The 57,671-nt window shown below is 59.7% G+C and carries 47 protein-coding genes and 1 pseudogene (1 of these 48 running past the window's edge); 28 read left to right on the top strand and 20 right to left on the bottom strand.

What is annotated here, in order from left to right; translation table 11 throughout:
• The 4 genes and pseudogenes from G5287_RS01210 to nagE form a co-directional block, all read right to left on the bottom strand.
• Positions 1 to 146, bottom strand: a pseudogene (locus G5287_RS01210) (IS3 family transposase); the annotation flags it as partial.
• 147 nt (positions 147 to 293) lie between these two features.
• Complete coding sequence (gene glnS / locus G5287_RS01215; RefSeq protein ID WP_421230652.1) at positions 294 to 1,955, bottom strand: glutamine--tRNA ligase; 1,662 nt, start codon at positions 1,953 to 1,955, stop codon at positions 294 to 296.
• A gap of 355 nt (positions 1,956 to 2,310) precedes the next feature.
• On the bottom strand, positions 2,311 to 4,974 hold the full coding sequence (locus tag G5287_RS01220; RefSeq protein ID WP_005334304.1) for a beta-N-acetylhexosaminidase: 2,664 nt from the start codon (positions 4,972 to 4,974) through the stop codon (positions 2,311 to 2,313).
• Between the two features lie 121 nt (positions 4,975 to 5,095).
• Positions 5,096 to 6,574, bottom strand: a complete 1,479-nt coding sequence (gene nagE / locus G5287_RS01225) for an N-acetylglucosamine-specific PTS transporter subunit IIBC (RefSeq protein ID WP_076492426.1) — start codon at positions 6,572 to 6,574, stop codon at positions 5,096 to 5,098.
• A 273-nt stretch (positions 6,575 to 6,847) separates the two neighbouring features.
• Here nagE and nagB point away from each other — a divergent pair, with 273 nt between their 5' ends.
• From nagB to nagC, 3 genes are read left to right on the top strand one after another with little or no spacing between them, the layout of a single operon-like run.
• Positions 6,848 to 7,648: a glucosamine-6-phosphate deaminase gene (gene nagB, locus G5287_RS01230; RefSeq protein ID WP_005334308.1), complete on the top strand. Its 801-nt coding sequence runs from the start codon at positions 6,848 to 6,850 to the stop codon at positions 7,646 to 7,648.
• A gap of 9 nt (positions 7,649 to 7,657) precedes the next feature.
• Positions 7,658 to 8,803, top strand: a complete 1,146-nt coding sequence (gene nagA / locus G5287_RS01235; protein WP_021231107.1) for an N-acetylglucosamine-6-phosphate deacetylase — start codon at positions 7,658 to 7,660, stop codon at positions 8,801 to 8,803.
• Positions 8,804 to 8,807: 4 nt separating this feature from the next.
• Complete coding sequence (gene nagC / locus G5287_RS01240; protein ID WP_101530951.1) at positions 8,808 to 10,022, top strand: DNA-binding transcriptional regulator NagC; 1,215 nt, start codon at positions 8,808 to 8,810, stop codon at positions 10,020 to 10,022.
• Positions 10,023 to 10,093: 71 nt separating this feature from the next.
• On the opposite strand, the gene G5287_RS01245 is transcribed toward nagC, so the two are convergent.
• Complete coding sequence (locus G5287_RS01245) at positions 10,094 to 11,710, bottom strand: phosphoethanolamine transferase (protein ID WP_421230653.1); 1,617 nt, start codon at positions 11,708 to 11,710, stop codon at positions 10,094 to 10,096.
• Between the two features lie 230 nt (positions 11,711 to 11,940).
• On the opposite strand from G5287_RS01245, the gene G5287_RS01250 reads away from it, so the two are divergent.
• From G5287_RS01250 to G5287_RS01290, 9 genes are all read left to right on the top strand, one after another.
• Positions 11,941 to 13,176: an HD-GYP domain-containing protein gene (locus G5287_RS01250; RefSeq protein ID WP_257124650.1), complete on the top strand. Its 1,236-nt coding sequence runs from the start codon at positions 11,941 to 11,943 to the stop codon at positions 13,174 to 13,176.
• A 353-nt stretch (positions 13,177 to 13,529) separates the two neighbouring features.
• Positions 13,530 to 15,200: a LytS/YhcK type 5TM receptor domain-containing protein gene (locus G5287_RS01255; protein WP_421230654.1), complete on the top strand. Its 1,671-nt coding sequence runs from the start codon at positions 13,530 to 13,532 to the stop codon at positions 15,198 to 15,200.
• Positions 15,197 to 15,901, top strand: coding sequence for a two-component system response regulator BtsR (gene btsR / locus G5287_RS01260; protein ID WP_421230655.1), 705 nt, complete (start codon positions 15,197 to 15,199; stop codon positions 15,899 to 15,901). Before G5287_RS01255 ends, btsR begins: the two co-directional genes overlap by 4 nt.
• Positions 15,902 to 16,041: 140 nt before the next feature.
• On the top strand, positions 16,042 to 17,463 hold the full coding sequence (locus G5287_RS01265; RefSeq protein WP_005350521.1) for a carbon starvation protein A: 1,422 nt from the start codon (positions 16,042 to 16,044) through the stop codon (positions 17,461 to 17,463).
• A gap of 223 nt (positions 17,464 to 17,686) precedes the next feature.
• Positions 17,687 to 18,025, top strand: a complete 339-nt coding sequence (locus tag G5287_RS01270) for a DUF3302 domain-containing protein (protein WP_257124649.1) — start codon at positions 17,687 to 17,689, stop codon at positions 18,023 to 18,025.
• 3 nt (positions 18,026 to 18,028) lie between these two features.
• Positions 18,029 to 19,066: an HlyD family secretion protein gene (locus tag G5287_RS01275; RefSeq protein ID WP_075115488.1), complete on the top strand. Its 1,038-nt coding sequence runs from the start codon at positions 18,029 to 18,031 to the stop codon at positions 19,064 to 19,066.
• Positions 19,067 to 19,181: 115 nt separating this feature from the next.
• On the top strand, positions 19,182 to 20,942 hold the full coding sequence (locus G5287_RS01280; protein ID WP_421230656.1) for a DEAD/DEAH box helicase: 1,761 nt from the start codon (positions 19,182 to 19,184) through the stop codon (positions 20,940 to 20,942).
• A gap of 112 nt (positions 20,943 to 21,054) precedes the next feature.
• Positions 21,055 to 22,494, top strand: coding sequence for a D-alanyl-D-alanine carboxypeptidase/D-alanyl-D-alanine endopeptidase (gene dacB / locus G5287_RS01285; RefSeq protein WP_005350510.1), 1,440 nt, complete (start codon positions 21,055 to 21,057; stop codon positions 22,492 to 22,494).
• A 94-nt stretch (positions 22,495 to 22,588) separates the two neighbouring features.
• Complete coding sequence (locus tag G5287_RS01290; protein WP_223849348.1) at positions 22,589 to 22,885, top strand: GrxA family glutaredoxin; 297 nt, start codon at positions 22,589 to 22,591, stop codon at positions 22,883 to 22,885.
• A gap of 127 nt (positions 22,886 to 23,012) precedes the next feature.
• Here G5287_RS01290 and G5287_RS01295 read toward each other — a convergent pair whose 3' ends face one another.
• Complete coding sequence (locus tag G5287_RS01295; protein ID WP_069527864.1) at positions 23,013 to 23,858, bottom strand: endonuclease/exonuclease/phosphatase family protein; 846 nt, start codon at positions 23,856 to 23,858, stop codon at positions 23,013 to 23,015.
• A 107-nt stretch (positions 23,859 to 23,965) separates the two neighbouring features.
• Here G5287_RS01295 and G5287_RS01300 point away from each other — a divergent pair, with 107 nt between their 5' ends.
• Positions 23,966 to 24,190, top strand: coding sequence for a hypothetical protein (locus G5287_RS01300; protein ID WP_005344394.1), 225 nt, complete (start codon positions 23,966 to 23,968; stop codon positions 24,188 to 24,190).
• On the opposite strand, the gene yciA is transcribed toward G5287_RS01300, so the two are convergent.
• The 6 genes from yciA to G5287_RS01330 form a co-directional block, all read right to left on the bottom strand.
• Positions 24,191 to 24,595 carry an acyl-CoA thioester hydrolase YciA gene (gene yciA, locus G5287_RS01305; RefSeq protein ID WP_005337875.1) on the bottom strand — a complete coding sequence of 135 codons (405 nt, stop codon included), beginning with the start codon at positions 24,593 to 24,595 and terminating at the stop codon, positions 24,191 to 24,193.
• Between the two features lie 59 nt (positions 24,596 to 24,654).
• Positions 24,655 to 25,473, bottom strand: a complete 819-nt coding sequence (locus tag G5287_RS01310; RefSeq protein WP_421230657.1) for an NAD-dependent epimerase/dehydratase family protein — start codon at positions 25,471 to 25,473, stop codon at positions 24,655 to 24,657.
• A 162-nt stretch (positions 25,474 to 25,635) separates the two neighbouring features.
• Positions 25,636 to 26,571 (bottom strand): DUF2971 domain-containing protein, encoded by a 936-nt coding sequence (locus G5287_RS01315; protein ID WP_421230658.1) that lies wholly within the window; start codon positions 26,569 to 26,571, stop codon positions 25,636 to 25,638.
• 209 nt (positions 26,572 to 26,780) lie between these two features.
• Positions 26,781 to 30,356, bottom strand: a complete 3,576-nt coding sequence (gene nifJ, locus G5287_RS01320; protein WP_421230659.1) for a pyruvate:ferredoxin (flavodoxin) oxidoreductase — start codon at positions 30,354 to 30,356, stop codon at positions 26,781 to 26,783.
• Positions 30,353 to 31,999, bottom strand: a complete 1,647-nt coding sequence (locus tag G5287_RS01325; protein ID WP_227340885.1) for an NAD(P)-binding protein — start codon at positions 31,997 to 31,999, stop codon at positions 30,353 to 30,355. The genes nifJ and G5287_RS01325 overlap by 4 nt, the downstream gene beginning before the upstream one ends.
• A gap of 176 nt (positions 32,000 to 32,175) precedes the next feature.
• Positions 32,176 to 32,928: a substrate-binding periplasmic protein gene (locus G5287_RS01330; protein WP_421230660.1), complete on the bottom strand. Its 753-nt coding sequence runs from the start codon at positions 32,926 to 32,928 to the stop codon at positions 32,176 to 32,178.
• Positions 32,929 to 33,005: 77 nt separating this feature from the next.
• Between G5287_RS01330 and G5287_RS01335 the strand changes: the two genes are divergently transcribed.
• Positions 33,006 to 34,856, top strand: coding sequence for an MOSC N-terminal beta barrel domain-containing protein (locus tag G5287_RS01335; RefSeq protein ID WP_265783434.1), 1,851 nt, complete (start codon positions 33,006 to 33,008; stop codon positions 34,854 to 34,856).
• Positions 34,857 to 35,079: 223 nt separating this feature from the next.
• A complete protein-coding gene (locus G5287_RS01340; RefSeq protein ID WP_421171973.1) occupies positions 35,080 to 36,792 on the top strand; it encodes a methyl-accepting chemotaxis protein in 1,713 nt (570 codons plus the stop codon).
• Positions 36,793 to 36,869: 77 nt separating this feature from the next.
• On the opposite strand, the gene htpX is transcribed toward G5287_RS01340, so the two are convergent.
• From htpX to bioB, 5 genes are all read right to left on the bottom strand, one after another.
• Positions 36,870 to 37,742, bottom strand: coding sequence for a protease HtpX (gene htpX, locus G5287_RS01345; protein WP_069527876.1), 873 nt, complete (start codon positions 37,740 to 37,742; stop codon positions 36,870 to 36,872).
• Positions 37,743 to 37,852: 110 nt separating this feature from the next.
• Complete coding sequence (gene bioD, locus G5287_RS01350; RefSeq protein WP_227340888.1) at positions 37,853 to 38,530, bottom strand: dethiobiotin synthase; 678 nt, start codon at positions 38,528 to 38,530, stop codon at positions 37,853 to 37,855.
• 60 nt (positions 38,531 to 38,590) lie between these two features.
• Positions 38,591 to 39,406 carry a malonyl-ACP O-methyltransferase BioC gene (bioC, locus tag G5287_RS01355; protein ID WP_216979124.1) on the bottom strand — a complete coding sequence of 272 codons (816 nt, stop codon included), beginning with the start codon at positions 39,404 to 39,406 and terminating at the stop codon, positions 38,591 to 38,593.
• Complete coding sequence (gene bioF / locus G5287_RS01360) at positions 39,399 to 40,595, bottom strand: 8-amino-7-oxononanoate synthase (protein ID WP_421230661.1); 1,197 nt, start codon at positions 40,593 to 40,595, stop codon at positions 39,399 to 39,401. Before bioF ends, bioC begins: the two co-directional genes overlap by 8 nt.
• Positions 40,592 to 41,680 carry a biotin synthase BioB gene (gene bioB, locus G5287_RS01365; RefSeq protein ID WP_421230662.1) on the bottom strand — a complete coding sequence of 363 codons (1,089 nt, stop codon included), beginning with the start codon at positions 41,678 to 41,680 and terminating at the stop codon, positions 40,592 to 40,594. The genes bioF and bioB overlap by 4 nt, the downstream gene beginning before the upstream one ends.
• Before the next feature lie 193 nt (positions 41,681 to 41,873).
• Here bioB and bioA point away from each other — a divergent pair, with 193 nt between their 5' ends.
• Positions 41,874 to 43,148 (top strand): adenosylmethionine--8-amino-7-oxononanoate transaminase, encoded by a 1,275-nt coding sequence (bioA, locus tag G5287_RS01370; protein ID WP_421230663.1) that lies wholly within the window; start codon positions 41,874 to 41,876, stop codon positions 43,146 to 43,148.
• A gap of 176 nt (positions 43,149 to 43,324) precedes the next feature.
• Positions 43,325 to 44,137, top strand: a complete 813-nt coding sequence (locus G5287_RS01375) for a HAMP domain-containing protein (protein ID WP_216979127.1) — start codon at positions 43,325 to 43,327, stop codon at positions 44,135 to 44,137.
• 23 nt (positions 44,138 to 44,160) lie between these two features.
• Here the strand turns inward: G5287_RS01375 and G5287_RS01380 are convergent, their stop codons facing one another.
• Entirely contained in the window at positions 44,161 to 44,511 is a 351-nt protein-coding gene (locus tag G5287_RS01380; protein WP_216979128.1) for a hypothetical protein, read from the bottom strand.
• 194 nt (positions 44,512 to 44,705) lie between these two features.
• On the opposite strand from G5287_RS01380, the gene asnS reads away from it, so the two are divergent.
• The 4 genes from asnS to G5287_RS01400 all read left to right on the top strand — a co-directional run bounded on the left by asnS (position 44,706) and on the right by G5287_RS01400 (position 49,522).
• Positions 44,706 to 46,106: an asparagine--tRNA ligase gene (gene asnS / locus G5287_RS01385; protein WP_216979129.1), complete on the top strand. Its 1,401-nt coding sequence runs from the start codon at positions 44,706 to 44,708 to the stop codon at positions 46,104 to 46,106.
• 110 nt (positions 46,107 to 46,216) lie between these two features.
• Complete coding sequence (locus G5287_RS01390; RefSeq protein ID WP_216979130.1) at positions 46,217 to 46,972, top strand: substrate-binding periplasmic protein; 756 nt, start codon at positions 46,217 to 46,219, stop codon at positions 46,970 to 46,972.
• A 375-nt stretch (positions 46,973 to 47,347) separates the two neighbouring features.
• Positions 47,348 to 48,691: an anaerobic C4-dicarboxylate transporter gene (locus G5287_RS01395; protein WP_005337916.1), complete on the top strand. Its 1,344-nt coding sequence runs from the start codon at positions 47,348 to 47,350 to the stop codon at positions 48,689 to 48,691.
• Positions 48,692 to 48,865: 174 nt separating this feature from the next.
• On the top strand, positions 48,866 to 49,522 hold the full coding sequence (locus G5287_RS01400) for a hypothetical protein (protein ID WP_421230664.1): 657 nt from the start codon (positions 48,866 to 48,868) through the stop codon (positions 49,520 to 49,522).
• 140 nt (positions 49,523 to 49,662) lie between these two features.
• Here the strand turns inward: G5287_RS01400 and G5287_RS01405 are convergent, their stop codons facing one another.
• Positions 49,663 to 50,802, bottom strand: a complete 1,140-nt coding sequence (locus G5287_RS01405) for a M20 family metallopeptidase (protein ID WP_216954207.1) — start codon at positions 50,800 to 50,802, stop codon at positions 49,663 to 49,665.
• Between the two features lie 84 nt (positions 50,803 to 50,886).
• Positions 50,887 to 52,263, bottom strand: coding sequence for a C4-dicarboxylate transporter DcuC (gene dcuC, locus G5287_RS01410; RefSeq protein WP_421230665.1), 1,377 nt, complete (start codon positions 52,261 to 52,263; stop codon positions 50,887 to 50,889).
• Between the two features lie 285 nt (positions 52,264 to 52,548).
• On the opposite strand from dcuC, the gene G5287_RS01415 reads away from it, so the two are divergent.
• The 7 genes from G5287_RS01415 to G5287_RS01445 all read left to right on the top strand — a co-directional run.
• Positions 52,549 to 52,863, top strand: a complete 315-nt coding sequence (locus G5287_RS01415) for a hypothetical protein (protein ID WP_266134434.1) — start codon at positions 52,549 to 52,551, stop codon at positions 52,861 to 52,863.
• A gap of 318 nt (positions 52,864 to 53,181) precedes the next feature.
• The gene (locus tag G5287_RS01420; RefSeq protein ID WP_005337930.1) at positions 53,182 to 53,532 is read left to right on the top strand and encodes an ArsC family reductase; all 351 of its coding nucleotides are present in this window, start codon (positions 53,182 to 53,184) and stop codon (positions 53,530 to 53,532) included.
• A gap of 19 nt (positions 53,533 to 53,551) precedes the next feature.
• Entirely contained in the window at positions 53,552 to 54,679 is a 1,128-nt protein-coding gene (gene dapE, locus G5287_RS01425) for a succinyl-diaminopimelate desuccinylase (RefSeq protein ID WP_421230666.1), read from the top strand.
• Positions 54,676 to 55,365: a M15 family metallopeptidase gene (locus tag G5287_RS01430; protein ID WP_421230667.1), complete on the top strand. Its 690-nt coding sequence runs from the start codon at positions 54,676 to 54,678 to the stop codon at positions 55,363 to 55,365. The genes dapE and G5287_RS01430 overlap by 4 nt, the downstream gene beginning before the upstream one ends.
• Entirely contained in the window at positions 55,362 to 55,508 is a 147-nt protein-coding gene (locus G5287_RS01435) for a hypothetical protein (RefSeq protein ID WP_005337933.1), read from the top strand. The genes G5287_RS01430 and G5287_RS01435 overlap by 4 nt, the downstream gene beginning before the upstream one ends.
• A gap of 279 nt (positions 55,509 to 55,787) precedes the next feature.
• Complete coding sequence (locus G5287_RS01440; protein ID WP_043818568.1) at positions 55,788 to 57,515, top strand: potassium/proton antiporter; 1,728 nt, start codon at positions 55,788 to 55,790, stop codon at positions 57,513 to 57,515.
• Between the two features lie 43 nt (positions 57,516 to 57,558).
• Positions 57,559 to 57,671, top strand: the 5' portion of a protein-coding gene (locus tag G5287_RS01445; protein ID WP_421230668.1) for a beta-N-acetylglucosaminidase domain-containing protein. 991 nt of this gene lie beyond the right edge of the window; 113 of the gene's 1,104 nt are visible here — the first part of the coding sequence; the start codon lies at positions 57,559 to 57,561; the stop codon falls past the right edge of the window.

Genomic DNA, 57,671 nt, shown 5'->3' on the forward strand with positions numbered 1-57,671 from the left:
CATACCAGAATGGTCGAATTGCCCTGAATGCCATATCGGGCTTGTGCTTGCTGGCAACTGAGCTCGCCTTTTTCAATTTGCTCGACCAGTGCCAGTTTAAAAGTCAGCGAGTAATCGCGCTGTGTCCGTTTCACACCTTGTCCCATCGGGCTCTCCATTTATTGGGGGGAAAGGTGTAAACCATATTCAGGACGGGACACGGACAATAAAAAAGCCAGCATCAGCTGGCTTTTTTATTGTCCGGCGCAGGCCGCTGGCAGCACACAGGGCAGGGTCTCCCCTGCCCCATCGGCTTAGCCTTCTACCTTGCCCCAGGAATCGCGCAGGGCAACGGTGCGGTTAAACACCAGATGCTCCGGGCTGGAGAGCTTGTTGTCGGCGCAGAAGTAACCTTCACGCTCGAACTGGTAAGCCTGCTCCGGCTTGGCGTTTTTGAGCGACGCCTCGACACGGGCACCCTCGATGATCACCAGGGATTCCGGGTTCAGCGCGGCTTCGAAGTCATCCTCGGCGCCCGGGTTCGGTACCTTGAACAGACGGTCGTAGAGACGCACTTCCGCTGGCAGGGAGTAAGTGGCGCTGACCCAGTGGATCACCCCTTTCACCTTGCGGCCATCGGCCGGATCCTTGCCCAGGGTCTCGGGATCGTAGGAGCAGTAGATGCAGGTGACTTTGCCATCGGCATCTTTCTCGATGCGCTCGGCCTTGATCACATAGGCATTGCGCAGACGCACCTCCTTGCCCAACACCAGACGCTTGAACTGCTTGTTCGCCTCTTCTTTGAAGTCCGCTTCGTCGATGAAGATTTCACGGGTAAAGTTCAGCTCGCGGGTACCCATCTCGGCATTGCTCGGGTGGGCCGGGGCAGTCAGCACTTCGTCGGCAGCCAGGTTCTCGATAACCACTTTCACCGGATGCAGCACGGCCATGGCGCGCGGTGCATGTTCGTTGAGGTCTTCACGGATACAGGCTTCCAGCATGCTCATCTCGACGATGTTGTCCTGCTTGGTGACGCCGATGCGCTTGCAGAACTCGCGGATGGAGGCCGGGGTGTAACCACGACGACGCAGACCGGAGACGGTCAGCATGCGCGGGTCATCCCAACCATCGACGTGCTTCTCGGTCACCAGCAGGTTCAGCTTGCGCTTGGACATGACGGTGTATTCGAGGTTCAGACGAGAGAACTCGTACTGACGGGGGTGGCAGTCGATGGTGATGTTGTCCAGCACCCAGTCGTACAGACGACGGTTGTCCTGGAACTCCAGGGTGCAGATGGAGTGGGTGATCCCTTCCAGCGCGTCCGAGATGCAGTGGGTGAAGTCATACATCGGGTAGATGCACCACTTGTCACCGGTCTGGTGGTGGTGGGCAAACTTGATGCGGTAGATAACCGGATCACGCATCACCATGAAGGGAGATGCCATGTCGATCTTGGCGCGCAGGCAGGCGGTGCCTTCGGCGAACTCGCCGTTCTTCATCTTGGCAAACAGCGCCAGGTTCTCTTCCACGCTGCGATCGCGGAACGGGCTATTCTTGCCCGGCTCGGTCAGGGTGCCACGGTACTCACGCATCTGCTCGGGCGTCAGCTCGTCCACATAGGCCAGACCCTTTTCAATCAGCTCGATGGCGTAGCCGTGCAGCTTGTCGAAATAGTCGGAGGAGTAGCAGATCTCGCCGTTCCACTGGAAGCCGAGCCACTGTACGTCCTGCTTGATGGACTCTACGTACTCGATATCTTCCTTCACCGGGTTGGTGTCATCGAAACGCAGGTTGCACTGGCCCTGATAGTCGCGGGCGATGCCGAAGTTCAGGCAGATGGATTTGGCGTGGCCGATATGGAGATAACCGTTCGGCTCGGGCGGAAAACGGGTATGCACGCTGCTGTGCTTACCGCTGGCCAGATCTTCATCAATGATCTGACGAATAAAGTTAGTTGGGCTGTTCGCCTGACTCATGGCTCACCTCAAAAAAGCGTCACTGGCGGAAGTTGTGCCGGCTGGCACCCTCATCCCCCCGCCGTCAAGCCGGGTATGATCCCTTATTACGGGCGCTGTCTCAACCTGAATTTGGCACTTCCGGGCCATTTCCCGACCATTGCGCCACTAAAAACGGCGTGGCTTGGCACATTGCACCCCAAATGAATAAAAAAGCCCCGCACGAGGCGGGGCTGAAAGTGATGAAAAACACAAAACAGACAATTACACACAACAAAGGCTCACACGCACAGTCAACCTTTCCCAAACCCGATACGCCATCGCCCTTGGGAAAGGCGGGTCTTGCGACCCACCTCATGTTAACGGTTGACTGCTATCAGTTCAGTTCGGTGACGCGGCTGGTGCGCTTGCCATCGAAGCTGGTGGTACGCAGGTAGACCTTGCCATTCACGCTCGGCTTGGCCGCTGCGTCATAGGCACTCCAGTTGGTACCGTCCAGGCTGTACTGGATGGGCAGGCCCGGCAGGTCCACGTTCGCTTCCAGCACACCGTTCACTACCTTGGCGCCCGGTACGGAGAGGCGGTATTCAACACCGGCCTGATCCAGTTTCGGCAGCACGCGCTGACCCAGTACGTTGGCAAACTGGTTCCACTCTTTGTTGAGGGTGGCCTTGTTGACGAACTTGGTCTCGCCGGAGAACTCGCGACCCTTCACATAGTTCAGCTCGAAGCCACCTTTGTGCCAGGCACGCTCGGCCACGGAGAAGATACGCGGGTAGACCATGTACTCGTACTGAGCATCGGTACGCACGGTTTCACTCCACTGCTGACCGGAGATCCCCTTGAACTTGACCGGATCCTGGTCACCCTTGGCCACGAAGGCGTTGCCGTCGCGGTCAACCGAGGTCTCGGCGTTCTGCGGCAGGTTTTCCGGGGCGAAGGCAAACACCTTGCGCGTGTCGTTGAAACGGGTTGCCCAGTAGTAGCCACGCTCGGCCGGGTGTACTTCGTTCGGGAAGTCGAAGTAGAGGTAATCCGGGTTGGACAGCACCACTTGGTAACCCTTGTGCGCCCACTTCATCGCTTCGTTGAAGCCACCCCAGTAGAGGGTTTCCCAGAAGTTGACACGGGTGTTGTCGGTGGCGAAGTCCTTGGCACCGCTGGCGTACTTCAGACCATCTTCCCACGCCTGCAGGGTAGAGAAGCCGCGGTCTTTGACCATCTGGCCCACTTCCTTGGCAAAGTAAACCGGCAGCTCGCCAACTTCCTTGATCTTGCCTTCGTCGATCATCTTCTGGCACATCGGGGACTTGCCAAACGGCTTGTCCTGCTTGCTGGAGTCGACGTTGCCTTTCCAGGCGACCAGCTCTTCTTTCTTGGTGACGGCCGGATCCTGATAGCCACCGCCCTGCATGATGTTCTTCGCCTCATCACCACCGTAGTGCCATGCGGTCAGCGGCTGACCGGCGGCCTGGTGCATCTGGGCAACTTCATCCATTACCTTGGCCACGAAGGTGGCAGCACCCGGCTGGCAAGGGTTGATGAAGGACATTTTGTCGTAGAACTGGACGGAGGTGACGTTGGAGGTGTCAGCCGGGTCAGTCAGACGGAACTGGTTGGCTTCGGCTTCTTTGCCTTCCGCCATCAGACGCTTGTAGCGCGCTTCCATGGAGACCACGGCAGCACGAGCGTGGGCCGGCATGTTGATCTCGGGGATCACGGTCACACCGCGGGCCTTGGCATAACGCACCAGATCCACGTAGTCAGACTTGCTGTAGAAACCGGAACCCTGGTTGTCGCTGGTCGGGCCGGAACCCAGTTGCGGCATCAGGCACTTGGTTTCGGACTCGTCGTGGCAACGCTGGCTACCGACCTGGGTCAGCTCCGGCAGACCCGGGATCTCCAGACGCCAGCCTTCATCGTTGGTCAGGCCAAGGTGCAGCACGTTGAGCTTCATGGCAGACATCTGGTCAACCAGCTTCTTCATGGTATCCAGACTGCGGAAGTGGCGGGCCACGTCGGTCTGCATGCCACGGTATTCAAAGCGCGGCGCATCTTCGACGGTCATCGGGCTCACCAGCTTGTCATCAACACCCAGCAAGGAGATCAGGGATTGTGCACCCCAGAATGCCCCGTCGATGTCGCGACCCTGGATCACGGTGCCCTTCTGACCGATGGTCATGTCATAGCCTTCAGCCTGCTTGAGCTTGCTGCCGAGCTTGATGGTCACCGGGTAGCCGGTGTCGGAGAGGGTAACACCCAGCTTGGTCAGTTGAGCCTTCAGGGCCTCGGCGCGATCGCTCGGCAAGTCCAGGGCATTGAGTTTGATGGTGGAGAAGTCAACCTGCGGACCAGCTTTGACGACCTGCTTCATCGGGGTCGGCAGGATCTGGTTGTCAATCTTGCCAGCCGGCAGCAGGGTGCTGGTCTGGTTGGCCGCGAAACGGGTTTCGCTGTTCATCAGGATGTTCTTGTCATCCTTGGTACGCTTCCAGCCATCGGCCGGCATCGGCTTCTCGTAGGTGCTGGCATCATTGATGTTGCTCATGCTGGCCAGTACTTTCGGCTCGGCACCTTCGCTGGCGACATACCAGTTCGGCATGATGTCAGACTCAAACAGCACCCAGTATTCCACCACCAGCGGCACTTCGACCGTGGCATCCTTGGCAAAGCCCTGGAACTTCTCGGTTGGCGTCAAACGATAGAGATCGCCGGTCAGGTGAGTGATGGTGAACTGGTCGTTATCCACACGCTGGATACGACGGATGGAGGAGACGTAGATGCTCCAGTCTTTGGAGGTGACGTCAGCACCGGTATTGGTCAGGTGCAGCTTGGCAACGCCACAGCTCGCCCACTCGGAACCGAGCGCCTGGCAATCGAGGCCGGCACCGGCACCGTCGTTGGTGACCACTTCATACTTGACCACCAGGTTGTTGGCGAGGGAGTCGACCACAGCCTGCTTGGCGGCATCGGCTGCCTGGACCTGGCTGACAAAAACGGTAGACATGGCAATGGCTAACAGAGAATGTTTCAAGTTCATAACTGCTGCTCTCATTTGAAGTAAAGGTTGGATTTTCTTGGCTTTTTTATATGGGGCCCCTGAGCGGGGCCCTTAGTTATGTCAACAATGGACTTAGACTTGAGGTGAGCGAGTCGCTCGATTAACGCAGGGCTTTCATCTCACCGGCGATGATTTCGGCCAATGGGCCCAGAATCACCTGCAGGTTCTGCTCACCGAGTTTGACCACACCGGCTGCACCCAGGGCTTTCAGCTTGCGCTCATCGACGATGCTGCGGTCTTTCAGAGTCAGACGCAGACGGGTGATGCAGGCATCGATGGAGACCAGGTTCTCTTGACCACCCAGCACTTCCAGGTATTGCTTGGCCAGCTCGGTACGGTTGGTAGATTGAGCGGCAGCCGGAGCAGTCTCTTCGTCATCTTCACGACCCGGGGTTTTCAGGTTCAGCTTGGCAATCACTACGCGGAACACGGTGTAGTAGAGGCCGAAGAAGACCAGACCCTGAGGGATCAGCATGTACCAGTTGGTCGCCAGCGGGTTACGGCTGGAGAGCACCATATCCACCAGACCGGCACTGAAACCGAAACCGGCCATCCACTGCATGGAGGCAGCGATGAACACGGAGATACCGGTCAGTACGGCGTGGATGACATACAGTACCGGCGCCACGAACATGAAGGAGAACTCGAGCGGCTCGGTAACACCGGTGAAGAAGGAGGCAAAGGCAGCTGCGATCATGATGGAAGCAACTTTCTCTTTGTTCTCTTTCTTGGCGGAGTGGTAGATGGCCAGAGCGGCACCCGGCAGACCGAACATCATGATGGGGAAGAAGCCAGCCTGGTACATACCGACCACGCCTTTCACCTGATCCAGGCTCTTGCCAGCGGCCAGAGCAGCATCGATAGTAGCCTGACCACCCAGGAAGTTCGGGATGTCGTTGATACCGGCCACGTTGAACCAGAATACGGAGTTCAGGGCGTGGTGCAGACCGATCGGGATCAGCAGACGGTTGAAGAAGGCGTAGATACCGGCGCCGGTAGAGCCCAGGCTCACGATGGACTCACCGAAGGAGACCAGACCACCGTAGATTGCCGGCCATACGGCCATCAGGATGAAGGATACGACGATCATCACCACGGAGGTTACGATCGGTACCAGACGACGACCGGAGAAGAAGGAGAGTGCCTTGTGCAGTTCGACGCTGCTGAAGCGGTTGTACAGCTCAGCGGCGATAACACCACACAGGATACCCACGAACTGGTTGCTGATCTTGGCAAACGCGGCAGGAACCTGCTCCACCGGGATGCTCTTGATCTGGGCCACAGCGCCCGGGCTCAGCAGGGTGGTAACGACCAGGAAGCCGACCAGACCTGCCAGAGCAGCAGAACCGTCTTTATCCTTGGACATACCGTAAGCAACACCGACTGCGAACAGTACGGACATGTTATCGATAATGGCTGCGCCCGCTTTAATCAGGAAGGCAGCCAGCGCACTGTCACCACCCCAACCATTCGGGTCAATCCAGTAGCCAACCCCCATCAGGATCGCTGCGGCAGGCAATACCGCTACCGGCACCATCAGGGCACGGCCGATCTTTTGCAAATAACCGAGAATGTTCACGGTTCCTCTCCTTAGTTAATGTTTTTCTAGAAATTAAGTGCTTATCACGTTTGACGCATAAGCCATCAAGGCTTGATTGGCAGTCTAGGGCTTTTATTTCGCTGCGCAAATTAATAAACCGATAATCGTGATCGTTATCACCCAAACAAGATAAAGGTGGTGGATAGATGTGGCTTAGTTCGCAATCTTTATTTACGCTATAAAACAACTTGAATCCGTCTTAGCCAATTGCCACCGCCAAACCGGTCGCAACCCGACACAGAGGTATCCCATATGCGCCTGATCCCGTTGAAATCTGCCAGCCAAGTAGGCCTGTGGTCTGCTCGTTACATCGTTGACCGCATCAACGCGTTCAAGCCGACCAGCGATCGCCCTTTCGTACTGGGCCTGCCCACCGGTGGCACCCCGCTCAACACCTACAAGCGCCTGATCGAGTTGCACAAAGCCGGTGAAGTGAGCTTCCAGAACGTGGTCACCTTCAACATGGACGAGTACGTCGGCCTGCCGGAAGATCACCCGGAGAGCTACCACAGCTTCATGCACAACAACTTCTTCAGCCACATCGACATTCGTCCCGAGAACATCAACATCCTCAACGGCAATGCCGAGGATCTGGTGGCCGAGTGCAAGCGCTACGAAGACAAAATCAAGTCCTACGGCAAGATCCACCTGTTCATGGGTGGCGTGGGTAACGACGGCCACATCGCATTCAACGAGCCGGCTTCTTCCCTCTCCTCCCGCACCCGGGTCAAGACCCTGACCGAAGACACCCGCATCGCCAACTCCCGCTTCTTCGGTGGCGACATGGAGCAGGTGCCCAAGCTGGCCCTGACCGTGGGTGTCGGCACCCTGATGGATGCGGAAGAGATCATGATCCTGGTCACCGGGCACGGCAAGGCACTGGCCCTGCAGGCCGCCGTGGAAGGCAGCGTCAACCACATGTGGACCATCTCCACCCTGCAACTGCATCCGAAGGGAATGATGGTGTGCGACGAGCCCTCCACCATGGAGCTCAAGGTCAAGACCGTTCGCTACTTCCAGCAGCTGGAAGCCGCCAACATCGGCCGTCTGTAAGGAGTCGTCATGTACGCATTGACCAACTGCACCCTCTACACCGGCAGCTGCGTGCTGACCGGCTACGGGGTGCTTATCGAGGGCGACAAAATTGTCGCCATCTCTCACCTGGCCGAACTGCCTGCGGGCATCGAGCAGATTGACCTCAAAGGCGCCAACCTGACCGCCGGTTTTATCGACGTCCAGCTCAACGGCTGTGGCGGAGTGATGTTCAACACCGACATCACGGTCGAGACCCTGGCAACCATGCAGGCGGCCAACCTCAAATCCGGTACCACCAGCTTCCTGCCGACCCTGATCACCAGTCCGGATGCCGACATGAAGCAGGCCGTTGCGGTGACCCGTGACTACATGGCTGCACACCCCAACGAGGTGCTGGGCGTCCATCTGGAAGGGCCTTACACCAACCTCAAGCGCAAGGGGATCCACCCTGCCGCGCAAATTCGCCAGCCAGCGGACGAGATGATCGACTTCTTCTGCGCCAACGCGGATGCCATCACCAAAATCACCCTTGCTCCGGAGCGCAACGAGCCGGCCCATATCCGCCGTCTGGTGGAAGCGGGCATTCTGGTCTCGGCCGGTCACACTGCCGCCAGTTACGATCAGGCCATGGCCGGGTTCGATAACGGTATTCGCTTTGCGACCCACCTCTACAACGCCATGACGCCGACCCTCAACGGTCGCGAGCCGGGCGTGGTGGGCGCCATCTATGATCGCAAGGATGTCTACGCGGGCATCATCGTCGATGGCCACCATGTGCACTGGGCCAACGTGCGTCTGGCTCACAAGGCGCTGGGGGAGCGACTGGTGCTGGTCACCGATGCCACCGCGGCAGCCGGTGCACCGGAAGGCTTTGAGAAATTTGATTTTTGTGGCACCACCGTCTTTTTACGCGATGGTCAGTGTGTCGACGAGAATGGTACACTCGGCGGTTCCTCCCTCACCATGATTGAGGGGGTGGAAAATCTGGTCAAGCAGGTCGGATTACCGCTCGATGAAGCACTGAGAATGGCCAGCCTCTACCCCGCTCGCGCCATTGGATGGGACTCACGTCTCGGTAGTATCCAGGTCGGTAAAGTAGCCAACCTCACTGTCTTCGATCAGGACTTCACGGTCCGTGGGACCGTGGTTAACGGACACTACACACAACAGTGACATCATGACTGGCGGACAAATAGCAAACGTAGATCTTATCAAGCAGGTCAACAGTGCAGCCGTGTATCGGCTCATCGACCTGCAAGGCCCCATCTCCCGGGTCAAGATTGCCGAGTTGAGTCAGCTGGCCCCGGCCAGCGTGACCAAAATAACCCGGCAACTGATCGAGCATGGCCTGATCAAGGAGACCTCTCCGCAAGCCTCAACCGGCGGGCGGCGTGCCATCTCCCTGACCACCATCAAACATCGCTTTCAGTTTGTCTCTGCCAAGCTGGGCCGCGGCTACCTGCAACTGAGTCTCTATGACCTAGATGGCAAGGAGCTCGACCAGCACGTCATTCAGGTGACCGAGATCGACCAGCAACCCGTGGTCGACATGCTGCTGCGGGAGATTGGCGCCTTTATCGATGCCAACCGCGAACGCTGTCGCAACCTCATCAGCATCGCGCTGACCATGCCGGGTCTGGTCAACCCGGAATCCGGCATGGTCATCTACACCCCCAAGTACCAGATCCGTAATCTGGGGTTAGCGAAGCTGCTTGAGAACCACTTCAACCTCCCCTGCTACGTGGGCAACGACACCCGCTCGCTGGCACTGGCCGAACACTTCTTCGGCGAGTCCCGCGACTGCATGGACTCCATTCTGGTGAGCGTCCACCAGGGGACGGGCTCCGGGATCATCACCAAGGGTCAGGTGTTCCTCGGTCAGAACCGCAACGTTGGCGAGATCGGCCATATTCAGGTCGAGCCACTCGGCAAACGCTGCCACTGCGGCAACTTCGGCTGCCTCGAGACCATCGCCTCCAACGAAGCGATAATCGACAAGGTGAAAGAGCTCATCAGCCGCGGTCACCAGAGCGCGCTGCAGGAGAAGCACATCACCATTCAGGAGGTGTGCAAGGCGGCGCTGGCGGGCGATGAACTGGCCCGCAGCGTCATCGAGAACGTGGGTGAGCATCTGGGACGGGCGGTGGCGATTACGGTCAACCTGTTCAACCCGCAGAAGGTGCTGATCGCCGGAGAAATCACCGCCGCCGAAGAGCTCCTCTTCCCGGCCATTCGTCGCTGTGTCGAGCATCAATCCCTGCCGAGCTTCCACCGTGGCCTGCCCATCGTGAAGGCCCGCTTCCAGAACCAGCCGACCTATGGCGGCTTTGCGCTGGTCAAGCGCGCCCTGCTGGAGGGAGATCTGCTGCAGATCATCATGGAGCAGAAGTAAGACACTGATCTTGCTAGATAACAAAACGGCAGCCAGTGGCTGCCGTTTTCTATTGTGTGCTTGCTAGCGGTTTAGCCCGCCCGACATGGCTTGAACAGATCCAGCTTGTTGTCGTAAACACTCGTCTGCACATCCATGATCCCCAGCATGGAGTGAAAGAGGTTGTCATGGGAGAAGCGCTGACTGCTCGCCTCCGCCGCCAGGCAACCCATATCAAGCTGGCGATCGGCCTGTAACTGGGGCGAGAACCAGGTCAGCAGCGGCACCCGGGTCTGATCATCCGGCGCAAACTTGTAGGGCGTGCCGTGCAGATAGAGCCCCATGGCCCCAAGGGATTCGCCGTGATCGGAGAGATAGACCAGTCCCACATCGTACTGGCTCTCCAGCGACTTGAGCTTGTCTATCAGCAGTCCCACCACCTTGTCGGTGTAGCGGATGGTGTTGTCATAGGTGTTGACCAGCTCTTCGTTGCTGCAGTTTTCAATGTCGCTACGCGGGCAGTCCGGCATAAAGACGCGCTCGCTGGCAGGGTAACGACGAAAATAGGTCGGGCCATGGCTGCCCATCAGGTGAAAAGCCACCAGCTTGTTGCCCTTCATGCCGGCAATCTGCTGATCCAGCCCCTCCAGCAGCACCTCGTCATAGCAAGACTCCCCCTGACAGAGCGCAGGATAGGATTTGGGGAGGATCTCGATGGTCGGCACATTGCGGCACACCCCTTTACAGCCGCCATCGTTCTCTTTCCACAACACCGAGACCCCGGCATGTTGCAGCACATCGAGCAGGCCGTCACGGGAGCTGGCAAGCTGGTCATCGTAACCGCGGCGAGTGAGGTTGGAGAACATGCAGGGCACCGAGACGGCGGTGGCTGTACCGCAGGAGCGCACATTCCTGAACGACACCACCCCCTGCTCTTTTGCTGTAAAGCTGTTGGTCGCCTTGCCATACCCGTTAAGGGAGTAGTTCTGGCTGCGCGCCGTCTCCCCCACCACCAGGAACATCAAAGTCGGCTTGCTTCCCCGGGCCACCACCCTGGCATCTGTCCCCAGATGCTGGTAGGGGATCGGCGTGGCAAACAGCACATCCCGCCCATATTTGTAGAGGCCGTGCACATAGTTGGCGGGCACAATCTCTTTGGCCAGCGACTTGTTGTTGCGCCCGACCGAGGCGTAATCCTGATAGTAAAGTGACGCGACGCCCCCGATAAACAGCAGAGAGATAGCCAGTGCACCAGCCCGCCACGCCAACCCCTGATACCAGCGAGCCGGATAGCGGATCCGCAGTGACCAGAGCACCAGAACAGGCAGCAGCCCGGTCAGCAGAAACCAGAGCGCAACCGAGCCATTCAAATAGGCACCCGCCTCACCACTGTTGGTCTCCACTATGTTCTGGATCATGCCGGCATCAAAGATGACACCGTATTTGAGCATGGCGTAGCTGACGATGGAGCCAGTCAGAATGAGCACGGTAAAAAAGGGCTTGAGCACAAACCGGAACGTGAAGGGAATAAACACGGCATTGAGCGCAGCGATCAGCACCAGCGGGATCGAGATGGCAAATCCGGCTTTGACATGGGTCAGGGCGCTGAGCACCGTATAGAAATGCAAAAAGATTGGCCAGTTCAGTACCAGGGCGAAAAAGAGCACCAGCAACAGATTGGTCTGCAGTACACCGAGAGTTACACGCATAAACAACTCCTACATACCGGCCTGCAGCGCAGCGGGCCGGCCAAGCCAACAAAAACGACGGGGCCAGCGTAGGAAGTAAAACTTAAGCGCGAATTAAGAGGAGAAGCACGGCGCTCGTGCGCCCCATCACAGCACGGGGTGCTCCGTAGCCCCGAAATGGATTTTTAGTTGTCTATCCATCGGATTTTGCTAGCTTGTTGAGTAGGCATTCACGAAATGCAGGTTAACCGATGGCACTGATCCAAGCCTCGATAGAGCAATTGAGAGTAGGCCACTATATCCATCTCCCCACGGGATGGACTAACCACCCATTTATGTTCAATACCTTCAAGATCAAGGATCAGCAGCAACTCGACATTCTCCGTCATCTTGATCTCACCCTGCTGATGGTCGACCCCGACAAGAGCGATCTGCCCATCGAGCCGCTGCTGCGCGGCGATATCCCCGATGCCGGGCCCGATCTCGAAGAGCTGGAGTCCCTGATTGATGCCGGCCCGCCCCCTTTTGACGAAAAAGCCTTTCGCCGCTCCATGCGCGCCGCCGACAAGGCCTTTGGCCAGTCCATGAGCGAGCTGCGTGATGCTCTCGGGGCACTCAACCTCAAACCGGATGAAGGGCTGGCCAACACCGCCCAGATCGTCCGCAATGCCGCCTTCACCCTTAGTCAGCACGAGGGCCCCCTCGGGCTTCACCTGATCCGTAGTCCCCACACCGATGTCCTGCTGCAGCACAGTCTCAATGTGGCTTTCATTGCCATGCTGATGGCCCGCGAATTGGGGATGAATCCCATCGAGCTGGAAGAGACCGGCCTTGCGGGACTTATCCACGACATAGGTGAACTGAAAATTCCCAGCCAGATCACCCAAAAGCGTGGTGAGCTAAACAAGGCCGAGCAGAACTTCCTCAAGATGCATCCCCAGTACGGATTTGACATGCTGAACCAACTCAATGCCTTTGAGCCCAAAATTCGTCAGGTAGCCCATCTGCACCACGAACGGCTCGACGGCAGCGGTTATCCGCTGGGGATCAAGGGGGGGGAGATCCCGCCGCTGGCGCGGCTGATCGGACTGGTCGACTTCTACGACGAGCTGCTTCATCCCCGCAACAGTGGCACGCCGGCGGCACCGAGTCAGGCCATCAGCCAGCTCTACAAGTTATCCCAGAAGAAGTTCGACCAGAATCTGGTCAAGTTGCTGGTCAAAGTGCTGGGGGTCTACCCACCGGGCTCCCTGGTGAAACTCTCCGACGAGAGCATTGCGCTGGTGCTATCTACCGAACCCACCATGCCCCTCAAGCCGAAGATCCTGCCCTATATCAAGGCCCAGCGGCCGGAAGCGGTCGCCATGATCGATCTGCGGGAAGATGAACGCACCATCAGTGCCTTTATCAAACAGGAGGAGCTGGATGAGGGACAGCGGCAGTTCTTCAATCTGACCCGCCGCTTCTGTTACTACTTTGCATTCTGAGTTATCCCCAGAAGCTGGGGATAACTCATTGGACAAACCGGAATAATTGCTCAAACCCCCATCAGAAGGTTGCCAACTGACCATGTATAAAAAACGCCCAGCCAAGGGGCCGGGCGGAGCATGCCACCTCCGTGTGGCGTATCCGGCGGATACATTCATGCTCCATTCATCAATAGCAATCCATCACCTCTTACACAAATATCAATTTAACATGCTGATTTAATGTAGTTTTATCCAGTTTTTCTGGCAAACTGACGGCCCGTTGCGCCCAGTTGGGCCAACAGAACAAGATCCTGATCACACTTATTCACGGGCTGGTTGTTTTTTAGGCTGGCTGATGGGGCGCGTTTTTTATGCAGTTGGTTCTCTCTTTGTTACAGCAGATGAGCGTCAGCCTGGTGATCGCCTATCTCTTCTCGAAAAGCCCGCTGCTTCGCCCGCTTGCCAACTATTCAGTGAGGCTTCCTCACAAGATACTGATATACATAATATTTTCATGTTTTTGCATCCTCGGAACCTATGTAGGCCTCGATATCGACGATGCCATCGCCAACACCCGGGCGGTCGGCGCCGTCTTGGGGGGATTATTGGGGGGGCCACTGGTGGGCTTTCTGGTGGGGCTGACCGGTGGTCTGCACCGCTATACGCTGGGGGGATTTACCGATCTCGCCTGCGCTATCTCCACCACCTGCGAGGGGTTGCTCGGGGGCATAGTGCACTGGCGACTGATGCGCTCGGGACGAACGGATGCCCTGTTTGAACCGCGTATCGCCTTCTTTACCACCCTCTACGCCGAGATCATGCAGATGGTCATCATCCTGCTGGTGGCGACCCCGTTCGACAAATCCCTGCTGCTGGTGCGCACCATCGCCACCCCGATGATTCTCGCCAACTCCTGCGGCGCGGCGCTCTTTATCAGCATGATCCGCGACCAGCAGCGGATGTATGAGAAGTTCTCCCGGGTCTTCTCCGCCAAGGCGCTCAATATCGCCAACCGTACAGTGGGGATCATGAGTCAGGGCTTTACCCCACAGGCGAGCAACAAGATTGCCCGCATCATTCAGGAGGAGACCGGCGTTGGGGCGGTCGCCATCACGGACACCGAGCAGATCCTCGCCTTTATCGGCACCGGCGAAGATCACCATCTGCCGGGCACCCCCATCGCGTCAGCCATCACCATGCAGGCCATCGCCCAGAACAAGGTGCTGTTTGCCGATGGCAACAGCCAGCCCTATCGCTGCAGCCTCTCCTCCGCATGCCAGCTGGGCTCGGTGCTGGTGATCCCGCTGCAGGGGGACAAGGGGGTGATCGGCACCATCAAGCTCTACGAGCCGAAGAAGCGGCTGTTTCTCAAGATCAACCACACCCTGGGGGAAGGGATTGCCAACCTGCTGTCACAGCAGTTGCTGGCCGGTCGGCTGGAGCAGCATCAGCGGCTGCTGGTGCAGTCCGAACTCAAGCTGATCCAGGCCCAGATCAACCCCCACTTTCTGTTCAACACCCTCAACACCATCAGTGCCATCACCCGGCGCGATCCGGACAAGGCGCGGGATCTGCTGCTGCATCTGTCGCTGTTCTTTCGCAAGAACCTCAAACGCCAGAGCGGCCTTGCGACTCTGCAGGAGGAGCAGGAGCACTGCCAATCCTATCTGGAGATCGAGCTGGCCCGCTTTGGCGATCGGCTGACGGTGATAAACGAGATCCCGCCCCATCTGGCCACACTGCGACTGCCCAGCTTCACCCTGCAACCGTTGATCGAGAATGCCATCAAGCACGGCATCTCGACTCTGCTGGAGCAGGGGCGTATTCGCCTCTATACCGATGAGCATCCCACCAGCGTCACTATCCATGTGGAAGATAATGCAGGCACCTGGCAAGCGCATCCCGCTGGCGACGGTCTGGGCATGACCATTGTCGATCGGCGACTGAAAAGCGCCTTTGGCGAGCGCTATGGCGTGACTATTGCGTGCGAGCCGGAACAGTGGACCCGGGTCTCGTTCACCATCCCCAAGGAGCAATCATGATCCGCACCCTGATTGTCGATGACGAACACTATGCCCGCGAAGAGCTGAGGCAACATCTGACCTGCGATCCTGCCATCGAGATCGTGGGGGAAGCGGCCAACGCCATCGAGGCGCTGCCGCTTATTCAGCGCCTCAAGCCTGATGTGGTGTTCCTCGATATCCAGATGCCCAAGCTGAGCGGCATGGAGCTGGTCGCCATGCTCGACCCCCTGCCCCGCATCGTCTTTGTCACCGCCTTTGACGAATATGCCATTCAGGCCTTTGAAGAGAACGCCTTCGACTACCTGCTCAAGCCGGTGGAGCCCGCCCGGCTCGCCAAGACCCTCGCTCGCCTCAAGCAGGATATCTCCCCGCAGCCCATCGAGCGGCTGGCCCCGACTATCGAACATATTCCGGGCTATCTGCACAATCGGGTCAGGCTGCTGCCCATCGCGCAGGTGGAGTATGCCTTCTCCGATCTGGGCGGGGTCCATGTGGCCTGTCAGGGCGAGCTGTTCCACACCCAGCTCACCCTCAAATCGCTGGAAGAAAAGAGCCCGCTGCTGCGCTGCCACCGCCAGTATCTGGTCTCCCCCAACGCCATCTTCGAGATCCAGCTGCTGGATAACCAGCTGGCAGAGATTGTCACCCCGAGCGGCGCCCGGGTGCCGGTCAGTCGTCGCTATCTCAAGGAGCTCAAAGATCAGCTGGGGCTGGACTGAGCCGCGGAGTGTGCGCCTGATCACAGCCGCCGACCGCTCGGCGCGCCAAAGCGCCGCTCGGGGAGTTTCACCTGCCAGTCAGGCGCAACCGTTTTAGACTCGCTCTGCACACTAAAAAATAACAATGCAGGAGCGTAGCAATGATCTGGTTCTTCCTCTGTGTCGGCTTACTTGTGGCCGGCTACTTCATATACGGCAAATTCATCGAACGGATATTCAGCCCGAAACCCGAGCTGAAAACCCCCGCCATCACCATGGCTGACGGGGTGGACTATGTCCCGATGTCGGACAAGAAAGTCTATCTGGTTCAACTGCTCAACATCGCAGGCGTCGGCCCCATCTTCGGCCCCATCCTGGGTGCCCTCTACGGCCCGGTCGCCATGCTGTGGATCGTCTTTGGCTGCATCTTCGCCGGTGCGGTACATGACTACTTCTCCGGCATGCTGTCGGTACGCGCCAAGGGGGCCTCGGTGCCAACCGTGGTCGGTGAGCATCTGGGCACCGCCGCCAAGCACTTCATGAACCTGTTTGCCGTGGTGCTGCTGATGCTGGTGGGCGTGGTATTCGTGCTGAGCCCGGCGGGCCTCTTGGCCAACCTCACCTCCACCGATCTGGTCTACTGGATTGTGGCAATCTTTGCCTACTACATCCTCGCGACCATAGTCCCCATCGACAAGATCATCGGTCGCTTCTATCCCATCTTCGGCGCCCTGCTGGTCTTCATGTCGGTCGGCCTCATCGTTGGCCTGATCGCCTCCGGCAAAGGCTTCTACAACACAGGGATGGACTTCTCCAACCTGCACCCGACCGAACTGCCGCTCTGGCCGCTGCTCTTCATCACCATCGCCTGTGGCGCGGTATCCGGCTTCCACGCCACCCAGTCACCACTGATGGCGCGCTGCATGCAGAACGAAAAATCCGGCCGCTTCATTTTCTACGGTGCAATGATCGGTGAAGGGATCATCGCCCTTATCTGGTGCACCCTGGGTCTCTCCTTCTACGACAGCACCGAAGCGCTCAACGCTACTATGGCCAACGGCGGCCCGGCAGCCGTGGTACACGAAGTCTCCACCAGCCTGCTCGGCACCGTGGGCGGCATTCTGGCCATTCTCGGTGTGGTGATCCTGCCTATCACCTCGGGCGACACCGCGTTTCGCAGTGCTCGCCTGATCGTGGCGGACTTCCTGAAGATGACCCAGAAACCGCTGGCCAAGCGTCTGCTGATTGCCATCCCCATGTTTATCCTTGGTTTTATCATCTCCAAGGCTGAATTCGGGGTGATCTGGCGCTACTTCGGCTGGGCCAACCAGACCACCGCCGTCATCATGCTGTGGGCTGCGGCTGCCTACCTCATCAAAGAGGGCAAGCTGCACTGGATCTGCACCATTCCCGCCATGTTCATGACTGCTGTGGTGATCACCTATCTGGCCAACGCCCCCATCGGATTCGGGCTGGAGATGGGGACCTCCACCATCATCGGCCTGACTGCAACAGCGGCCATTACCGTGGCCTTCCTGATGAAGTTCCGCCAGCCGCTGGTCAGCAGTACCAGCGAAGGGTAAAGCAGCAAAAAATTGCTGCGAAAGCAGCACAAAAAAGGCGCCTGATGGCGCCTTTTTTAATGACAAAAAGACTAATAAGACAACTGTCGAACGGCTTCAGCTTCAATACAGCGAATAGCTTTAAGATTCCGGGCAAACTGACGATAAATGTGTGATTCTTAATTGCTTTAGTGCTTGTTGGAACCCATGATTAAGCTGTGCGTCATGCCAGTGGAGGTTATAAATGGCCCTTGATTATTTTGCCCTTGGTCTGCTCGTCTTTGTCGGGCTAGTCATTTTTTATGGCGTCATCGTTATCCACGATATTCCTTACGAGATTGCCAAACATCGGAATCACCCTCATCAGGATGCCATTCACGTGGCAGGTTGGGTCAGCCTGTTTACCCTGCACGTGCTGTGGCCCTTCCTCTGGATCTGGGCAACCCTCTATCGCCCCGATCGCGGCTGGGGCTTTAGCCAGCGGCTGCAAGAAGATGAAGAGGAGCTGGCGGCCCTCAAGCAGGAGTTGGCGGATCTGAAGAGCCGTATCAACACTATCGAACAGAGTGAGCAACAGGGATAAACCATGGACCTGCTACTGATCCTGACCTACACGGCACTGTGTGTCGCTATATTCAAAATCTTCCGCATCCCGCTCAACAAGTGGACCGTCCCCACCGCAGCATTGGGTGGCGTGCTGCTCATCGGCACCCTGATCATGCTGATGAACTACAACCACCCCTACTCCGAGATGGCGCGCAACTACTACGTCTCCACCCCCATAGTGCCGCTGGTCAAGGGTCGGGTGGTTGAGGTTCCGGTACAGGCCAACCAGCCGGTGAAAAAAGGGGATGTGCTGTTTCGCATCGATGACGAGCCGTTCCGCCTGAAAGTGGAGAGCCTCACCGCACGGGTCGAATCCAACCGCGAGCACCTCAAGTCCATCGAGGCGAGACTGCGCTCCGCCAGACTGGATCGGGATCGTGCCAGCGACCTGATGCGCCGTGGCGTGGGCAAGCAGCGTGACCTCGACGTCACCCAAGCCAACGTGGACGACATCGTGGCCCAAATTGACCAGCAGAAAGCCACCCTGAACGATCTGCAGGCCCAGCTGATGGAAGCCAAGTACCAGCAGTCCCAAACCGTGGTCTATGCCCCGAGCGATGGTCATGTGGTGCAATTGGCCCTGCGCCCCGGCATGATCGCCACCCCCTTCATGTATCGTCCGGTGATGACCTTCATCCACAAGGATGACACCGCCTACGTCGGCTGGTTCTGGCAGAACAGCATGCAGCGACTGGCGGTGGGCGATGAGGCCGAAGTGGTGATCGATGGCGTACCCGGCAAGATCTTCAAAGGCAAGGTAACCGCCGTGGTTCCGGCCATTGCCGCCGGTAACGTGCAGGCCAACGCCGGTCTGCTGGATCAAACCACTGCGGTGCGCCCGGGTCGTCTGCCGGTGGTTATCTCCATCACCGACCCCGAGTGGGCCAAGTATCAGGTAATAGCAGGCTCCAGCGGGCAGGCTGCCATCTATACCCACTACTTCCACCATGTATCTGTGATGCGCAAAGTACTGCTGCGCATGGCAAGCTGGATGAACTACATCTTCCCGTTCCATTGATCAGCACCCAAGCACCCTGCGGGCCGGCATCATGCCGGCCCGCTGTTTTTGTGACGGCAAGCACCCTATAATGGCGCCATCTTGCACCACCCCACATCGACATACCCAAGCCTGCATGTTCGTTCTCAGACCCTATCAGACCGACGCCGTCAATGCCGTGATCAGCCACTTTCGCCAACACCCGGATCCCGCCGTGGTAGTGCTGCCAACTGGTGCCGGCAAGAGTCTGGTGATTGCCGAGCTGGCCCGCAAGGCGCGCGGTCGGGTGCTGGTGCTGGCCCACGTCAAGGAGCTGGTGGAGCAGAACCATGCCAAGTACGAGGCGTGGGGGCTCAAGGCCGACATCTTCGCCGCCGGTCTGGATCGCAAGGAGGCAAGCGCCCAGGTGGTGTTTGGCTCGGTGCAGTCGGTAGCGCGCAATCTGGCTGCCTTCGACGGGGCGTTTTCGCTGCTGATCATCGACGAGTGCCATCGGGTCTCGCTCGATGACGACAGCCAGTACCATCAGGTGATCGACCATCTCAAGGCTGCCAATCCGGCCCTCAAGATCCTCGGCCTCACCGCGACCCCCTATCGGCTCGGGCTGGGCTGGATCTACCGGCGCCACTACCACGGCATGGTCAAAAGCCACGGCGAGCGGCTGTTTGGCGACTGCGTGTTCGAGCTGCCCTTGCGTTTTATGGTCAAAAACGGCTACCTGACGCCGCCGCGCATGGTGGATGCCCCCATCGTCCACTACGACTTCAGCAAGCTGGTGGCGCGGGAGAATGGCCTCTTTAGCGAGGCGGATCTCAACGGCGAGCTCAAACGCCAGCAGCGGGTCACCCCCCATATCCTGAGTCAGGTGCTGGAGTATGCCGCCGACCGGCAGGGGGTGATGATCTTCGCCGCCACCGTCGAGCACGCCCGCGAAATTCACGGCCTGCTGGGCGCCAGAGGCCAGCAGGCGGCCCTTATCACCGGCGAAACGCCGGGGCCGGAGCGCGATGCCCTCATCAACGCCTTCAAGGCGCGCGAGCTCAAGTTTCTGGTCAACGTGGCGGTGCTCACCACCGGCTTTGATGCCCCCCATGTCGATCTTATCGTGATGCTCAGGCCCACTGAGTCGGTCTCCCTCTACCAGCAGATCGTCGGGCGGGGCCTGCGTCTCTCGCCGGGCAAGAGCGATTGTCTGGTGCTCGACTATGCGGGCAACAACTTCAACCTGTTCGCCCCCGAAGTGGGGGAGCCCCGCCCCCACGCCGGTACCGAGCCGGTACAGGTGCCCTGCCCCGCCTGCGGCTTTGCCAACACCTTCTGGGGCAAAACCGACGAGGATGGCAAGGTGATCGAGCACTACGGTCGCCGCTGTCAGGGGCTGTTTGAAGATGATGAGGGCAACCGCGAGGAGTGCGACTACCGCTTTCGCGCCAAGATCTGCCCCGGCTGCGGTGCGGAGAACGACATCGCCGCCCGCCGCTGCCAGAGCTGCGATCAGCTGCTGGTGGACCCTGACGACAAGCTCAAAGAGGCGCTCAATCTCAAGGATTGCATGGTGATCCGCTGCGCCGGGCTAACCCTCACAGCCGGGCGCGGCAAACAGGGGGAGCGGCTGGAGGTGACCTACCACGATGAGGATGGGCTGACCCTCAGTGAATACTTCGGATTTCACTCCCCGGGCGCACGGCGCTTGTTTCAACAGCACTTTGTGCGTCATCATTGGCCCGCCCCGGGGCTGGAGCCTGAATTTACTACCCTGGCGAGCGTGCTGGCCGCGCAAAGCCAGTTCCGTCATCCGGATTTTGTCATCGCCCGCAAATCGGGTCGCTTCTGGCAGATAAAAGAGAAAATTTTTGATTATGAGGGTCGCTATCGTACCGCCAACTCGATGACATGATGGCGACCGGCATACATGGCATGAATTGCGTTATCCCGTCGATCCCGCATCGGCTGGTTGAATTATCAGGGTCGGCACCACTGCCGGGCCCTTCGTCACGTTAGAGGATGTTATGCAGCGGCTGTTGATTGGTTTTTGTGCTCTCTTTTCTTCTCTGGCGGCTCATGCCGCCCCGCTGACGCCCCCTCAGGGTGGCCAGTACGCCATCATGGTGCAGGGCAATAACGGCGTCGAGTTCGCCCGCCACGCCGATCAGATGATCGCCCCCGCCTCCACCATGAAGGTGCTCACCGCGCTGGCGGCCCGCCTCGAGCTGGGTGCCGATTTCCGCTTCGCCACTGACATTCAGGCCCAACCGGGTGCCAAACAGGGTGACACCATCAACGGCGATATCTGGATCAACTTCGTCGGCGACCCCACCCTCTCCCGCATGGATCTGCTGGCCCTGTTCAAACAGCTCGGCGTCACCAGCATCAAGGGCAATGTCTACGTCAACACCGGCGCCTACAACGGCTACGAGCGCGGCAACGGCTGGTCGTGGGGGGATCAGACCCTCTGCTTCGCCGCTCCTGTCTCCTCAGTCATCATCGACAAGAACTGCGCCTACGGCACCATCACTGCCACCCAGATTGGCAAACCGGCGGTCGGCAACGTGGCCACCGGCGTCCCCATCGGCATCGGTGCCGACAACGTGGAGGTGATGAGCTATGGCGACATGGCGCGCCAGTTCTGCGCACTGGAAGTGGACATGGCCAAGGGCAACTTCTACGAGCTCAAGGGCTGTATCACCCCGAACAAGGAGCCGCAGGGGCTGCGTTTCGCCATCCACGACGTGGAAGCCTGGGGCTGGGACAACATCCGCTGGGCGATGAACCGGGCCGGTATCAAGCATGATGGCCTGCTGCGGGTCACCCACAAGGCCCCTGAAGGGGCAGAGACCCTCGGCACCCACTACTCGGTCTCCCTGCCGGTGATGCTCGCCAAGATGCTGAAGAAATCGGACAACCTCTACGCCGATACCTTCCTCAAAACCGTGGGCCGTCACTACTACAACAAGCCGGGCAGCTATCGCAGCGGCACCATGGCGGTGCGCGCCATCCTGACCAAGAACGGCATCGATCTGGGCAATGCCACTCTGGCAGACGGCTCCGGTCTTTCCGCTCACAATCTCATCAGCGCCCGTCAGATGATGTCGGTGCTGAACTTCATCCAGAAAAATGATGCCGAGCTTGGCCTGATCAAGCTGCTGCCAAGCTCTCAGGTGGATGGCACCCTGGCGTGGCGCCGCAGCGTCACCGCCCCCATGATGAAGAACAAGGTCCACGCCAAGACCGGCACCATCACCGGCACTTCCAACCTGGTGGGCTTTATCGACACTGCGGGCGGCCAGCGCAAGGCGTTTGTGATGTTCCAGCGTGGCCTGTCCCAAGATCCGGCCACCCATGAGCGCTACCGTGCCAGCAAGGCGCCGTGGCCCTGGACTGTGTTCGAGAAGGGGGTGCTGGAGAGCATCTATCAGCAGCAGCCGATCCAGATCGCCGATGAGAGCTGAGCCAATAGGCCCGCTCGAATCACGGTATCGATAATTTCGGCTTCAAGTCGCCACGAGGCAGGGCTATGCTGTTGCCTGCCTCATTTCAACGGCCATACATAAACGGCTTAAAAAACGGAGAGAAAATATGTTTGCAGTGATTTTTGGTCGCCCGGGTTGCCCCTACTGTGTCCGTGCCGTACAGATCGCCGAGCAGCTGACCGAACAGCGCGATGACTTCAAATTCCGCTACGTGGATATCCATGCCGAAGGGATCACCAAAGAAGATCTGGCCAAGAGCGCCGGCAAGCCGGTCAATACCGTGCCGCAGATCTTCCTGGATGAGCAGCACATCGGTGGCTGCACCGATTTCGAAGCCTACGCCAAAGCGAATCTGGGTCTCTACCAGTAATTCTTGCGGGTCATCCCGAGCGGGTTGACCGCCAGAGCGTATAAAAAAATCCGGCGCCATCAGGCGCCGGATTTTTTTATGGGCAACACGCACACATCATTCCCGATCAGGGAGTCACAGACTGGGGTCAGGGAGTCACAGACTGGGCGGCAAAGCGCGCAATGATGGGGTTGTGATCCGAACTGTCGGTCGCCGGTGAACTCACCTCAACCAGGTCCAGATTGCGGTAGTAGAGGTGATCCAGCGGGCGACCGAAGGCGGTGCGGCGCAGGTCAGGCACCGGCAGGGCCTCTTGCAGCCCCAGCTCGTCCACCAATTTATTCAGCCAGAACTGGCGCTTGTCGCTCCAGGTATTGAAATCACCGGCCAGGATCACCGGCCCCTGATGGCGGCGCACCAAGGCAGTCAAATCGTTGAGCTGCTCGCGGAAGGTAGCCATCCCCAGCTCGAAATTGACCGCATGGATATTGATGACCATGACGCCGTCAGGATCGCCCTGCAGCGGATAGAGGCTCACCAGCCCGGATTTGGGGATGCGCAGCAAAGGCTCGGGGGAGCGCACGCCACAGACGAACGCCTGCGGGGTCTTGGCCACCGTCATCACCCCGAACGAGACGCCGCCCTGGGTGAAGGCTTGCAGCTGTTGCCACTGGAAATCACCGGCGCGCAGCCAGTCGAGCATATCGGGACGGGTGGCCGACTCTTGCAGCAGCACCAGATCCTGCCCCTTGGCATAACTGTCCATCCCCTCGCGCCAGTTCTTGCGCTGGCCCTTGTAGAGATTCCACACCGTCACCCCGAATTCACGGGGCAGCGCCGTGGTCGCCAACGCTACCAGCGGCGGACGCTGGCAGTCGAGTCCCGGCACAATCCCTTGAGCTGTGACCAGATGGTTCTGATCCGGCACCTCAAAACAGCCTACCAACCCCAGGGTCAGCAGGGAGGTACCAAGAATGCGATAACTATTTTTCATTGGCTAACAACCGCCCGCCTTTGCTTTTTGTTGAGACCATCACAAACGTCATTCACGCCGACTAAGCTGATAGTCCCTGTTCCACCCAACCAGAAGGACCTTGTCTCATGGCGAAAGAACTTCGGTACAACGTGACGTTTTATGATCAACAAGGAAATTGTCATCAAGTGGAGCTGTCCACCGTCTATCAGATAAGACGGGACCCTCAATGCGATCTCTGCCTGTTTGACACCCTGCAATATGTGGGCTCGGAAGAGATGCTGGAACGCATGATACGGCAAAAAACCGGGCTTGAGCAGGAAATATCCATCATCAATGCCCGGCTGATTTAATCAGGCACTCACCGGAACCGGGCGGGATTTGCCCTGTTCGTCGATGGCGACATAGGTGAAGATCCCCTCGGTCACACAGTAACGCTGGGCATCGTTTTCCCGCAGTACCGGCTTGACCCACACCTCCAGCTTGAGCTTCATGGAGCTGCGGCCGATCTTCATGCAGCGGCCGTAGCAGCAGACCACATCGCCCACCTTGACCGGACTGTGGAAGGTCATGCCTTCGACGGATACGGTACAAATACGTCCTTTTGCCAGCTCCTTGGCCATAATGCCCCCACCTATATCCATCTGGGACATGATCCAGCCACCAAAGATGTCACCATTGGGGTTGGTATCGGCTGGCATTGCCAGGGTTCTCAGCAACAACTCCCCATCGGGGTGACGTTTTGTATCTACCATCATTACCGCCTCTCTCTCATGGATGGCGGCATGATAGGGGGCGATCCCCCCCTTGGCAAACCTCAATTGCCCGAGGCGGCAAGCTCGGCAAACCAGTGGGCCGGATCGGGCCAGCGATAGTTGAATCCCATCTGCTGGCAAATCAGCTGGCCGTCGATGGGCTGAAATTCACCGGCAGGCTCGATAAAGACCGGTACGGGTAGCCCCTGCTGGCGAGCCGCAAAGGGATAAAACTGCTCGCGGCGCGGATGCACCGGCGCGCTCAGGTTGAAAACATCCCCGTCCTTGCCCTGCTCAAGCAGCAGCATGCAAGCCGCCACCACATCGTCCAGATGGACCAGATTGACCGACTGGGCGCCACCATCCAGCGTCTTGCCCGCGAGGAAACGGCCGGGATGGCGATCCGGGCCATAAAGGCCGGAGGGGCGCACTATCATCACCGACTCGAAACCGTCCGCCAGCACCGCCTGCTCCGCCGCCAGCATCCGCTCACCACGGGCATGGCGCGGTTTGGGCTGTTCACCCTCCTGCTGCCCCGCGCCCCATACCGAGGTGGCGCTGACAAACAGCACCCGCCGGGTGCCATTCGCTTTGGCCAACGCGCAAGCCCTTGCCACCGCCTGCGGATAGTCATCGGTCTTGCTGGGCGGTACGCAGATAACCAGCGATTCGCAGGGGATGGGCCACGCATCCGACATATGGGCAGAAATCGTCAGCGGATAGGCATCGATCCCCTCCCCCTGCAGACGGGTCGCCTTCTCGGCGCTGCTGACCGTCACCGCAACCTGCTTGCCTGCCGCCAGCAGGGCCCGCGCCAGCGGCAGCCCCAGCCACCCCGCCCCCAGAATGCCGATCGTCCCGGCGAAATGTTGCTCTGTCATCGTCCCTTCTCCTGCTTGACGCTATTTGCCCCGCAGCTTACCTGCCTTGGTAGGAAAAGGAAGCCTTGGCTTGCAGATATATAAATGCCGACAATGTGGTGGTACATGCTTCCCATTCGCTAACAATATCAGTAATTAAAATACTATATCTGACCTATACGATCATTTGTTAATCTTTAAAGAAAACCGGTTGTGTGACATTGTCATTTTCAAAACATCTATATTCTTAGCCTCACATACCCTCCTAATTTCATCTTCATGAGCAGAGGAAATTCTAGCACCTAAAATAACATGTTTTGGTTTTGGCATACTATAAGGCATTTCTTTTTGGAAAATCATATTCCCAAACACAAGCCTCCATTCTTTTTCATAAGCCCACTCTGTACTTTTCATCAGGGCAACTTGATTAAGATAAAGAACATTATTAGTGGTTTTATTTTTACCAAAAACGTTACTGGCATCAAACATTTCATCTGAATAAATAACAGGGTAGATTGAACTTGCTCTTAGATCTTCCTTTCCTAATTCGTAAAAATCATAACCTATACAAAAACCAGTATGATAACTGGCATAATGCGACCACATTAATATTGATTTTGGATTTTCAGAAAAACAACAAATCTTGAACATTTGCTTAAAACCTTCAGATGTTTCTCTCACAAGGTTTTTTGCTCTATCTTTCATTACAGTACGTATAGCTTCTTCACAAGTACGACCATAATCAGGTCTTTCTGGATAACTAAGCTCAAGTAGCTTTACCATTGGATGAGGACTTTCTGCAATTGACTGAACTTGTTCTTCAGTTAACTGCTCTATTAATCCATTCTCTTGAGCCATTGATAAAACTGACTCCCTATTATCAGGATCCAGCTCTATATCATAATGAAATGAGCAATCATAAGGGTCATTAAAATTTTTCGGGTCTGATAACCATATTGTGTCATCCAATAAATTTTTTATAGAGTTATCATTTACCGAGCGATATTTATAAAGAATCTTAGGTATGTGTTCATACTTAAGAGAAATAGCTTTTTTAATTTGCTCTACAGATGTTGTATTGGAAAACACCAACTTCTTATATTCTTCAAACCAATCCATACTCTCCCCTATGACCTAAATAGATAAAGAATTATGTTATTTGCAGCCTTATCAATCATACCAGTACATTAATTCAAATTTTGTTTGCTTTCAATTATTAACAGTCATAATTGCCAGCCCTACTCTGGGATATATAGGTTTCCTGTTTTCTATTTAACCTAAAAAAGCGGGCCAATGGCCCGCTTGGTTATATTTCACTCACTCCATCCTCACACCGGCGGATGGAAATGGCTGGCCTCGCGGGTGGCCATCTCCTCGTAGGTGGCCCACTTCTGCCACGCCACTTGTTGCGCCACCTGCATCAGCCGTTCGGCCTCCTCCGGATGGCTCTGGGCCAGCACCCGATAACGGGTCTCCTCCTGCCGGTATTCAGCGAGGGGGATCGATGGGCGCAGGCTGTCGAGGCTGAAGGGGTTCTGCCCCGCACTGCGCAGCACCGGGTTGTAACGCATCAGCGGCCAGTGACCGGAGGCGACGGCGCGTTTTTGCTGGGTCAGGCCAAACTCCATATCGATACCGTGGGCGATGCAGTGGCTGTAGGCGATGATCAGCGACGGGCCCGGATAGGCCTCCGCCTCACGCAAGGCTTGCAGCGCTTGCTGCGGGTTGGCCCCAAAGGCGATGCGGGCAACATAGACGTTGCCGTAGGAGATGGCCTGCAGCGCCACATCCTTCTTGGCCAGCGTCTTGCCCCCCGCCGCAAACTTGGCGACGGCACCGAGCGGGGTCGATTTCGACATCTGACCGCCGGTGTTGGAGTAGACCTCGGTATCCATCACCAGCACGTTCACATCGCGGCCGGAGGCGAGCACATGATCGAGCCCCGCCGAACCGATGTCATAGGCCCAGCCATCGCCACCGATGATCCAGACCGAGCGGCGCACCAGCTGATCGATGAGTGACAACAGCTCGCGAGCCTTGCCGGATTTCACCTCTTCCAGCCGCTCCCGCACTTGCGCGACCCGGGTACGCTGGGTGCGGATCTCCGACTCCAGCCGCTGCGGGGCGTTGATAAGCGACTCGACCAACGCTTCCCCCAGCTCCCCCTTCATCGCTTCAAGGGCCGCCACCGCCTGACCGTGATGCTGATCGGCGGTGAGACGAAAACCAAAGCCAAACTCGGCGTTGTCCTCGAACAGGGAGTTGGACCAGGCCGGCCCCTTCCCTTCGCCGTTCTTGGCCCACGGCGTAGTCGGCAGGTTGCCGCCATAGATGGAGGAGCAACCGGTGGCGTTGGCCACCAGCATGCGATCGCCAAACAGCTGGGTCAGCAGCTTGAGATACGGGGTCTCGCCACAACCCGCGCAGGCACCGGAGAACTCGAACAGGGGTTCGAGGAACTGGGCACCGCGCACCGTGGAGAAGTCCACCCGCTCGCGGGCAGGCCAGGGCAGGCTCTCGAACCAGCGCAGCGCCTGTTTCTGGCCAGTCAGATGGGGTGCCTTATCCATCATGGTGATGGCGCGCCCGCCCTCGTGTTCCTCATCGGCCCCAGCCCGCACCGGACAAGCTTGCACGCACTGACCGCAGCCGGTGCAATCTTCCGGATAGAGCTGCAAGGTATAGCGGCTGTCGGGGAAGCCCTTGGCGGTGACGGGCACCGACTGCGCGGCCTCGGGGGCTGTCGCCAGCCAGTCCTGATGGTAGAACTTGGCTCGCAGCGCCGCGTGGGGGCAGACAAAGACGCAGTTGCCGCACTGGATGCAGATATCCGAATGCCAAATCGGGATCTCGCGGGCGATATCCCGCTTCTCGAAACGGCTGGTGGCGGTGGGGTAAGTACCGTCCACCGGCAGCATGGAGACGGGGATCAGATCGCCGCGCCCCGCCAGCATCTCGCCAGTGACCCGCTGGACAAACTCGCTGCCACCCGGTGCCAGCGGCAGCGGATAGTCGCTGCTCTGCTCGTCACCGGCCGGGATGGCCACCTGATGGAGATGAGCCAGGGTGTCATCCACCGCCGCGAAGTTGCGCTCGACCACCTCGGGTCCCTTGCGGGCATAGCTCTTCTCGATGCTCTCCTTGATCAACGCAATCGCCTCATCCCGCGGCAAGATACCAGCCAGCGCGAAGAAACAGGTCTGCATAATGGTGTTGATGCGATTGCCCATGCCGTTGCGCTCGGCCACCCGATCGCCGTCAATGCAGTAGAGGCGGATATCGAGGGCGCGGATGCGGGCGCGCAGCCGCTCGGGCAGCTCGGCCCAGACCTGCTCAGGCTCATAGGGAGCATTGAGCAGCAGGGTCGCCCCTTCGGCGGCATGCTCCAGCAGATCGACCGACTCGACAAATCCCCACTGGTGGCAACCGATAAAGCTCGCCTGCTCGATAAGCCAGGGGGCGTCGATGGGCTCGGGGCCAAAGCGCAGGTGGGAGACGGTGCGCGAGCCCGACTTCTTGGAGTCGTAGACGAAGTAGCCCTGAGCGTGGAACCCCTCCAGCTCGCCGATGATCTTGATGCTGTTCTTGTTGGCGCCGACTGTGCCGTCGGCACCAAGGCCGAAGAAGAGCGCCCGCACCCGACTGGCGGGCTCCAGATCGCCGATGGGGTGCCAGGCCAGACTTAGGCCCGACACATCATCGACAATCCCCACGGTAAAGCGCGGGCGCGGCGTATCGGATGCCAGCTCCTCGAATACCGACGCGCACATGGCGGGGGTGAACTCCTTGGAAGAGAGGCCATAGCGACCGCCACTGAGCCAGGGCAGCCGCTTGATAAGGCCGCGCTGCAAGCCGTCGATCAGCGCGCTCTGCACATCCAGCAGCAGCGGCTCGCCGCCCGCCCCCGGCTCCTTGGTGCGATCCAGCACCGCCATGCGCCGCACGCCCTGCGGCAGCGCGTCGAGCAGCGCCTGTACCGGGAAGGGGCGATAGAGGCGAATGACCAGTACCCCGGTCTTGCGATCCTGCCGGTTGAGCCAATCCACGGTGGTGCGGGCGGTGGCCGCCCCCGAGCCCATCAGCACGATGACATCGGTGGCATCAGGCGCACCGTGGTACTCCACCAGCCGATAGTGGCGGCCGGTCAGCTCGCCCAAGTTGTCCATGCACTGCTGCACCCGCGCCGGTACCGCCTCGTAGAAGGGGTTGACGCTCTCGCGGGACTGGAAATAGGTATCCGGGTTCTGGGCTGTGCCGCGCATCACCGGATGATCCGGGTTGAGCGCCCGCGCACGGTGAGCCCGCACCCAGTCGTTGTCGATAAGGGCCCGAATTTCATCCCGATGCAGGGCGGTGATCTTGTTCACCTCGTGGGAGGTGCGAAAGCCGTCGAAGAAGTGGATAAAGGGCACCCGGCACTGCAAGGTGACGCTATGGGCAACCAAGGCCAGGTCCTGCGCCTCCTGCACCGAGCCGGAGGCGAGCATGGCAAAGCCGGTGCTGCGCGCTGCCATCACGTCCTGATGGTCGCCAAAGATCGACAGCCCCTGCGCCGCCAGCGAGCGGGCCGCCACATGGAACACCGCCGAGGTCAATTCACCGGCGATCTTGTACATGTTGGGCAGCATCAGCATCAGCCCCTGACTGGCGGTGAAGGTGGTGGCGAGCGCCCCCGCCTGCAGGGCGCCGTGTACCGTACCGGCTGCTCCTCCTTCGCTCTGCATCTCCACCACTGTGGGAATGTTGCCCCACAGGTTGGTCTGCCCCTCCGCCGCCCAGGCATCGGCCAGTTCGGCCATGGTCGAGCTCGGGGTAATGGGGTAGATGGCACACACTTCACTCAGCTGGTAGGCCACTCGGGCCGCGGCTTCGTTGCCGTCGACCATGATCAGTTCATGTTTCATTGGGACTCCTCCGGTTGGCGCAGCTCGATGGCGTGACAAGGGCACTGATCATGACAGGCACCGCAGCCGGTGCAGCGCTCGGCATCCACCTGATAGCCCTTGCCCGGCCCCAGCTTGGCGATGGCCTGCTCGGGGCAGCTGCCATAGCAGCCGTCACACTCGAAGCAGTTGCCGCAGGAGTAACAGCGCGCCGCCTCGTAACGGGCGGCCACCTCATCCAGCCCGCCGATGATCTCGCCAAAGTCATCTCGCGCCCACGCCGGTTTGACCGGCTGACTGCTGGCCGGGGCGTGGGTCTGGAACCAGAGTTGCAACTGCTCTGGCCCCACCAGCGGGTAGGAGACCATCTTTTGGTAGTGGCGACCGCGCAGCCAGGCATCCATATGGCGTGCCGCCTTCTTGCCGTGACCGGTGGCAATGGTGACGGTGCGCTCGGAGGGCACCATGTCGCCACCAGCAAACAGGCCCGGCACGTCCGTCATCAGGTTCTCGCCAACCTGTACCACTCCCTCCTTGTTGACCCGTACGCCGGGAATGCTCTCCAGCACCGAAAGGTCGACCTCCTGACCGAGCGCCAGAATGAGGGAGTCCGCTTCGAGGGTTTCAAACTTGCCGGTGGGTACCGGCTTGCCCTCAGCATCCAACGCCATCACCTCCACTTCGATATTGGTGCTATCGAGCTGGCGGATGCTGCGCAGCCAGTTGATCTTGATCCCCTCCTCCTCGGCCTCGTCGGCTTCAAAGGCGTGGGCCGGCATATGGTCCCGGTCGCGGCGGTAGATGATCATTGCCTCTTCAACGCCCAAACGGCGGGCGGTACGGGCCGCATCCATGGCGGTATTGCCGCCACCGTAGATGGCCACCCGCCGTCCCAGTTTGGGTGGCGGCAAGCCCTGCTCTTCGGCCAGACTGGCTTGTTCGAGGAAGCTCACCGCATCGAGGATCTTGCCCGCTTCCCGGGCCGGAATATCGACCCGCTTGGCCAGATGGGCGCCGATGGCCATAAAGACGGCATCAAAGCCCCCCTCGTCACGCTCGCGCAGCACATCCTCCACCTTGTGGTTGAGGGTCAGCGTCACTCCGGCCGCCACGATACGGGCTACCTCCCGATCCAGCACATCGCGGGGCAGACGGTAGGCGGGAATGCCAAAGCGCAGCATGCCGCCGGCAAGCGGCCCCGCTTCGCGGATCTCCACCTGATGTCCGAGCCGGTTGAGGTGCCAGGCACAGGAGAGACCGGAGGGGCCAGCGCCAATGACCAGCACCTTCTTGCCGCTGGCAGGGGCAGGTGGCGCAGGCTGCCAACCACGGGCCAGCGCCTCGTCGCCGAGGAAACGCTCGATGGCGTGGATGGAGACGGATTCATCCACCTGACCGCGGTTGCAGGCGCTCTCGCAGGGGTGGTAGCAGACCCGGCCATGAATGGCGGGCAAAGGGTTCTCTTCGATCAGGGTCTGCCAGGCCGCCTCAAAACGGCCGGCCTGCGCCAAAGAGAGCCAGGCCTGGATATTTTCTCCGGCCGGGCAGGCGTGATTGCAGGGTGGCAGGGCCGGCCGCCAGACGGGTAGCCGGGTACGCACCGGGCCTGTTCCCGTTTTCAGGGAGAGATCCGGCAATGGGGTCATGTCCAGTTGTTTGCTCATACATTGCTTTCTTCTTTTTGTGTGACAGGCCCCACCCGATGGCGCTTGATACCGTGTAGCCGAGGCGGACGGTGGCCGGATGGGGAAGAAGCGAAAGCGTTAGAAACTGGGAACTGAGTCGATAATGGCCGCTTTTTTGTACTGATTAGCGAATCAGGATCAAAAAATGTTGCACTTTATGGTTCATAGAGACCAGAACGTGACTCAAGTAACATCTTCTCCAGCTGACCGCTGGCTTTCAGTTTGGCGAGCCTCCGATTGAAGGTTTTGATCAGCTCTTCAGCGTTGGCGCGCTTGCGGCTGATCAACAGATGACCTTCAACTTTCATCACGGGTTTTGAATGGGTTGCAAAGAGATCGACCGTGCTGGCCGGGTAGAACTGACGCAGGGAGTAGTAGCCGACATCTATGTTCTCCAGGGTCAGGTCGGCGCGGCCGGAGAGCAGCAGATCAAAGCTCTGGCGCAGCCGGGTGACGAACTGCACCTGCAGCGGCACCTGCGCGATGGCTGCAAAAAAATCTGCATTGTAGGTATAGCCACTGACCGCAGCCAGCTTGCGATCCGCCAGATCCTGATAGCCACGCCATTCCAGCGGATCGGACTTGAGATAGAACCAGACGTAGGTCTCGCTCAGGATGGGATCGCTGTAGAGATGGGTTTTGCGCCGCTCGCTCGACTCATACCAGTGGACTGTGCCATCCACTACGCCCTCCTCCGACAAGCGAAAGGCCCGTTTCCAGGGCAGAAACTGGAACTTGACGCTCACCCCCTCACTCTTGAATGCCTCGCTCACCACATGAGGGATTAGCCCCTGATATTTCAGCGTCTCGGAGCAGTAAGGGGGATACTCTCCCGTGGTCAGGGTCAGCTCCTGCGCCCAGAGCCCGTGGCAAAAAAGGCTCCCCGCCAGCAACCAGCTTATTTTCATCCCGAAGCCCTCTTGTTCTCTTTTCCCAACTATAGACCGCCCCCTTGAAAGGATTGCCGGATCGCCGGGGAACCGTTATGTTCCCCTTTTTCCAGGCGATCGCGCCGCGTCACAAGGATATGAAGATGCCCAGGCTAGACAGCATTCACCTCTACCCCATCAAATCGACTGCAGGTATGCCGCTGGCTCGCGCCCGGGTGACCGAAGAGGGACTGGCAGGGGATCGCCGCTACATGGTGGTCAAACCGGACGGCACCTTTATCACCGCCCGTACCCATCCCCAGCTGCAACAGGTCGTGGCCACCCCCATCGAAGGAGGCTTGCAACTGCGCTATCCGGGCTTTGAACCCCTCACCCTGCAAGAGGTCGACTTCAGCCGCGCCCCGCAAGCTACCGGAGTCTGGAGCGACCGTTTCACCGCCCTGCACACCGACCCCAAAGCCGATGGGTGGCTAAGCCGGGTGACAGGGGAGACGGTGCAACTGCTCTGGCTGGGTGAAACCTCTGATCGCTTTCGCGAGAAGACCGGCACCCGGGTCAGCTTTGCCGACGGTTATCCGCTGCTGCTGATAAGCCAGGCTTCCCTTGAGGATCTCAATCTGCGCTCCGATGCGCTGCACCAGATGAGCCAGTTCCGCACCAATCTGGTGGCAAGCAATACCCAGCCCTTCGAGGAGGACAGCTGGGTGCGCATCCGCATCGGCGAGGTGGAATTCAAGGTGGTCAAGCCCTGCAGCCGCTGCATCATGACCACGGTGGAAGCGGGCACCGATCGTTTCAACGCCCTGAAAGAGCCGCTGGCCACCCTTACCCGCTACCGCCGTGGCGAGGATGGCGAGGTCTACTTCGGCCAAAACCTGATCGCCCTGAACGAGGGATGGATTGAGGCAGGCAGCGAGATCGAGGTGCTGGAGCGCACCCGTCCGGTGGTCTATCCCGCCGCCGCACCGAAGAAGCGGGAGCTGGTCTGCGTGGCCCGCGAACCGCTGGCGCGGGATCTGGAGACCTTCTGGTTCGAAGCCGCCGATGGCGAGCCCCTGCCCGACTACCTGCCGGGCCAGCATCTGCCCATCAGCCTCGATATCAAAAACGAGAGGATTCAACGACGCTATACCCTGAGCTCCACACCGGATCACCCGGAGCGTTACGGCATCAGCGTCAAAAAGGTGGAGGGTGGCCGCATCTCCCACTGGCTGCACCAGCAGTTGCAGGTGGGTGATCGGCTGCTGGCCGCCAACCCCGCTGGCGAGTTTCACTTAGGGTCCGAGCGCAACCTCCTGTTGCTCTCCGCAGGCTCCGGCGTCACCCCCATGCTGGCGATAGCCCGCACACTGGCGCTACGCGGGGAGCTGGAAGAGGTTCACTTTATGCACCTGTGCCGCAGCGAAGCGGACATTCCCGCCGCCAGCGAACTGCATGCCATGGCACAGCAGGGGATGACCCTCACCATTATCCTGAGCCAGCCGGACAATCACTGGCAGGGGCTGCAAGGGCGACTCAATGATGAGCATCTGCAACTGGTCAAAGGGTTGGCCGAAAAAGAGGTCTTTATCTGCGGCCCCCACGGTTTTATGGCCGACGCGGCGTCGAAAGTAGCGGCCCTCGGCGTTCCGGCCGCACGGATCAAACAGGAGAGTTTTGGCGGCGCCATTCTCTCGGTGGCCCGCCCCCATCAGGCGGTACAACTGCGTATCGGCGCCCAAGCCTTTACCGGCAACAATCAGGGCACTGTGCTGGATCAGGCCAACAAGCAAGGCGTAGAGCTGCCCTGGAGCTGCCGCGCCGGGATCTGCGGCAGTTGCAAACAGACGCTGATCTCGGGCGAGGTGGATCACCCCGACGCCCCCGCCATCAGTGCCGCCGAGCGGGCAGAGGGCAAAATCCTCACCTGCTGCGCCGTACCGCTCACAGACATCGTCATCAAATAAGGTGATCGAGCCACGAAAAGGCTGGCTGGGCCCCGATCCTGGCCGACCTTTTCCCCCTGTCGACCCGCGGTTCCTCCATTCTCGTCTCTTTATCGCCCCGCCTGCGCAACCATGCCGACGATGACTTCTATACTCACAGCAATAACAACAAAACCCCTCCGACGTAGCGGCCTTTGCCGTCTGACCAAGGGGGTTACCCGGTGAGAATAAGGACGCTCAAACCATGGAACAGAACAAACCCGCCTTTCAACTCAACCTCTTGCTCTCCGTCATCACCCTGATCCTGCTGTCACTGGTGTTTTTCGCCTACAGCTGGGCGGGTAAACAACTGGAAGAGAGTTATCGACAACAATATCTCTCCTACCTGCTGGCCGACGAGCTGCGCCAATCCTCCGATGACCTGACCCGACTCGGTCGCACCTACGTCATCACCAAGGATCCAGCCTACGAGCAGCAGTACATGCGGATCCTGGCCATTCGCAACGGCGAACAGCCGAGACCGGATGGCTACAACCGTATCTATTGGGATTTTGTCGCGGCCAACGGCCAGAATCCTCGCCCCGACAGCAATGTTCGCCGCGGCCTGATCGATCTGATGAAGGATGCCGGTTTCACCGATGCTGAACTCGCCAAGCTCAACGAGGCCAAGAACAACTCGGATGCACTGGTCAACACCGAGGTGGCTGCCTTCAAACTGGTGCAGCAGACGGACGGTGATCTGGCCGCCAACCAGCAGAAGGCCATCGCCATGATGCATGACAAGGCCTATCACCAGAACAAGGGTCGCATCATGTCACCCATCGACGATTTCTACGTGATGATGGAGGGGCGCAACCAGGAGGCGGTCGAGAGTGCCACCACCAATACCGACATGCTGCGCTATCTCTTTATCGCCCTCGGTCTGGTATTGATGTTCTTCCTCTGGCGCACATATCGCTCCCTGCTCGATCTGGTGGGCACCTCGGTCGAACAGCTCAAGACCGATCTCCATCTGCTGGCGGAAGGGGATTTCTCCCGCCCCATCAAGGTGCCCCAAGGCTCGAAAGAGAGTCTGATCGGCCTGCTTGGCACCACACAGAGCACCCTCAAGGGGATCATCGGCAAGGTATCCCACTCCACCGAGGAGTTGTCCAATTCGGCCGACAGCATCGCCCAGATAGCGGAGCAGACCGCCCAGTTCGCCACCGATCAGCAAACCAGTACCCAGACCATGGCCGCCGCCATCGAAGAGCTGGTGGTGAGCATCAGCCACCTCTCCGACAATGCCAGCCATGCAGACGAGCTCAGCAAGGTCTCAGCCGACACGCTGGAGGAGGGCTCCGGGGTCATCAAGGAGACGCTTGGCAGCATCGAGAATATCTCCACCACTGTGGGGGATGCAGCCAGCACCATCGCAGAACTCAACAGCCATACCCAGCAGATCTCGGAGATCATCGGCGTGATCCGCGGCATCGCCGATCAGACCAACCTGCTGGCCCTCAACGCGGCTATCGAGGCGGCGCGGGCCGGTGAGCAGGGACGTGGCTTTGCGGTGGTTGCCGACGAAGTACGCAATCTGGCCAGCCGCTCGGCGGCCTCGACCCAGCAGATCACCGGGATGATCAGCAAGATCCAGAGCGGGGCGGATGCCTCTATCCGCAGCATGGAGAACACGGTCAACAACGTCTCCCGCGGGGTCACACTGGCCAACCAGACCGGGCAGGCAATCGCCAGCATCCAGAGCCACGCCTCCAATCTCACCGGTCTGATGGGAGAGATCAGCCACACCCTGCGCGAGCAGTCCACCGCCGCCAACGAGGTGGTCTCTACCGTCGGCAACATCACCTCCCTCTCGGAACAATCGGGGGACGCAGCCCGCCACGTGTCCCAAGAGGCAGCCAAGCTCAAGCAGCTGTCACGGGTGCTGCGCCAGGAGATGGGGCACTTCAAGCTTTAAAGAAGGCTGCAAAACAAAACGGCTGCCCCAAGGCAGCCGTTTTTTATTCGGGGTTATCCCCTGTCATTCAGTATCTATCAACCACGCAGGGCGGCGATACGCTGCTCGATGGGCGGGTGGCTCATGAACAGTTCGCTCATGGAGCGCTTGCCGTTGATGCCAAAGGCCATCATGGAGCCTTCCAGCTGCGGCTCGGCACCGCGGGAGAGGCGCTCAAGGGCGGCAATCATCTTGTCGCGACCGGCCAGCTTGGCGGCACCGGCATCGGCACGGAACTCGCGCTGACGGCTGAACCACATGACGATGATGGAGGCCAGAATGCCGAACAACATCTCCAGCACAAACACGGTGATCATGTAGGCAAAACCACCGGTGCTGCTGCTCTCTTCCTCGTTGTTGGAACTGAAGAAGTTGCTGATGACGCCAGCCACGATGCGGGCGAAGAACATCACGAAGGTGTTCACCACCCCCTGGATCAGGGTCAGGGTCACCATGTCGCCGTTGGCAACGTGGCTCACCTCGTGGGCCAGTACCGCTTCCGCCTCGTCACGGCTCATGCTGTAGAGCAGGCCGGAGGAGACCGCCACCAGCGAATCATCTCGGCGGGCGCCGGTCGCAAAGGCGTTCATCTCGGGAGAGTCGTAGATCCCCACTTCCGGCATCTTGATACCCGCTTCGCGGGCCTGACGGGCAACAGTGCTCACCAGCCAGTGCTCGGTCTCGTTACGAGGTTGCTCGATGACCTGGACGCCATAGCTGCGCTTGGCCATCCACTTGGACATCAGCAAGGAGATAAAGGAACCCCCAAAACCGAACACGGCACAGAACATCAACAGCCCGGAAATGCTGGACTTGTTGATCCCCAGAACCGAGAACAGGATATTGAGTACCACCCCCAGCACCAGCATGACGGCCAGGTTGGTCACCAGGAATAGCATAATTCGCTTCATATAGACTCCTTGTGAGAATTAAAGACACGGAGATAGATCACTCGACCTCCCTATCTCCATGTTATGGATGAATTTTAGGGAGACTCGATGAATGTTCGCTGAATGTGACGTCACAAGAGCGGAGAGATATCAAGCCGCCCCTGCAAATCAGCCTCAAATGGATTGTTTATAAAGGGAATTTCCCCCAGAAACGGGGCCGGTAACATCCCCCTCAGGGTGTCCAGATTTTCCTGATAGTGGCTCATGGCACTGTGAAGGCGATTAATAACCCATCCCGCCACTGGCAACCGATCGTTGCGAATGGCAGCAAAGGTGAGCAGTGCATGGTTGAGACAGCCCAGTTTGGCCCCCACCACCAAAATCACCGGCATGTTCTCCTGCTTCACCCAATCCGACAGCAGATGCTTGCGATCCAGCGGCAGATACCAGCCCCCCGCCCCTTCCACTACTGCAAGCTCGGCCCCTGCCTGTTCAATCTTGCGCAGCCCCTCGCTCAGCCCCTGCATGGTAATGGGCTGGCGCGCCTCGCTGGCAGCGATATGGGGCGCAATCGGCGGCTCATAGGCAAAGGGATTGACCACCTCATAAGGCAGCTGAACACTCGCCGCCTCCTGCAACAGAACAGCGTCGAGGTTGCGCAATCCATCGGGTGTTCGGGCACACCCTGCCGAGATAGGCTTGTAGCCGGCACAGCGGATCCCCTGTGCGCTGAATTCGCGCAGCAGAGTGCGTGCCACCAGCGTCTTGCCCGCATCGGTATCTGTGCCGGTGATAAAGAATGATTTCATATGGTTCTCTCCTTGGCAGGGAGTGGCTCACTGCCCTGCACACACTGCAATTCCCGGCGCTCAGCGAGGCTTGCTGAGGCGACCGAGACACACCCGATAACTGGCGACCAACCTGCCACCGGGCTGGCGAAATGCTTCATATGCCTGAGCCAGCTGCTGCAATCTGGCGCGACCGCTCAGACCGGCTGGGGCGGCGCCCCCTTGATTGTCGTTGATCTGATTGGCCCCAATCCCCTTGAGATCGCGCAACAACTGCGGCAATTCAAGATAGGCGAGATCCCAGGTGATACAACGCAGCTCGGGAGCAGATACCCCGGCGCTAGCCAGCGCCTGCTCCAATTGTGGCAGGCTGAGGAAGCGATTGACATGGGCGCGACCATCAAGCTGCTGCCAGGCGGCTCGCAACTGCCAGAGCGACTCATCGAGCAGGGTCGAGAAAAAGATCTGGCCGCCCGGTTTGACCACCCGAAGCAGCTCGCCAAAAGCCTGGGCCGGACGCTCGCACCACTGCAACGCCAGACTGGAGAAAACCCAGTCGAACGAGTTATCGGCGAAAGGAAGCTGCTCCGCATCGCCGCAGAGCAGGCGAGCACCGCTGCCACGCAAGGCGGCCTGCGCCAGCATGCCGGGGGCGAGATCAAGCCCCACCAGCTGGTGACAACGGTTCGCCAGTTGGGGCAAGAAAAAGCCGGTGCCGCAGCCCAGATCCAGCCCGCTCACCGTCAGATCAGTGCCAACCAGCCTGTCTGGCATCCATTCCAGCAGCGCCTGACCCACCTCCTGCTGAAAGCGGGCATGGGCATCGTAATGACGAGCGGCGGCGCCGAAACGGCGAGCAAGCTGCGCCTTGTCGACCGTTTGAAAACGCTCAGCCATAGTGAGCCTCCCCAAGCGTTGTAACTGAAGGGCTGACCCCCAAGGCATCGAGCAGGCGATCCACATCCCGCTCGCGGTGGGCTGCACTCAGAGTAATGCGCAGCCGGGCCGTACCGACCGGCACAGTGGGCGGGCGGATGGCGCTCACCCAGACGCCGCGCTCCCGCAGCCGTTCAGCCAGTTGCAGAGCGGTGCTGCTCTCCCCCACCAGCAGCGGCTGGATGGGGGTATCGCTCGCACCGAGTTGCCAACCCAACGCCTCTGCCCCTTGCCGGAAGCGGGCGATGAGCTTACCAAGATGGGAGCGGGCCTCATCGGCGGCACGCACCAGCTCGATGCTCTTGCTGACTGCGCAAGCCTGCGCCGCCGGCATATGGGTGCTGTAGACATAGTGGCGGGCGAAGTTGACCAAATACTCCACCAGCTCGCGGCTGCCGCCGACAAAAGCGCCAGCCACACCAAGCGCCTTGCCAAAAGTGCCCATCTGGATGTGTACGCTGGCCGGATCTACCTCCTGCGCCGCCAGAGTGCCGCTCCCCTCGGGCCCCATCACGCCGAGACCATGGGCATCGTCGATCATCAGCCAGTTGCCGCTCCGGGCGGCGAGGGTTGCGAGCTCACCCCAGGGGGCCTGATCCCCGTCCATGCTGAACACCCCTTCCGAGACAATCAATCCGCGATTTGGCTCAAGCTGCCGTTCAAGGGCAGCCATATCGTTGTGGGCAAAGCGCTTCATCTTACAGGGGAGCTGACTGCCCATCTCCTGCAAAGAGGCGTGGTTGAGTTTGTCCTGCCACAGCAGATGCTCCTTGCCGAGCAGCGCTTTGAGCACCGCCTGATTGGCCGAAAAACCGCAGTTGAACAGCAGCACCGCCTCCACCCCGAGCCACTCGGCCAGGGTCTCCTCAAGCTGTTGGTGGGCACGGCTGTAACCGGTCACCAGCGGCGAGGCGCCGGAGCCCGTGCCATAACGCTCAATCCCCGCGTTGAAGGCGGCCTTGATGGCGCCGTGATCCGCCAGTCCCAGATAGTCGTTGGCGGAAAAGTTGAAGTATTCGCGCCCTGCAACCCTGAGCCGCCCGCCACTCGCCCCGTCGGTCGCGATGCGGTTGCGCAGCAGACCCACCTGCTCGCGCTCGGCCAGCGCCGTGCCCAACCCAAAGGGGCCCGTTACTGCTGGGCCAGTCATGACCGCACGACCCCTGCTCGGGGGCGGGTGGCGTCATAAAACATTTCGGCAGGTTCACTCTGGCGGCTCACCTCGGCCAGCAGCTCCTCTTCTTGAACCTGATCCGGCTTCTGGGCCCGCTGGGCGGGACGAATGCCGAGCCGCTTGAACAGCTGCATGTCGCTGTTTTCGTCCGGGTTGGGGGTGGTCAGCAGTTTGCAGCCGTAGAAAATGGAGTTGGCCCCCGCCATAAAGCACATGGCCTGCATCTGCTCGTTCATCTTTTCTCGCCCGGCGGAGAGACGCACATGGGAGGCGGGCATCATGATCCGCGCCACGGCGATGGTGCGGATAAATTCGAACGGATCGAGGTTCTCCTCGTTCTCCAGCGGCGTCCCCTTTACCTTGACCAGCATGTTGATGGGCACACTTTCGGGGTGACGGGGCAGGTTGGCCAGCGCCATCAAGAGGCCCGCCCGATCTTTCGCCTGCTCGCCCATGCCGACGATGCCGCCGGAGCAGACCTTCATGCCCGCGCCGCGCACATGCTCCAGGGTATCGAGCCGGTCCTGATAGGTGCGGGTGGAGATGATATCGCCGTAGAACTCCGGCGAGGTGTCGAGGTTGTGGTTGTAGTAATCGAGCCCCGCGGCCCCCAGACGCGCCGCCTGATCGGCGGTGAGCATCCCCAGGGTCATGCAGGTCTCCATCCCCAGCCCCCGCACCTCCTCAATCATCCGGATGATGTAGGGCATGTCCTTCTCTTTGGGGTTGCGCCAGGCGGCCCCCATGCAAAAGCGTGACGAGCCGTTGGCCTTCGCTTCACGGGCCCGCTCCAGCACCTTTTCCACCTCCATCAGCCGCTCGGCCTCAAGACCGGTGTGGTAACGGGCGCTCTGGGGGCAGTATTTGCAATCTTCCGGGCAGGCGCCGGTCTTGATGGAGAGCAGGGTGCTCACCTGCACTTCGTTCGGGTCGAAATGGGCACGGTGGACGGTCTGGGCCTGAAACAGCAGATCGTTGAATGGCAGGGCAAAGAGATCCTGAACCTCGGACAGGGTCCAGTCGTGACGAAGGGCGTGACCGCCCGCGGTGAGAGCATTCATACATGGCTTCCGGTTGTTATTAGTGGGATCCTGCGCCCGCCATCTTAGGATGGACGGCTACAAAACCCGCCGCCGGGCCCGCGCGCTCAAGGTGATGCGCAGTGCCAAGTGGCTGAAATTGTTGGCTAGTGTAGAGAGCACGCGTAGACTGTCAACGCCGACCAGATCAAACCAATTGACAACAGAGCAACAAATGACCACTCAAGAATTCGACCTGCACCACATCTGGCACCCCTATACCTCACTCACTCACCCCCTGCCTTGCTATGAAGTGGCCAGCGCCAAAGGGGTGACCATCACCCTCAGCGATGGCCGCGAACTGGTGGATGGCATGAGCTCCTGGTGGGCTTGCGTGCACGGCTATCAGGTGCCGGAGTTGGACGCTGCTGCCACCGCACAGCTCGGCAAGATGTCCCACGTGATGTTTGGCGGGCTGACCCACGCCCCGGCGGTCGAGCTCTGCCGCAAGCTGGTGGAGATCACTCCGAAGGGGCTTGATCGGGTATTTCTGGCCGATTCCGGCTCGGTGGCAGTGGAAGTGGCGCTCAAAATGGCGCAGCAGTACTGGCATGCCAAGGGGACGCCCAGAGCCAAATTTGTCGCCCTGCGCAGCGGCTATCACGGCGACACCTTTGGCGCCATGAGCGTCTGCGATCCCGATGGTGGCATGCATGAGCTCTACAAGGGATTCCTGCCGGAGCACCATTTTGTCGATGCGCCCAGCTGTCGCTTCCACGCCGAGTGGGACGAGCAGTGCGTGGTGGAGCTGGCCACACTCATGGCAGATCATCACGAGGAGATCGCCGCCATCGTGCTTGAGCCCATAGTGCAAGGCGCTGGCGGCATGCGCTTCTATCACCCCCGCTATCTGCAGTGGGTACGCGCCCTGTGCGACGAGTTCGGCGTGCTGCTCATAGCTGACGAGATTGCCACCGGCTTTGGCCGCACCGGCCAGCTGTTTGCCTGCGACTGGGCGGGGATCAGCCCCGACATCATGTGTCTGGGCAAGGCGCTCACCGGCGGCTACCTCACCCTCTCGGCGACCCTGACCACCGAGCAGGTCGCCCGCACCATCTGTGACGGCAAGGCCGGCGTCTTTATGCACGGCCCCACCTTTATGGGCAACCCGCTTGCCTGCGCGGTGGCCAACGCCTCCATCGCTCTGCTGCTGACCTCACCTTGGCAGGAGCGGGTGCGCGCCATCGAGCATCAGTTGCGTACCGAGCTGGTAGAGCTGACCCTGCACCCGGCGGTCGCGGATGTGCGAGTGCTCGGCGCCATCGGGGTGGTGGAGATGAAAGAGCGGGTGGATGTAGCGCGCATCCAGCGCAAGTTTGTCGAACTGGGCGCCTGGATCCGCCCCTTTGGCAAGCTGGTCTACCTGATGCCCCCGTTCGTCATCACCCCTGAAGAGCTGCGGGTATTGACCGGCGCCATCCGTCAGGCCATCACCGAAGGCGAGTTTTAAGGCATGCAGCGGGCGGCCATCGCAGCCGCCCGTTTGACTACCGGCATTTGATATATAAAAAGGGCAACTTTATCCACTTCAGTGCAGTTTCACTTGCCGTAATGTGAGCAAAACACCAGACCTGAGGCCCCAAGAGGGGTAAACTGCTGCGGTTTTACCATCAAGAAAGACTGCTCATGCGCCTCTCCATTGCTGCCAAAATCAACTTTTTCCTGCTCTTCATCTTCTCCATGGTACTGGTCTTCTCCGCAGCCTATCAGGCGGTGCGCGAGCGCGATCTCATCCTGACCCTCATCAAGGAGCAGAGCCGCGAGCAGACCGAAGCCTATTTCGACGGCCTCAACATGCTGATGCTGACCGGCAAGATGGATGCCCGCGATACCCTACGCGGCAAGTTTCTCGACCACGCCCATGTGGAGGATGCCCGCATCGTCCGTGGCGACGCGGTGAGCAAACAGTTCGGGCCGGGACGGGAGACAGAGCAGGTAAAGGATGAGTTTGATGAGCTGGCTCTGGCGGGCAAAGGGAGTCTGGAGGTGGTGCACAACGGCATGCACAGCCGTCTGGTGGTGACCCGACCGCTGCTGGCCAAGAAGGATTTTCGCGGCACCGACTGCACCAGCTGTCATCTGGTGCCGGAGAATACCGTGCTTGGTGCGGTGCGCTTTGACTACTCCCTCGATTCGCTGTTTACCCGGGTCGAGCAGAATATTCTCACCTCGGCGCTCATTCTCACCGGCATCTTCGGGATGGGACTGCTGCTGACCCTCTGGGTCATCCGCACCTGGATCGTGCGCCCTCTCAACCAGTTGACCCGCTCCATGGAAGAGGCCACCGACCTGCACGACTTCGGCCACCGGCTGGAGGGGGATGACGGCGACGAGATTGGCCGGGTGGCGGTGGCCTACAACCAGATGCTCGACAGTGTGGAGCGACAGCTCGGCAAGCGACCGCTCGGCGGCAAGCCGGGAGCTCGCCCTGGCGAATAGCGGACCACACCACCCGGCATCGGCTAACCGGTGTAATAGAACAGCAGACAAGCAATAAGGATCAGCAGCAGGATCGCCAGATTGACGTGATAGGCATCATCCCTGCGCCGACTGCGCCGCCGCTCCAGCAGCAGTACAGCTAGGGTCAGCAAGCTGCAACCCCACAGGCCATGCACCAACCAGGGAGTGAGTGCGGGATCCCAGTAATCGCGTACCTTGATGCCGCCGTAAACCAGAAAACCATATGCAATCTCCGGCCTAGCATAGTGATAGAGCGCAAGCAGCACGATAAAACCGCACCAGCAGATCAGCACCATTGCTCGCAACAGTCGTGTCAGCCAATCCGGCCCTTGTCGCCGCTCTTTCACTCGCATCTCCTGTCCCGAGGGAACCCTGCTTGGGTGAACCATGCTGAAAACCCCACCAGAGTCCGACATTTTTGCTTGTTTATCAAACCCGCGCGGGTAAGATTGACGGCTTAGTCTGCCATGGTGGGCCATCTGTGCCCGGGCCAGACTCCCTAGTGTTGCAAATAGCGCTGCAAGAACAAGCTGGAGACAATATTTCGATGACGCACGCATCCGTAGTTGATGTGCTGACCGGTAAATATGCGGTTGGCACCACCCTGACTGTACGAGGGTGGATCCGGACTCGCCGTGATTCCAAGGCGGGGATCTCATTTTTGGCCATTTCCGATGGCTCCTGTTTCCATCCGGTACAGGCCGTCGTCCCCAATACCCTGGCCAATTACGAGAATGAAGTGCTGCGTCTGACCACCGCCTGCTCCGTGGAAGTGACTGGCATCATCGCCGAATCCCAGGGCAGCGGCCAGGCTTTCGAACTGCAGGCCACCGATGTGAAGGTCGTCGGCTGGGTCGAAGATCCCGATACCTACCCGATGGCCGCCAAGCGCCACAGCATCGAGTACCTGCGTGAACAGGCCCACCTGCGTCCGCGCACCAACATCGTGGGTGCCGTGACCCGGGTTCGCCACTGCCTGGCGCAAGCTATCCACCGCTTCTTCCACGAAGAGGGCTTTGTCTGGGTTGCGACCCCGCTCATCACCGCCTCTGATACCGAAGGGGCCGGCGAGATGTTCCGTGTCTCTACCCTGGATCTGGAAAACCTGCCGCGTACCGACGCCGGCAAGGTGGACTACAACGAAGATTTCTTCGGCAAAGAGGCCTTCCTGACCGTATCCGGCCAGCTGAACGCCGAAACCTATGCCTGCGCCCTCTCCAAGGTCTATACCTTCGGGCCGACCTTCCGCGCTGAAAACTCCAACACCAGCCGTCACCTGGCCGAGTTCTGGATGGTGGAGCCGGAAGTGGCCTTCAACAATCTGGAAGATAACGCCGCCCTGGCCGAAGCCATGCTGAAGTATGTCTTCAACGCCGTCCTGACCGAGCGTCGCGACGATCTGGAGTTCTTTGCCCAGCACGTAGACAAGGATGCCATCGGCCGTCTGGAGCGTTTCGTCGCCTCCGACTTCGCCCAGATTGATTACACAGATGCCATCGAAGTGCTGAAAAACTGCGGCAAGAAGTTCGAGTTCCCGGTCTCCTGGGGCATCGATCTCTCCTCCGAGCACGAACGCTATCTGGCCGAGGAGCACTTCAAGTCTCCGGTGGTGGTGAAGAACTATCCGAAAGATATCAAGGCCTTCTACATGCGCCTCAACGACGACGGCAAGACCGTTGCCGCGATGGACGTACTGGCACCTGGTATTGGCGAGATCATCGGTGGCTCCCAGCGTGAAGAGCGTCTGGAGGTACTGGATGCCCGCCTGGCCGAGATGGGCCTGAAGCAGGAAGATTACTGGTGGTATCGCGATCTGCGCCGCTACGGCACAGTCCCGCACTCCGGCTTCGGTCTGGGCTTCGAGCGTCTGGTGGTTTACGTGACCGGTATGGGCAACGTCCGCGACGTGATCCCGTTCCCGCGAACTCCGCGTACCGCCGAGTTCTGATCAGCGGCATATTGCCACTACATTGCAAAAGCCGTCCTCAGGGTCGGCTTTTTTATTACCCCCGTTATGGGTAATACTCAGAACCAATCGACACAAGGAATGGGTCGTTCATGGGATATCGTCGGCTTCTGACACTCTTGCTGCTCTGGCTCCCCCTGCAATTGCGGGCAGAACCCGTGCACCTGACCACCCTGGAGTGGCCCCCCTATACCAGCCAGCATCTCCCTGATGGTGGCCTTACCGGCCATATCGTCAAGCGTGCATTTGCCGAAGCGGGGCTGGAGGTTCAGTTTGACTTCTACCCCTGGCATCGAGCCATGTTGCTGGCATCCGATCCCGCCCAGCACTACAGCGGCTACTTCCCCAAATACTTCGCCGATGATCTGGATAAACGGTGGCATATCTCCACCAGCGTGGGCAGTAGTGTGCTGGGCATGGCGCAGCAAGCCGGCCCCCCTATCCACTGGCAGCGACTCGAAGATCTCGCTTCCTACCGGATTGGGGTCGTCGCAGGTTATATCAATACCCGTGAATTTGATGCCCTGATGGCCAGCAAGCGCCTCAACACCTTTGCCGTGGACGACGATCACCTCAACCTGCGAAAATTGCAGCGCGACCGGCTCGATCTGGCCGTGATCGACCGGGATGTTTTCTACTGGCTCACCTATCACGATGACAAACTCCACCCCGAACAGCTGCAGTTCAACCCGAAGATCCTCGGGTACAAGAGCCTGCACATCATGTTCCGTCCCGATCAACAGCAACTGCAACAGCGAGTGAACAATGCGCTAGCCAGACTCGATATCAAGCAGCTGAGCGAACAGTATCAGCGTCGCTATCTGCTATCAGCACCCGCCCCCCGATGAGCAGAGTCGCAGAACACCCCATTTGTCAAAAAAGATATCTTTAACCCGTGTTTTTACAGCCTCTTCTCCCCTGACCCGGGCCTTTTTCCACAACTTCCTTACCAACGCCTTCCCCATCACAACGCCTCTGGTTGCACTCTGATGGGCTTGGCCCCGAGTGATACCACTTGGTGACAAAAATGATGTTTTTGTTAGTACGTGGTTTTTAAGTGGTTTAATCAAAAATTCATCGAGTTATTGAAGTAACTCAATTTTTTCACTTTTTCAGGGGAGCAGAATAGCAACTAACCCTTTTGGGCTAAATAAAACAGACAATGACAATTCATGGTTCAGGCTACCCGCGGCAATATGGGTTGAATCACACGAGGTAACGGAATGATCTTGATGGAATTTTTGGTGGTACTCGGCTGCTTGCTGCTGGGTACTCGCTTTGGGGGCATGGGACTCGGTCTCATCAGTGGTATCGGTCTCTTCCTGCTGACCTTCGTCTTCGGCCTGGTGCCGGGCGAACCGCCTGTTCAGGTAATGCTGACCATTCTGGCGGTGATCGGCTGTGCCGCCACCCTGCAGACTGCCGGTGGCCTCAACCTGATGATGCAAGTGGCCGAGCGTCTGCTGCGCCGCCACCCGCAATACATCACTATCCTGGCGCCGCTCACCACCTGGACCCTCACCTTCCTGTGCGGTACCGGCCACGTGGTCTACACCATGTTCCCCATCATCGCTGACATCGCGCTGCAGAAGAACATCCGCCCCGAGCGCCCGATGGCCGTGGCCTCCGTTGCCTCCCAGATGGCCATCTGCGCCTCCCCGGTCTCCGTTGCCGTGGTCTCCATGGTCTCCATTCTGGCGGCAGGTCACGGTATCGGTCAGGCTTACGGCCTGCTCGACATCCTGATGATCGCCATCCCCTCCTCCCTGACCGGTGTCATCGTGGCTGCCCTGTGGAGCCTGCGTCGCGGCAAGGATCTGGACAAGGACGAAGAGTTCCAGGCCAAGATCAAAGACCCGGAGCAGCGCGCCTTCATCTACGGCGGTGGTGAAACCCTGCTCAACACCAAGTTCCCGAAAGAGGCCTACTGGTCTACCTGGATCTTCTTCGCCGCCATCGCTGCCGTGGTATTGCTCGGTGCCAACGAAGGTCTGCGTCCGGTGTTCACCATCAAGGACAAGACCGGCCCGCTCTCCATGAACCTGGTGATCCAGATGATGATGCTGATCGCCGGTGCCATCATCCTGATGCGCTGCAAGGTCAAGCCGGGCGAGATCGCCAACGGTGCCGTCTTCAAGGCGGGTATGGTCGCCATCTTCTCCGTATTCGGGGTTGCCTGGATGAGTGAGACCTTCTTCCAGGCTCACATGCCGCTGCTCAAAGAGACCCTGGCCCATGTGGTACAGGCCCAACCCTGGACCTACGCCCTGGTGCTGTTCCTCATCTCCAAGCTGGTGAACAGCCAGGCAGCCGCCCTCACCGCCATCGCCCCCATGGGTCTGGCGCTGGGTGTCGAGCCGAAGCTGCTGATCGCCTTCCTGCCAGCCAGCTACGGCTACTTCGTGCTGCCAACCTACCCGAGCGATCTGGCCTGTATCGGTTTCGACCGCTCCGGCACCACCCGCATCGGCAAGTTCATCATCAACCACAGCTTCATCATTCCGGGGCTGATCGGGGTGGTGACCTCCTGCTCGCTGGGCTTTATCCTCACCAGCATCCTGCTCTAATCGCAGCGGCGTTTACCACGCTATTGCAATACAGGCCCCCGCTTCGGGGGCCTGCTTTTTTCCCCGCTCCGTTACCTCAACCACTTCCCCGCCGCCATTTCCGGACACTATGCCTTTACCTCTGCCCCCGCCGCTGGGTAGCATGCCCCCTCGTTCACCACCGGAATCTCATCCATGTCTCGCGTCATCCTGCTCTGGAGCGGTGGCAAAGATGCCATGCTGGCTCTCTGTCATGCCCGTCAAGCGGGCCATCAGGTGGTGGCACTGGCCACCTTTGCGCCGCCAGAGCCCCGATTTCTCGCTCACCCCTTGCCGCTGGTGCGCCGTCAGGCGGAAGCCCTCGGGCTGCCCCATCTGCTGGTCACCATAGAAGCGCCGTTCGATCTCGGTTATGAGCGGGAACTGGCACGGCTCAAGGAGGAGTGGCAACTCGATGGCGTAGTCACCGGAGATATCGACAGCGTGGGCGGCGCGCCTAACTGGATCCGCGAGCGCTGCCGCCCGCTTGGGCTCACCGTCCATACCCCGCTCTGGCAGCAATCTCGCCAAGCCTTGCTGGCGGATATGCTGGCCCGCGGCATCGTCGCCCACCTCTCCTGCATCGATACCCGGGTGCTGGCCCCCGAGTGGACTGGACGCCCCCTTGATGCCGCCACCCTCGCCGAGTTGCAGCAGCTGGCAGCAACCCAAGACTTCGATGCCTGCGGCGAGCAGGGGGAGTACCACACCATGGTGACTGACGGCCCGGGCTTTGCCGCCCCGCTGCGCCTCGATGGCTGGCAGGTAGCACGGCAGGATCATCTGGCCTATCTGGCTGAGCCACAGGGGTAACGGCCTCAAGCCATCTGGCGCGCTCGTTCAGGGACGCGCGAAAAATCGAGATAAAAAAAGGGAGGCAACAGCCTCCCGTTTGGAGTGGAGCGGACCAATTTTGAGCGGGCCATGATGACCCGAACAAGGGATAAACCGGCTTATTTCGCCAGCTTGCCCAGCACCCGCTGCAGCAGGCGGATGCGCGGCTCGATGCTGTCCAGCAGCAGGAATTCCGCCTCCGAGTGAAAACCGCCCCCCATGGGGCCGAAACCATCGAGGGACGGCACCCCCGCGGCGGCGGTAAAGTTGGCATCCGAACCGCCACCGGCCTCCAGCCAGTTGAAGGAGATCCCCTCCTCTTTCGCAGCCGCCTCCACCAGCGCCATCACAGCTTCTGTATCGCCGCTCGGGCGCATCGCCGGCTTGAAGGTCTGGCGATCCACCTCGACCCGACAGCCCGCAAGGAAGGGGTTGTTGGCCATAAAGGTGAGCCGCTCGTGCACCGCAGCGGCCTCTTCGTTACTCCAGAAACGCAGATCGACGATTGCCTCGGCAAAGTCGGGCACCACGTTAACGCCGGTGCCGCCCTGTACCACGCCGACGTTCATGGTGGTGCCCGTGGTCATGTTGACCTGCTCGTTAATGGCCAGCACCCAATGAGCGAGTTCTGTGATGGCAGAGACCCCTTCGGTCAGAGCCGAACCGGCATGGGACGCCTTGCCGTGAAAGGTGATGCGGTACTTGGCATTGCCCTTGCGGGCGCTGATGAGATCCCCGTTGGGGCGCGCCGCTTCGGCCACCAGCACGCAGCCGCTCTGTTTGGCCTTCTCCACCAGCCAATCTTTCGACCAGGGGGAGCCAATCTCTTCGTCGCAGTTGCAGCAGACCAGCACCTTGAGCTTGGCCAGCTGCACCGGATCCATCTCTTTAAGTGCATACCAGATAGAGAGCAGGCCACTCTTCATGTCCGAGACACCGGGGCCAAAGGCTTGATTGCCTTCGATTTTCAACGGGCGCTTGGCCGCTGTTCCCTCGGGGAAGACGGTGTCCATGTGTCCCACCAGCATCACGTCGTAGTGAGCGGCACCCGGTGCATTGGTTGCCTCGAGGCAGGGGCCGCACTCGGCAGCAAACTGGTGGCGGGTCACCTGCCAGCCGATGGCCTCATATTTCTCGGTCATGATGTCGGCCACTTTGGCCACCCCGGCCGGGGTGCGAGTACCGCAATCGAGGTTGATGAGCGGGGCCAGATCTGCCAGGTAGGCATCCAGAGAAAAAGCGTTGCGAGAGTCTGTCATTGTCATCTCCTGGGACGGGAGGGCAGGCCTCCCGTCCGACAGCCGAGTGAAAGGGGCGGACAGCTCGTGCCGTCCGCCACCCGCTTACATAAACAGCAGATAGTTGAGGGTCAGCGCCGTCACCAGCGCCCCCGCCATCGGCACGCTGGTGCGTTTGACCACGGTAAAGGGCGACACCTTGGCAATCCCCGCACAAGCGATCAGCACCGCCGCGATGGGAGAGATGGTACGGCCGATACTGGACGCGAGCTGCATCGGCAGCAACATGGTCACCGCAGGCACGCCAAACTTGGCCGCCACCGCCGGTGCCAGGGTCGAGAAGCTCAGGAACGCCGCGTTGCCGGAGCCCATGATGACCGCCGCCACCATGATGAGGCCCACCATCACCAGGGTCATCAGGCCGCTGCCGATACCGGCATTGCTGGCAGAGTGCAGCAGGGTATCGATGGCGCCGATGGCCTTGAGAGATTCGGCAAACAGCTCGGCACAGACGATGAGCGCCACCACAGGGCCAAACACCTTGCCCATGCCATCGAGGAAGCTCGACAGCCCCGCGAATGCGGTTCGCACCGAGCGGCTACGCAGCAGCTCGCACAGCATGCCGATAAAGACCGACAGCAGCATGGCCACCTCCACGCTCATCTTGATGTCGCTCACCAGCAGCTTGGAGAAGGTCATCATCAGCACGAAGGGGATTATCGGCAGCAGGGCATACCAGGTGGGCGCCTGCACGCTCTCGGTGCCCTGCTCGTCCAGCTCGGCGTGATCGCCGCGATGGAGCGCAGGATCCCAGCCATCCTTGCGATCGCAGTGACGCTGCCAGAAGAAGTGCAGCACCATGGTCACCAGCAGCATGGGGGCCACCAGCCAGATCTGGTAGTCGACGAAATAGCTGGTCGGATCCATGCCGGATTGACCGGCGGAGAAGATGGCGTTGGTCTGGGTCGGGCCAATTTCAAACGCCTGGGAGGTGGCGATGACACCACAGGCGGAGGCCGGGCTGATGCCGAGGTTGCGCATCACCGGATACATGGTGACCATCAACAACAGGCCAAGGCCGGTGGCGGAGGTGACGAATAGGGAGACAAAGACCGCCACCAGATAACAGATGGCGAGCATCAGGTAGCTGGACTGGATGCCCGCCACCGGCTTGACCGCCACCCGCACCAGCGCCTGAGAGGCCCCGATATGGGACATGTAAGTGGCAAAACCCGCCACCGCCATGATGGTGAGGCCGAGGCCCGCCGCGCGGTAGGAGAAGATCCCCTTGAACACTTCGAACAGGTCGAACAGGGCGAAGCCGGTGCTCTTGTCAGCGGGGAGAATGGGGTGCAGCCCCAACCAGTAGGCCACTGCAAAAATGGCCATGCCCGCCAGCGCCAGCACCGCCTGCGGGCTGTAATCCTTGATGATGCCGTAGACCACGGCGACCAGAACGAGCAAGACGAATAAAAGTTCCAATATTCACTCCTGATAAATTTATCGAGGAGCGAAATCTAGTGATCTGACTACTGTTTGCCTTTGATCCCCATCAATAAAGGTGACGACATTGGGCTTTGACAGCACAATATGTTAGCCAAGTGCCAAATTTTCGTTTTTTCACCCACAGAAAAACCTTTACCATTCTCGGAAAGAGAATTGTCTGACGCGACTCCCCTCTTTTTTGCGTTGGATCAACATACGACAGCGCCGAAGTGGCGAAGATGCGCTTCGACATATAGCGACCATTTCGCGCCGGAGAGAGTTATGACAAGCCAAGCCACCGCAGGTGTCTCGACCTGCGACTACAAGCTGTGGGACATCCTCGTCGAGTCTGCAAAGGAACGCACTACCATTCGTTATTCCAAACTGGCCAAGCAGGCCGGGCTGGAGCAGTGCCAGGATGAACTGCGCACCCTGCTGCAACGCATCCGCATGTACTGCACCGAAAACAACCTGCCGATCCTCTCCGCCATCGTGGTGGACGACGTGGGCAAATACACTGGCCTCTCTTCCAGCCTGCCTGATGCACCCTGGGAACGGGCCCGGGTCTTTGACCATGAGTGGACCACCCTGCACTGATTGAGGTACTTGATGATGCCGACCAAAACGCGCCCACTGGCGCGTTTTGGCTATCTGGCGTTTGCCCCCTTCTCTTTTTCTCCTGCAATAGTCGATCTTCTCCCGCAATACCCAACCCCATCGGGCACGCCAGCCCCACTGCTTCTGACTTTGTGCTCAAAATCGCCGTTCAGGTGTGACCAGTTCCGGTAAAACCCGCGAGCCGGACCATCGGCGTTGCCATGGGATTGCCACAATGCCAGAATCGGGCCCTTGCACTCTGTTGATTCGGATTTTCGGGCACGGCCACGGCCAGCGCCCACAAGAGAAGGACTCCCCATGGCCATCACCCTCTATGGCATCAAGAACTGCGACACCATCAAGAAAGCCCGCAAGTGGCTGGATGAGGCTGGTATCGACTACCGCTTTCACGACCACCGCGCCGACGGCCTGAACCCGGACGATCTGGACAGCTGGCTGGCAAAACTCGGCTGGGAAGCCCTGCTCAATAGTCGCGGCACCACCTTCCGCGCCCTGCCGGATGAGGCCAAACAGGGGCTCGATACCGCCAAGGCGCGCGCCCTGCTGCTGGAACATCCGGCCATGATCAAGCGCCCGCTGCTCGACCGTGACGGCGAACTGACTCTGGGTTTCAAGGCTGATCACTACCAATCCCTCTTTTCCCGTTAAGGACAACTAAGGACAACTGATGTCGGATGTCATCGCACTGGCCAAGGATCTGATCCGCCGCCCCTCCGTTACCCCCCTCGATGAAGGGTGTCAGACCCTGATGGCGGAGCGCCTCGCCAAGCTCGGGTTTGTCATCGAGCCCATGGTATTTGAGGATACCACCAACCTCTGGGCCCGCCGCGGCAGCGAAGGGCCGCTGTTCTGCTTCGCCGGCCACACCGACGTGGTGCCCGCCGGGCCGCTGGACAAATGGCACACTCCGCCGTTCGAGCCGACCATCAAGGATGGCGTGCTCTATGGGCGCGGCGCCGCCGACATGAAGGGCTCGCTGGCTTCCATGGTGGTGGCGGTCGAGCGCTTCGTGGCCGAGCATCCGGATCACACCGGGTCCATCGCCTTTCTCATCACCTCCGATGAGGAGGGGCCCTTTATCAATGGCACCACCCGGGTGATCGACACCCTGGAGGCCCGTAACGAGAAGATCCGCTGGTGCATCGTCGGCGAGCCCTCCTCCACCGCCGTGGTCGGGGATGTGGTGAAAAATGGCCGCCGCGGCTCCATCACCGGCGATCTGCTGGTGCGCGGGGTGCAGGGCCATGTGGCCTATCCCCATCTGGCGGACAACCCCATTCACAAAGCCGCGCCAGCGCTGGCGGAACTCGCCGCCACCGTGTGGGATGAGGGCAACGCCTACTTCCCGCCCACCAGCTTCCAGATCGCCAACATCTCGGCCGGCACCGGCGCCTCCAACGTCATTCCGGGCGAGCTGCAGGTGCAGTTCAACTTCCGCTTCAGCACCGAACTGACCGACATGGATCTCCGTGAGCAGGTCGAAGCGCTGCTGGATAAACATGGCCTCGATTATCAGCTGAGCTGGACCCTCTCCGGCCAGCCATTCCTCACCGACACCGGCGCGCTGCTTGATGCGGCTGTGGCGGCCATCGAGGCGGTGAACGGTCAGCGACCGGCCCTGCTCACCACCGGCGGCACCTCCGACGGGCGCTTTATCGCCCCCACCGGCGCCGAGGTGATCGAGCTCGGCCCGGTCAACGCTACCATCCACAAGGTTAACGAGTGTGTGAAGGCGGACGATCTGGATCTGCTGGCGGACATGTACCAAGGGGTGCTCGAGAGATTGCTGGCATGACGCAGGAACAACTGCTGGGGCTCGACGAGAGCCACCTTATTCTGGTGGGGCGCGGCCCTCATCGTCTGACCGCCGCCACAGCGGCGGCCTTCAACGACATGCAGGTGGCGGCCGCCTATGAGGGGTTCAACCTGCAGGCGGCCTCCAGCTGGCGCAGCTTCGAGCGCCAGCTCGCCATCTGGAATGGCAAGTGGCGCGGCGAACGGCCACTGCTCGATGCCAGCAGCCAGCCCATCGATGCCCTGCAACTGGGCGAGGTGGAGCGGCTGCACGCCATCCTGCGCTGGAGCGCCCTGCCCGGCACCAGCCGCCACCACTGGGGGACCGATCTCGATATCTACGACCCGGACTGTTTGCCTGCCGATACCAAACTGGCACTGGAGCCGTGGGAGTATGAAGCCGGGGGCTGGTTTGCAGATCTCAGCGAGTGGCTCAGCGACCACATGAGCGACTTCGGCTTCTTCCTCCCTTATGCCAAGCCGCTCGGGGCAGAGAGCGGGGTCGCCTACGAGCCCTGGCATATCAGCTTCTCGCTAGAGTCCGATGAGCAGCGGCTCGATCCCGCGGCACTGGCGCTTTGTCTGCAACAGGCAGATATTGAAGGCAAGTCGACCATATTGGCCAACCTTGATGAAATTTTGGCCCGTTATGTCACCACCTGTCCTGACGAAAGGAAAATCCCATGAATCTCTGGCTGTGGATAGGGTTGCCGCTGCTGTTCCTGCTCGGGCTGTTTCTCAATGCCATCAAAGACATGAAACGGCTGGAGAAGCAGTTGCCCAACTACAAGGACAAGATCCGCGAAGTGAAGGATGACGAGGACGACTGAATCCTGCCCCATCCCGTGGGGAGCGCCCTTGTGCTCCCCTCTCCCTCTGCTGTGCCGTTTCGCTTTTCCCCGCCCTCTCCTCCCTGCGCATCCTGAAATCGACGCTCCTTTGACTCCGCTTTCGTTAACCCCGTCACTGTCAGAATATGGCGCGGCCATGCTGAAAAAAGGGATGAAAAATGTAAGAAAGTGCAAATTGATGCACAAATAAGCCACACAAGGGGGGCCTAACTGCATATAATGTGCCTACTTTGCACATTACCAGGAAGGAGTTCGCCCTTGGATGCCGCTACCATCAACAGTTTCTTTTTTGTCGCTGCCCTGTTGGTGGGTGCCAGCGTACTGTTGAGCGCCCTCTCTTCCCGCCTCGGTATTCCCATTCTGGTTATCTTCCTCGCCGTCGGCATGCTGGCCGGTGAGGATGGCCCCGGTGGCATCCACTTCGCCGACTACTCCATCGCCTATCTGGTGGGCAACCTGGCGCTTGCCATCATATTGCTCGACGGCGGCATGCGCACCCGGGTTTCCTCGTTCCGGGTGGCACTCTGGCCTGCCCTGTCGCTGGCGACGGTCGGGGTGGCCATCACCACCGGCCTGACGGGTCTCGCCGCCGCCTGGCTGTTTGACCTCAACCTGATGCAGGGGATGCTGATCGGCGCCATCGTCGGCTCCACCGATGCGGCGGCGGTTTTCTCCCTGCTTGGCGGGCGCAGCCTCAACGAGCGGGTGAGCGCGACGCTGGAGATAGAGTCAGGCAGCAACGACCCCATGGCGGTGTTTCTCACCGTCACCCTGATCGAGGTGCTCGCCACCGCCCAGCAAGGGCTGGATGGGGGCTTCCTGCTGCTGCAACTGGTCAAGCAGTTTGGCCTTGGCGCCGGGATTGGCCTTGGCGGCGGCTGGCTGCTGTGGCGCCTCATCAACACAGCCCGCCTGGCGCCGGGGCTCTATCCGCTGCTCACCGTCAGCGGCGGCCTGCTGATCTTCGCCCTCACCACGGCGGTCGGTGGCAGCGGCATTCTCGCCATCTATCTCACCGGTCTGTTGCTCGGCAACCTCGCCCTGCGCAGTCGCAGCACTACCTTGTCGGTGCTGGACGGTCTGACCTGGCTCAGCCAAATCGGCATGTTTCTGGTGCTGGGGCTGCTCGCCTCCCCCCACAAGCTGCTGCCCATCGCCCTGCCCGCGCTGGCGCTGGCGATGTGGATGATCCTGTTTGCCCGCCCGGTGTCGGTCTGGATCGGGCTACTGCCGTTCAAGAACTTCGCCCCCCGCGAGCGCTGGTTTATCTCCTGGGTTGGCCTGCGCGGCGCCGTGCCCATCATTCTGGCGGTGTTCCCCATGATGGCGGGACTTCCCAACGCCCAGCTCTACTTCAACGTCGCCTTCTTCGTGGTGCTGGTTTCGCTAATTTTGCAGGGCAGCTCGCTGCCGCTGGCCTCAAAACTAGCGCGGGTGGAGGTGCCGGCACCACCGTCGCCCATCAACCGCTCCGGGCTCGAGATCGATCTCGACAGCCAGTGGGAGACCTTCGTCTACCAGCTGGGGGAGGAGAAGTGGTGCATCGGCTCGCCGCTGCGGGATCTGCAGATGCCCGCCGGCACCCGGATCTGCGCCCTGTTTCGTGGCCGCGAGCTGCTCCACCCCTCGGGCAGTACCTGTCTTCAGGCCGATGACATCCTCTGCGTGATCGGCCACGAACGTGACCTCCCAGCCCTCGGTCAGCTGTTCAGTCAGGCGCCGGAGCAGGATCTCGGCCCCCGCTTCTTCGGTGACTTCCTGCTGGAAGCGGCCGCACGGCTGGTGGATCTCGCCCCTCTCTACGGGCTGGATGTGAGCGAGGTGGCGGATCAGACACTGGGCGATTTTATTGCCAGTCAGTTGGGCGATAATCTGGTGGTCGGTGACAACATCGAATGGCAGGGCCTGATCTGGACCGTGGCCGAAATGGACGAGAGCGTGCCGAGCAAGATCGGGGTGCGCTTTCAGGAAGAGGACCCGGTCTGACCGACCGTCCCGTATCAAGTCCCCAGCAAGAAGGGAGAGTGTTATGCCATATCAAAGTTTGCTGTCCGGCCCCCTGCCCCCCGCTGCCAATCTGGGGGTCATTGAAGGCTTTTTTGGCAAGGGATGGAGCTGGCAGGCCCGCGCCCGCTACGCCCA

It is taken from the genome of Aeromonas sp. 603079, assembly GCF_049172135.1.
GTDB lineage: Bacteria > Pseudomonadota > Gammaproteobacteria > Enterobacterales > Aeromonadaceae > Aeromonas > Aeromonas veronii.

Coding starts and splice junctions, on each gene's coding strand:
- yciA (WP_005337875.1), bottom strand. CDS start 24,595: ATGATGGTAGATACAAAACGTCACCCCGATGGGGAGTTGTTGCTGAGA.
- bioA (WP_421230663.1), top strand. CDS start 41,874: ATGACCACTCAAGAATTCGACCTGCACCACATCTGGCACCCCTATACC.
- G5287_RS01250 (WP_257124650.1), top strand. CDS start 11,941: ATGGCACTGATCCAAGCCTCGATAGAGCAATTGAGAGTAGGCCACTAT.
- G5287_RS01340 (WP_421171973.1), top strand. CDS start 35,080: ATGGAACAGAACAAACCCGCCTTTCAACTCAACCTCTTGCTCTCCGTC.
- G5287_RS01420 (WP_005337930.1), top strand. CDS start 53,182: ATGGCCATCACCCTCTATGGCATCAAGAACTGCGACACCATCAAGAAA.
- bioC (WP_216979124.1), bottom strand. CDS start 39,406: ATGGCTGAGCGTTTTCAAACGGTCGACAAGGCGCAGCTTGCTCGCCGT.
- nagB (WP_005334308.1), top strand. CDS start 6,848: ATGCGCCTGATCCCGTTGAAATCTGCCAGCCAAGTAGGCCTGTGGTCT.
- G5287_RS01415 (WP_266134434.1), top strand. CDS start 52,549: ATGACAAGCCAAGCCACCGCAGGTGTCTCGACCTGCGACTACAAGCTG.
- dapE (WP_421230666.1), top strand. CDS start 53,552: ATGTCGGATGTCATCGCACTGGCCAAGGATCTGATCCGCCGCCCCTCC.
- bioF (WP_421230661.1), bottom strand. CDS start 40,595: ATGACTGGCCCAGCAGTAACGGGCCCCTTTGGGTTGGGCACGGCGCTG.
- G5287_RS01380 (WP_216979128.1), bottom strand. CDS start 44,511: ATGCGAGTGAAAGAGCGGCGACAAGGGCCGGATTGGCTGACACGACTG.
- G5287_RS01220 (WP_005334304.1), bottom strand. CDS start 4,974: ATGAACTTGAAACATTCTCTGTTAGCCATTGCCATGTCTACCGTTTTT.
- nagC (WP_101530951.1), top strand. CDS start 8,808: ATGACTGGCGGACAAATAGCAAACGTAGATCTTATCAAGCAGGTCAAC.
- btsR (WP_421230655.1), top strand. CDS start 15,197: ATGATCCGCACCCTGATTGTCGATGACGAACACTATGCCCGCGAAGAG.
- G5287_RS01265 (WP_005350521.1), top strand. CDS start 16,042: ATGATCTGGTTCTTCCTCTGTGTCGGCTTACTTGTGGCCGGCTACTTC.
- G5287_RS01330 (WP_421230660.1), bottom strand. CDS start 32,928: ATGAAAATAAGCTGGTTGCTGGCGGGGAGCCTTTTTTGCCACGGGCTC.
- bioD (WP_227340888.1), bottom strand. CDS start 38,530: ATGAAATCATTCTTTATCACCGGCACAGATACCGATGCGGGCAAGACG.
- bioB (WP_421230662.1), bottom strand. CDS start 41,680: ATGAATGCTCTCACCGCGGGCGGTCACGCCCTTCGTCACGACTGGACC.
- G5287_RS01375 (WP_216979127.1), top strand. CDS start 43,325: ATGCGCCTCTCCATTGCTGCCAAAATCAACTTTTTCCTGCTCTTCATC.
- G5287_RS01310 (WP_421230657.1), bottom strand. CDS start 25,473: ATGACAGAGCAACATTTCGCCGGGACGATCGGCATTCTGGGGGCGGGG.
- G5287_RS01325 (WP_227340885.1), bottom strand. CDS start 31,999: ATGAGCAAACAACTGGACATGACCCCATTGCCGGATCTCTCCCTGAAA.
- G5287_RS01280 (WP_421230656.1), top strand. CDS start 19,182: ATGTTCGTTCTCAGACCCTATCAGACCGACGCCGTCAATGCCGTGATC.
- G5287_RS01270 (WP_257124649.1), top strand. CDS start 17,687: ATGGCCCTTGATTATTTTGCCCTTGGTCTGCTCGTCTTTGTCGGGCTA.
- G5287_RS01335 (WP_265783434.1), top strand. CDS start 33,006: ATGTTCCCCTTTTTCCAGGCGATCGCGCCGCGTCACAAGGATATGAAG.
- G5287_RS01395 (WP_005337916.1), top strand. CDS start 47,348: ATGATCTTGATGGAATTTTTGGTGGTACTCGGCTGCTTGCTGCTGGGT.
- G5287_RS01400 (WP_421230664.1), top strand. CDS start 48,866: ATGTCTCGCGTCATCCTGCTCTGGAGCGGTGGCAAAGATGCCATGCTG.
- G5287_RS01405 (WP_216954207.1), bottom strand. CDS start 50,802: ATGACAGACTCTCGCAACGCTTTTTCTCTGGATGCCTACCTGGCAGAT.
- dacB (WP_005350510.1), top strand. CDS start 21,055: ATGCAGCGGCTGTTGATTGGTTTTTGTGCTCTCTTTTCTTCTCTGGCG.
- nagA (WP_021231107.1), top strand. CDS start 7,658: ATGTACGCATTGACCAACTGCACCCTCTACACCGGCAGCTGCGTGCTG.
- G5287_RS01390 (WP_216979130.1), top strand. CDS start 46,217: ATGGGATATCGTCGGCTTCTGACACTCTTGCTGCTCTGGCTCCCCCTG.
- htpX (WP_069527876.1), bottom strand. CDS start 37,742: ATGAAGCGAATTATGCTATTCCTGGTGACCAACCTGGCCGTCATGCTG.
- G5287_RS01275 (WP_075115488.1), top strand. CDS start 18,029: ATGGACCTGCTACTGATCCTGACCTACACGGCACTGTGTGTCGCTATA.
- G5287_RS01300 (WP_005344394.1), top strand. CDS start 23,966: ATGGCGAAAGAACTTCGGTACAACGTGACGTTTTATGATCAACAAGGA.
- nifJ (WP_421230659.1), bottom strand. CDS start 30,356: ATGAAACATGAACTGATCATGGTCGACGGCAACGAAGCCGCGGCCCGA.
- G5287_RS01315 (WP_421230658.1), bottom strand. CDS start 26,571: ATGGATTGGTTTGAAGAATATAAGAAGTTGGTGTTTTCCAATACAACA.
- G5287_RS01255 (WP_421230654.1), top strand. CDS start 13,530: ATGCAGTTGGTTCTCTCTTTGTTACAGCAGATGAGCGTCAGCCTGGTG.
- G5287_RS01435 (WP_005337933.1), top strand. CDS start 55,362: ATGAATCTCTGGCTGTGGATAGGGTTGCCGCTGCTGTTCCTGCTCGGG.
- asnS (WP_216979129.1), top strand. CDS start 44,706: ATGACGCACGCATCCGTAGTTGATGTGCTGACCGGTAAATATGCGGTT.
- G5287_RS01295 (WP_069527864.1), bottom strand. CDS start 23,858: ATGAAAAATAGTTATCGCATTCTTGGTACCTCCCTGCTGACCCTGGGG.
- glnS (WP_421230652.1), bottom strand. CDS start 1,955: ATGAGTCAGGCGAACAGCCCAACTAACTTTATTCGTCAGATCATTGAT.
- G5287_RS01245 (WP_421230653.1), bottom strand. CDS start 11,710: ATGCGTGTAACTCTCGGTGTACTGCAGACCAATCTGTTGCTGGTGCTC.
- G5287_RS01430 (WP_421230667.1), top strand. CDS start 54,676: ATGACGCAGGAACAACTGCTGGGGCTCGACGAGAGCCACCTTATTCTG.